Below are 57,671 nucleotides of genomic sequence, written 5' to 3'. Positions count from 1 at the left end.
CGCCTGGGTCGGGTGGGTCGGCCAGCCGGACGTCGAGGTCGCACCGTTCGACAACGAGGGCATCCACATCGTGCCGGTGCCGCTCAGCGCCGCCGACGTCGAGGAGTACTACGAGGGGTTCAGCAACGACACGCTGTGGCCGCTCTACCACGACGTCATCGAGCACCCGAGCTACCACCGCGACTGGTGGATCGCGTACCGACGCGTCAACGAGCGCTTCGCCGACCAGATCGCCGAGATCGTCGAGCAGGACGGCATCGTGTGGGTGCAGGACTACCAGCTGCAGCTCCTGCCGGCGCTGCTGCGGGAGCGCCGCCCCGACCTGACGATCGGCTTCTTCAACCACATCCCGTTCCCACCGGTCGGCATCTACGCGCAGCTGCCCTGGCGCGCGCAGATCCTCGACGGGCTGCTCGGTGCCGACGTGATCGGCTTCCAGCGCCAGGACGACGCGAGCGACTTCCTCCGCGCGGTCCGGCACATCAAGGGCTACACCACCAAGGGGTCGACCATCGACGTCCCCGTGGACGACCCGGCGGCCCCGCGGAGCCGCAAGGGCATCACCGTGCGGCACGTCGAGGCACGGCACTTCCCGATCTCCATCGATGCCGAGAGCTTCGAGGAGATCGCCCACCGGCCCGAGGTGCAGGAGCGCGCGCGGGAGATCCGCGAGAGTCTCGGCAACCCGAAGACCGTGCTGCTCGGCGTCGACCGGCTCGACTACACGAAGGGCATCCGGCACCGGATCAAGGCGTTCGGCGAGCTCGTCGAGGACGGCCGGATCGCGGTCGAGGACGCCACGCTCGTGCAGGTCGCGAGCCCGAGCCGCGAGCGGGTCGACACCTACGCGACGCTGCGTGACGAGATCGAGCTCACCGTCGGCCGCATCAACGGCGACCTCGGGGTCATCGGCCACCAGCCGATCGCGTACCTGCACCACGGGTACCCGCGCGAGGAGATGGTGGCGCTCTACCTGGCCGCCGACATCATGCTCGTCACGGCCCTGCGCGACGGCATGAACCTGGTCGCGAAGGAGTACGTGGCCGCCCGGTTCGACAACGACGGCGTGCTCATCCTGTCCGAGTTCGCGGGTGCCGCCGACGAGCTCAAGCAGGCCGTCATCGTCAACCCGCACGACATCGGCGCGCTGAAGGACTCGATCCAGCGCGCCATCGAGATGCCCCGCCGCGAGCGCTCCACGCGCATGCGCGCGCTCCGCAAGCGCGTCCGCGACAACGACGTGGCCCGGTGGTCCCGCTCGTTCCTCGAGGCGCTCGACCGGCACGCCCCGCGCGGGTCGCGGATCGACCCGTCCGACGACGGCGGCGAGCGGCACCGCGAGGCGGAGGACGACGGGATGTCGATCTTCGACCAGGACGCGCAGAAGGCGCGTGCCGCCGAGGACACCCGGGAGGCACGCGGTGCCTGAGGTCTCCACCGACCCGGCCGTCCTGGCGGCGGCCCTCGAGACGCTCGCGGCTGCGCCGCGACTGCTCGTCGCCCTCGACTTCGACGGCACGCTCGCACCCTTCGCCGACGACCCCGCACGGGTCGGGGCGCTCCCCGGCTCCTGGGCCGCGGTGCTCACCCTGCAGCGCGCCCGCGACACCGAGGTCGTGCTCGTCTCCGGGCGTCCGCTCGAGGGGCTCGCCCGGGTGTCGCACGCACCCGACGGCATGGCGCTCGTCGGGTCGCACGGTGTCGAGTGGCGCGTGGACGGCCACGACGAGGCCGCGCTGAGCGACGACGAGCTCGCGCGGGTCGAACGGGTCGGCGCTGCCCTCGACGAGGTCGGTGCACGGTTCCCCGACGTCGTGATCGAGCACAAGCCGGCCGGCCACGGTGTGCACACCCGGCGGGCGAGCGTCGAGGACGCGGCCGCGGCGAACGCGGCGGCGCACGAGGCGGCGCACGCAGCAGACCCGGACGTGCTGGAGCGCGGCGGCAAGGACATCGTCGAGTTCGCCGTCCGGCACGTCACGAAGGGCGACGCGATCGATCGACTGCGCGGGCTCCGCGGCGCCGACGCGGTGTTCTTCGCCGGCGACGACGTCACCGACGAGGACGCCTTCCGGGTGCTCCGCGACGGCGACGTCGGCGTGAAGGTGGGGGAGGGCGACACGCTCGCCGCCCACCGCGTGGCCGACCCTGCGGCGCTCACCGACGTCCTGAAGCAGCTCGGACGCCTGCGCGCGACGCGCTGACGACCCGGCCCCGCGCCTCCCGTCCGCGCAACGGTGTCCGGGTGGTATCCCAACTGGTCCTAGACTGCCTCCATGCCTGACATCGACGTGAAGCCGCGCAGCCGGGTCGTCACCGACGGGATCGAAGCGACCACCTCGCGTGGCATGCTCCGCGCCGTCGGCATGGGCGACGCCGACTGGGACAAGCCGCAGATCGGGATCGCCTCGTCCTGGAACGAGATCACCCCCTGCAACCTCTCGCTCGACCGCCTCGCCCAGGGCGCGAAGGAGGGCGTGCACTCCGGCGGCGGGTACCCGCTGCAGTTCGGCACCATCTCCGTCTCCGACGGCATCTCGATGGGCCACGAGGGCATGCACTTCTCGCTCGTCTCCCGCGAGGTCATCGCCGACAGCGTCGAGACGGTCGTCAACGCCGAGCGCCTCGACGGCACCGTGCTGCTCGCCGGCTGCGACAAGTCGCTCCCCGGCATGCTCATGGCCGCCGCGCGCCTGGACCTCGCGAGCGTCTTCCTCTACGCGGGTTCGGTCATGCCGGGCTACGTGAAGCAGGCCGACGGCTCCTTCAAGGAGGTCACGATCATCGACTCCTTCGAGGGCGTCGGTGCGTGCAAGGCCGGCACCATGACCGAGGCCGAGCTCAAGGAGATCGAGTGCGCGATCGTCCCGGGCGAGGGCGCCTGCGGCGGGATGTACACCGCGAACACGATGGCGAGCGTGGCCGAGGCCCTCGGCATGTCGCTGCCCGGGTCCGCGGCCCCGCCGAGCGCCGACCGTCGCCGTGACTACTACGCCCACCGCTCCGGCGAGGCGGTCGTCAACATGCTGCGCCTCGGGCTCACCGCCCGCCAGATCCTGACGAAGGAGGCGTTCGAGAACGCCATCGCCGTCGCGATGGCGCTGGGAGGCTCGACCAACGTCGTGCTGCACCTGCTCGCGATCGCGCACGAGGCCGAGGTCGAGCTGAGCCTCGACGACTTCAACCGCATCGGCTCGAAGGTGCCGCACCTGGCGGACATGAAGCCGTTCGGCAAGTACGTCATGGTCGACGTCGACCGCAACGGCGGCATCCCGGTGATCATGAAGGCGCTGCTCGAGGCCGGTCTGCTGCACGGCGACGTCATGACCGTCACCGGCAAGACCCTCGCCGAGAACCTGGCCGAGATCGACCCGCCGGAGCTCGACGGCGAGGTCTTCCGGAAGCTCGACAACCCGATCCACACCACCGGTGGACTGACGATCCTCAAGGGCTCGTTCGCGCCCGAGGGTGCCGTCGTGAAGACCGCCGGCTTCGACGCCGCCGTGTTCGAGGGCCCGGCGCGGGTGTTCGACCGCGAACGCGCCGCCATGGACGCCCTGACCGAGGGACGGATCCAGAAGGGCGACGTGGTGGTCATCCGCTACGAGGGCCCGAAGGGCGGCCCCGGCATGCGCGAGATGCTCGCCATCACCGCTGCCATCAAGGGCGCGGGCCTGGGCAAGGATGTACTACTGTTGACGGACGGACGATTCTCAGGCGGCACAACCGGCCTGTGCATCGGCCACATCGCACCGGAAGCCGTGGACGCAGGTCCAGTGGCATTCGTGCGCGATGGCGACCGCATCCGTGTCGACATCGCGGCTCGCTCGCTCGACCTACTGGTCGACGACGCCGAGCTGGAGGCCCGCCGAGAAGGCTGGGCCCCGCTGCCCCCGCGCTACACCCGCGGAGTCCTCGCGAAGTTCGCGAAGCTCGTCCAGTCCGCCGCCAAGGGCGCGGTCACGGGCTAGCGTCGACACGTTCGAACCGCCATCCCTCCAGGCAAGGACCACCTCATGCCCACGGAAGCCACTCCGCTGTCCGCGGCCGCCGGTACGCGGCGGTCGCCCGAGATCCTGACCGGCTCGGGAGCCGTCCTGCGGACGCTCGAGCACCTCGGGATCACCGACGTCTTCGGCCTGCCCGGCGGCGCGATCATCCCGTTCTACGACGAGCTCATGGCGTCGACGACCATCCGCCACGTCCTCGTGCGCCACGAGCAGGGTGCCGGCCACGCCGCCGAGGGGTACGCCTCCTCGTCCGGCAAGGTCGGTGTCGCCATCGCGACGTCCGGTCCCGGTGCGACGAACCTCGTCACGGCGATCGCCGACGCCTACATGGACTCGGTGCCGTTCATCGCGATCACCGGGCAGGTGTTCTCGACCCTGATGGGCACCGACGCCTTCCAGGAGGCCGACATCGTCGGCATCACGATGCCGATCACGAAGCACTCGTTCCTCGTGACCGACCCGGCCGACGTGCCGGCGACGCTGGCCGCGGCCCACCAGATCGCCACGACGGGTCGCCCGGGCCCGGTGCTCGTCGACATCACGAAGGACGCCCAGCAGAAGTCGGCGCCGTACGTCTGGCCGCCGAAGATCGACCTGCCCGGCTACCGTCCGGTCACGAAGGCGCACGGCAAGCAGATCACGGCCGCGGCCCAGCTGCTGGCCGAGGCCGAGCGTCCGGTGCTGTACGTCGGCGGCGGCGTCGTCCGCTCCGGTGCGTCGGCCGAGCTCCTGCGCTTCGCCGAGGCCACCGGTGCGCCGGTCGTCACGACCCTCATGGCCCGTGGCGCCTTCCCGGACTCGCACCAGCAGCACCTCGGCATGCCGGGCATGCACGGCACGGTGCCCGCGGTGCTCGGCCTGCAGGAGAGCGACCTCATCGTCGCCCTCGGTGCGCGCTTCGACGACCGGGTGACGGGCAAGGCGGACGAGTTCGCGCCGCACGCCAAGGTCGTGCACGTCGACATCGACCCCGCGGAGATCTCGAAGATCCGCTTCGCCGACGTGCCGATCGTCGGCGACGCCCGCGAGGTCCTCGTCGACCTCCTCGACGCCTGGGAGGACGTCTCCGCCGACCGGGCGGACACGAGCGCCTGGTGGGCGAAGCTCGACCAGCTCCGGCAGGACTTCCCGCTCGGGTACGCGGAGCCGACCGACGGGCTGCTCGCGCCGCAGGCGATCATCAAGCGCATCGGTGAGCTCACCGGTCCCGAGGGCGTGTTCGCCTCCGGGGTCGGTCAGCACCAGATGTGGTCCGCGCAGTTCATCCGGTACGAGCGGCCGAACGCCTGGCTGAACTCGGGTGGCGCCGGCACCATGGGCTACTCGGTCCCCGCGGCGATGGGCGCGAAGGTCGCCCAACCGGACCGCGTGGTCTGGGCGATCGACGGCGACGGTTGCTTCCAGATGACGAACCAGGAGCTCGCGACCTGCGTCATCAACGACATCCCGATCAAGGTCGCGGTCATCAACAACTCCTCGCTCGGCATGGTGCGGCAGTGGCAGACGCTGTTCTACGACGGGCGACACTCCTTCACCGACCTGCAGACCGGTCACGGCACGCGCCGCGTCCCGGACTTCGTGAAGCTCGCCGACGCCTACGGTGCCCTCGGGATCCGCGTCGAGAAGGCGGACGAGGTCGACGCCGCCATCCAGCTCGCCCTCGAGACGAACGACCGCCCCGTGGTGATCGACTTCGTGGTCAGCCGCGACTCGATGGTCTGGCCCATGGTCCCGCAGGGGGTCAGCAACTCGTCCATCGAGTACGCCCAGGCCCTCGCCCCGACCTGGGACGACGAGGACGCCGACATGACGGGAGAAACCGCATGAGCCACGTCCTCTCCCTCCTCGTCGAGGACAAGCCCGGTCTGCTGACGCGCGTCGCGGGGCTGTTCGCCCGGCGCGGCTTCAACATCGAGTCGCTCGCCGTGGGCGGCACCGAGGTCGAGGGCCTGTCCCGGATCACGGTCGTCGTCGACGTCGAGGACCTGCCGCTGGAGCAGGTGACGAAGCAGCTCAACAAGCTCGTCAACGTCATCAAGATCGTCGAGCTCGACTTCTCGCAGTCGGTGCAGCGCGAGCACATGCTCGTGAAGGTCCGCGTCGACAACCAGACCCGCTCGGCCGTGCTCGAGGCCGTGAACCTCTTCCGCGCGCAGGTCGTCGACGTGGCGACCGACTCGCTCATCGTCGAGGTGACCGGCGACCCGGGCAAGATCCAGGCGATCCTCCGCGTCCTCGAGCCCTACGGCGTCAAGGAACTCGCCCGCGCCGGTCTGCTCGGCATGGGCCGTGGGCCGAAGAGCATCACCGACCGCGTGCGCTGAGCACACCCCGCTTCCGGGCGGGAGGCGCGGGGCGGTCCCGCCACGCGCCTCCCGTCCGCACACCACAAGCCACCAGAACCAAGGAGACACACCCTCGTGACTGACATCGTGTACGACGCCGACGCCGACCTGACGCTCATCCAGGGCAAGAAGGTCGCCGTCATCGGCTACGGCTCGCAGGGCCACGCCCACGCGCTCAACCTCCGTGACTCCGGCGTCGAGGTCGTCATCGGCCTCCAGGAGGGCTCGAAGAGCCGCGACAAGGCGACCGAGGCGGGCTTCGAGGTCCTCACCCCGGCCGAGGCGACGAAGAACGCCGACGTCGTCGTGATCCTCGCGCCGGACCAGGTGCAGCGCATCGTCTACGCCGAGGACATCGAGCCGAACCTGAAGGACGGCGCGACGCTCGTCTTCGGCCACGGCTTCAACATCCGCTACGGCTACATCGAGGCCCCCGAGGGCGTCGACGTCGCGCTCGTCGCGCCGAAGGGCCCGGGGCACACCGTCCGTCGCGAGTACGAGGCCGGCCGTGGTGTGCCCGTGATCGTCGCCGTCGAGGTCGACGCCTCCGGCAGCGCCTGGGACCTCGCCTGGTCGTACGCCAAGGCCATCGGCGGCCTGCGTTCCGGCGGCATCAAGACGACCTTCACCGAGGAGACCGAGACCGACCTGTTCGGTGAGCAGGCCGTCCTCTGCGGTGGCACGTCGCAGCTCATCCAGTACGGCTTCGAGACCCTGGTCGAGGCGGGCTACCAGCCGCAGATCGCCTACTTCGAGGTCCTGCACGAGCTCAAGCTCATCGTCGACCTCATCTGGGAGGGCGGCCTCACCAAGCAGCGCTGGTCGATCTCCGACACCGCCGAGTTCGGTGACTACGTCTCCGGCCCCCGCGTGATCTCGCCCGAGGTCAAGGAGAACATGAAGGCCGTGCTCTCCGACATCCAGGACGGCACCTTCGCCAAGCGCTTCATCGAGGACCAGGACGCCGGCGCGCCGGAGTTCAAGGAGCTCCGCGCGAAGGGCGAGGGCCACCCGATCGAGGCCACCGGCCGCGAGCTCCGCGCGCTGTTCGCGTGGAAGTCGAACGACGCCGACTACGTGGACGGCTCGGCCGCGCGGTAGTCTGCGGTCGACCACCCGACTCCCGAGGCGGCGGTGCGTTCGCACCGCCGCCTCGCGACGTGACCCGAACGACATGCACCTGTACCCCTCCAGCTCCAGCGCCAGCACCTGGCGCCCCCGTGGCGTCCCCGTACCCGGGCGCTCCGCTTCCGTGACCCGTCCTGCAGTGCTGCCGATGCCGCTCCGCGGCGTCGCGAGGAGTGGTCACGACCGGGTCCTCCGACGTGGGAGGATCATCGGATGGCGGTGACGAAGCGAGCGGTCCACATCGGCGCCGGCAAGATCGGGCGCGGGTTCGTGGGTCAGTTCCTGGTCGCGAGCGGTTACGAGCTCACCTTCGTCGACGTGGACGACCGCGTGGTCTCCGCGCTCAACGACGCCGGCCGCTTCGTGGTCCACGAGGTCGGCGAGCAGCCCGTCGAACACCTCGTGTACGGCTTCCGTGCACTCAGCAGCAAGACCGACCGTGAGCGCGTCGTCCAGGCGATCGCCGAGGCCGACGTCGTCACGACCGCCGTCGGTGCACGCACGCTGCCGCTCGTCGCCCCCGTCATCGCCGAGGGCCTCGCGGCACGGGCGCCCGAGCGCGGCGACGTCACGGTCGTGGCCTGCGAGAACGCCTTCAACGCGACGGACTCGCTGCACGCCAGCATCCGACGCGCCCCGATCCTCGAGGACCGTCACGTCGCGGCGGTCTTCGCGAACTGCGCGATCGACCGCATCGTCCCGGACCAGTCCGGGGTGCTCGGACAGTCCGGTGGTCTCGACGTCGTGCTCGAGCCGTTCTACGAGTGGGTCATCGAGCGCACCCCCTTCGCTCCGTCCGACGCCGAGCCGCCGCAGATCGACGGCGTCACCTGGGTCGACGACCTGCAGCCGTTCGTCGAGCGGAAGCTCTACACGGTGAACACCGCCCACGCGACCGCGGCGTACCACGGCTTCGTCCGCGGGATCCGACTCATCCGCGAGGCCCTCGAGGACCGCGAGGTCCGCGCCGAGGTCGACGGGGTCCTCGCCGAGACGACCGCGCTGCTGGTCGCCAAGCACGGGTTCGACCCGGCCGAGCACGCCCGCTACGTCGCTGCGAACCTCACCCGCATCGCGAACCCGCTCCTGCCGGACACCACGGCGCGTGTGGGGCGCAACCCGCTGCGGAAGCTCGGACGGCGTGAGCGCTTCATCGGCCCGGCGTCGCAGCTGGCCGAACGCGGGCTCCCGGTCGAGCACCTGCTCGGAGCGGTCCGGGTCGCCCTGGCGTTCGACGACGAGAACGACCCCGAGTCGATCGAGCTGCACGCCCTGCTCCGCTCCGGCGCGACGGCGCACGCACTCACCGAGATCCTGACCGGGCTCGTGGAGAGCCACCCGCTGTTCCCCGCGGTGCGCGACGTCGTCGCCGGGGTCCTCGCGACCCAGCCCGCCGACGTCTGAGCGATCCCTCGTGGTGTCCGCCGTCGCGGGTCCCTCGTAGAATCGTCCCCATGACCACGGCAGCATCCCCGCCCGACGGCTCGGTCGACCACGACGACGACGCCCTCAGCTGGGGCGACGCGGACGACGCGACCCACGTCGACGCGGCCCACAACCCGGTCACGGTGAAGGGCCACGGCGGACGCGACCCGGAGCGCCCGGAGACCTCCGGTGCCCTGGTCGGCTTCGGGGTCTTCGGCGGGCTCTACCTGCTCTACACGGTGGCGTGGCTGCTCACCGCCTCGACCGCGTACGTCGCGAACGTCGACACGCTGCTCACCGTCTTCGTCGAGGTCCTCCGCTTCCTGTCGATCGTTGCGCCCGCGCTGTGGTTCACCGTGGTGCTCTGGGCCGGTCGTGGTCGTCGGACCCGCACGCGGCTGCTGTGGATGCTGCTCGGAGCCGCCGTGCTCTTCCCCTGGCCGTTCCTCATGACCAGGAGCTTCGGGTGACCGCCACGACACCGGCAGCCCGCCGGACCTCGTCCCCGCTCGTCGGCCGCATCGTCGTCTGGGTGGTCTTCGGCGCGCTGTTCGCCTACATGACCGTCCAGAGTGTCGGGAACCTCGTCACCGTCTCGCAGTCGGTTCGCGCGTTCAACACGTTCCTCGAGACGACCTCCGGTGGTTCGTCGCTGCAGCGCAGCACTCCCTGGGGCTGGCTCGTCCTCGACATCGCGATCGCGCCCGTCGCGTTCGTGGTCGCCCTCTGGACGACGCGCCGGGCTCGGCTGTCGGTGACGGTCGGTGTCTTCGTCGTCGCGTTCGCGGCGGCGGGCGCGCTCTGGCTCGACCTCCAGCTGTTCGTGCCGCGCCTGCTCGACTTCTGACGCACGTCGCTACCGTCCCACGGACGGGAGGCACGGTGCCCGCTGGCTCCGCGCCTCCGGACCGGCGCGTGGTTCCGTCGGGGACCGACGGTGCGGTCGTAACCGGGTCCCCGCGTCGATACGATGGTGGGATACCGCCCGTCTCGTGTGAGGAACTGCAGCTGTGCCGAAGCCGGTCGTCCTGATCGCCGAAGAACTCTCGCCCGCCACCGTCGACGCCCTCGGGCCCGACTTCGAGATCCGGAACGTGGACGGTACCGACCGTGCCGCGCTCCTGTCCTCCCTCGCCGACGCGCACGCCGTGCTGGTGCGGTCCGCCACGAAGATCGACGCCGAGGCCATCGCCGCGGCGCCGCAGCTCAAGGTGGTCGCCCGCGCGGGCGTCGGCCTGGACAACGTCGACATCAAGGCGGCGACCACCGCCGGCGTGATGGTCGTCAACGCGCCGACGTCGAACATCATCTCGGCCGCCGAGCTCACGGTCGGCCACATCCTGTCGCTCGCGCGCCACATCCCCGCGGCCCACGCGTCGCTCGCCGCCGGCGCGTGGAAGCGTTCGTCGTACACGGGCGTCGAGCTCTACGAGAAGACCGTCGGCATCATCGGCCTCGGCCGCATCGGCGCGCTCATCACGCAGCGCCTGCAGGCGTTCGGCGTCTCGGTCATCGCGTACGACCCCTACGTCACGACGGCCAGGGCCCAGCAGCTCGGGGTCGAGCTGGTGTCGCTCGAGGACCTCCTCCGTCGTGCGGACTTCACCACGATCCACATGCCGAAGACGCCGGAGACGGTGGGCATGATCTCGGACGAGCAGTTCGCGCTCATGAAGCCGACCGCGTTCGTCGTGAACGTCGCCCGCGGCGGCCTGATCGACGAGGACGCCCTGCACCGGGCGCTCACGTCCGGGGAGATCGCCGGCGCCGGCCTCGACGTCTTCGTGTCCGAGCCGCCGAAGGACTCGCCGCTGCTCGCGCTGCCGAACGTCGTCGTCACGCCGCACCTCGGCGCCTCGACGGACGAGGCCCAGGAGAAGGCCGGCGTCTCCGTCGCGAAGTCCGTGCGCCTCGCGCTCGGCGGCGAACTCGTGCCGGACGCGGTCAACGTCGCCGGCGGCGTCATCGACCCGTACGTCCGCCCGGGGATCCCGCTCATGGAGAAGCTCGGTCAGGTCTTCACCGGCCTGGCCACCTCGCCGGTGACGAGCATCGACGTCGAGGTGCACGGCGAGCTCGCGCAGTACGACGTCAGCGTGCTGAAGCTCGCAGCCCTCAAGGGCGTCTTCACCGACGTCGTCAGCGACCAGGTCTCGTACGTCAACGCCCCGCTCATCGCGGAGCAGCGCGGCGTGAGCGTCCGGCTCATCACCGACGCCGACAGCCCGGAGTACCGCAACGTCCTCACGATCCGCGGTGCCCAGTCCGACGGGCCCGCGATCAGCGTGTCCGGCACGCTGACCGGTGCCAAGCAGGTCGAGAAGCTCGTGGAGATCAACGGCCACGACGTCGAGGTCGCCCTCGACGCGCACCACGTCGTGATGGTCTACACCGACCGCCCCGGCATCGTCGCGGTCTACGGCAAGGAGTTCGGCGACTCCGGCATCAACATCGCCGCGATGCAGATCTCGCGCGAGGCCGCCGGCGGGCAGGCGCTGAGCGTCCTGACGGTCGACTCGCCGGTGCCCGCGGAGATCCTCGAGCACGTGCGCTCCACCATCGACGCGACCTCGCTCCGCGAGATCGACATCACGCTGTAGGGGTCCGGGACATGGCACAGACGCTCAAGCTGGCGGTCGTCCGCGGCGACGGCATCGGGCCCGAGGTGGTGGACGAAGCGCTGAAGGTCCTGCACGCGGTGCTACCGGACGACCTCGACGTGCAGGAGACCGCCTTCTCGCTCGGTGCCGCCCGGTACCTCGAGACGGGCGACATCCTCACCGAGGACGACATGTCCGCCATCGCCGAGCACGACGCGATCCTGCTCGGCGCCGTCGGCGGTGACCCGCGCGACCCGCGACTCGCGGGCGGGATCATCGAGCGTGGACTCCTGCTGAAGCTGCGCTTCGCGTTCGACCACTACGTCAACCTCCGCCCCACGACGGTGTACTCCTCGGTCGCGAGCCCGCTCGCCGACCCGGGCGCGGTCGACTTCGTCGTCGTGCGCGAGGGCACCGAGGGCCCGTACGTCGGCAACGGCGGCGCGATCCGCGTCGGCACGCCGCACGAGATCGCCACCGAGGTGTCCCTCAACACGGCACACGGTGTCGAGCGCGTCGTCCGGTACGCCTTCGACCTCGCCTCCCGCCGCCCGCGGAAGCACCTGACCCTCGTGCACAAGAGCAACGTGCTCGTGCACGCGGGTTCCCTCTGGCAGCGGACGGTCGCGGCGGTCGCCGAGGAGCACCCGGACGTGACCGTCGACTACCAGCACGTCGACGCGGTGACGATCCACATGGTCCGCGAGCCCGGGCGGTTCGACGTCATCGTCACCGACAACCTGTTCGGGGACATCATCACCGACCTGGCCGGCGCGATCAGCGGCGGCATCGGTCTGGCGGCCTCGGGGAACATCAACCCGGACGGCACCTTCCCCAGCATGTTCGAGCCGGTCCACGGTTCCGCGCCGGACATCGCAGGCCAGCAGGTCGCCGACCCGACCGCCGCCGTCCTGTCCGTCGCCCTGCTGCTCGACCACCTCGGTCGTGCAGACCTGGCGGCGGCCGTGACACAGGCGGTCGAGGCCGACCTCGCGAGCCGGGGCACCACGCCGCGCAGCACGGCCGAGGTCGGCGACGCCATCGCCGCCGCGGTCGCAGCACGCACCACCACCGCCTGACAGGAGTCACCCAGATGAGCAGCACCGACACCGAGACCGACGGCGACTTCGCCCTCGAGTTCGCGAACACGCCGTCGCCCGAGCGTCGGGCCGCGGCCGAGCGCGAGGAGATCCTCGCCGACCCGGGCTTCGGCAAGTACTTCACCGACCACATGGCCACCGTCGCGTGGTCGCTCGAAGCCGGCTGGCACAGCGCATCGATCCACCCGTACGGACCGCTGACCCTCGACCCCAGCGCCAGCGTGTTCCACTACGCGCAGGAGATCTTCGAGGGCATGAAGGCCTACCGCCACGCGGACGGGTCGGTGTGGTCCTTCCGGCCGGACGCGAACGCGCGCCGCTTCCAGCGCTCGGCCCGTCGGCTCGCGCTCCCGGAGCTGCCGCTCGAGGTCTTCGTCGAGTCGGTCCGGCAGCTCGTCCGCGCCGACGTGGACTGGGTGCCGTCGGCGCCGGAGACCAGCCTGTACCTGCGTCCGTTCATGATCGCGACCGAGTCCTTCCTCGGCGTCCGTGCCGCGCAGGAGGTCGCGTACCACTGCATCGCCAGCCCGGCGGGGGCGTACTTCACGTCCGGACCGAAGCCCGTGAGCATCTGGCTGTCGACGAAGTACGCCCGTGCCGCACGTGGCGGGACCGGGGCTGCGAAGACCGGCGGGAACTACGCCGCGTCCCTGCTCCCGCAGCAGGAGGCCTACGAGCAGGGCTGCCAGCAGGTGATGTTCCTCGACTCCGAGGAGGGCCGGTACCTCGAGGAGCTCGGCGGCATGAACGTCGTGCTCGTGCGGTCGGACAGCACGCTCGTCACGCCGGACTCGGAGTCGATCCTCGAGGGCATCACCCGCGACTCGATCCTGCAGCTCGCCGAGGACCGCGGGCTCCGGGTGGAGCGTCGTCGGGTGACGCTCGACGAGTGGCGGGACGGGGTGGCCGACGGCTCGATCACCGAGGCGTTCGCCTGCGGGACGGCCGCGGTGGTCACGCCGATCGCGGAGCTCCGCGGCGAGGGCTTCACGATCGGGTCGCCGACCGTCGGTGCCGGCGATTTGACGATGTCGCTCCGCCAGGAGCTGACCGACATCCAGTACGGCCGTCGTCCCGACCCCCACGGGTGGATGACGCGCCTGACGGACCCGGCCTGAGCCGCGGATCGGTAGGGTCGAACAGTGAAGATCGCACGGTTCAGCAGCACGGGTGAAGACCCGCGGTACGGCATCCTCGACGAGCGTGACCTGGTCGTCCTTGCGGGGGACCCGATGTACCAGGGGTTCGAGACGACGGGGGAGCGGGTGCCGCTCGCCGACGCCAAGCTCCTCGCACCGGTGATCCCTCGGTCGAAGGTGATCGGCGTCGGCCTGAACTACGCCGAGCACGCGTCGGAGATGGACGAGCGGTCGGGGGACGACCCCGTGGTCTTCCTCAAGCCGAACACCGCGGTCATCGGTCCGGACGACCCCATCCGTCTGCCGGCCGAGGTCGGCCGTGTCGACCACGAGGGCGAGCTCGCCATCGTGATCGGCTCGCTCGCCAAGAACGTCCGGCGCGAGGACTTCGCGAGCGTCGTGCTCGGGTACACGATCGCGAACGACGTGACTGCGCGCGACCTGCAGGCCCGCGACGGACAGTGGACGCGAGCCAAGGGCTTCGACACCTTCTGTCCGCTCGGTCCGGTCATCGAGACCGAGATCGACCCGTCGGACATCCGACTCGAGACCCGCGTGGACGGCGAGCTGCGCCAGGCGGCGTCGACCAGCGAGATGGTGCACGACATCCCGTCCCTGGTCGAGTTCGTGTCGTCGATCTGGACCCTCCTGCCCGGCGACGTCATCCTCACCGGTACCCCGGCCGGGGTCGGGGCCATCCGCGACGGCGAGGTGGTGGAGGTCCTCATCGAGGGGATCGGCTCGCTGAAGAACCCGGTCATCGCTCGCCACTGAGTGCTCGCGACACCCGAACGGCCCGTTCCCACAGGGGAGCGGGCCGTTCGCCGTACCGGGGCCACGAGGTGCCGACCGTGCGACACGCCCGGGATGTTGGTGGTGTTGGTGGTGTGGTCGGGCCGTGCGTAGAGTAATCACTCGTTGCCGCTGAGGCGGAGAACGGAACGGCCGAGACGGTCACCGGGTTCACCTGGAGATCTTGTCCGCCGCGGTTCTTCCCCGGCAACGAACTTCCAGCCCCTCTGATGAGGTTCCACTGTGGTGGTGCTGAGCGGGGGGTGCGTCTGGTCCTTGAGAACTCAACAGCGTGCACATTGTCAATGCCAATTATTTTGACCCCGTGCGATTGCAGCTTTGGTTGTGGTCGTCGGAGACAATTCCTTTTGGATTGAAGATTGTCAGTAGACAGTCAACAGTCAGAATCAACTCGGTTCGGCGCTTTCGGGTGTCGGATCTGTAATTTTTTACGGAGAGTTTGATCCTGGCTCAGGACGAACGCTGGCGGCGTGCTTAACACATGCAAGTCGAACGATGATCAGGAGCTTGCTCCTGTGATTAGTGGCGAACGGGTGAGTAACACGTGAGTAACCTGCCCCTGACTCTGGGATAAGCGTTGGAAACGACGTCTAATACTGGATATGATCACTGGCCGCATGGTCTGGTGGTGGAAAGATTTTTTGGTTGGGGATGGACTCGCGGCCTATCAGCTTGTTGGTGAGGTAATGGCTCACCAAGGCGACGACGGGTAGCCGGCCTGAGAGGGTGACCGGCCACACTGGGACTGAGACACGGCCCAGACTCCTACGGGAGGCAGCAGTGGGGAATATTGCACAATGGGCGAAAGCCTGATGCAGCAACGCCGCGTGAGGGATGACGGCCTTCGGGTTGTAAACCTCTTTTAGTAGGGAAGAAGCGAAAGTGACGGTACCTGCAGAAAAAGCACCGGCTAACTACGTGCCAGCAGCCGCGGTAATACGTAGGGTGCAAGCGTTGTCCGGAATTATTGGGCGTAAAGAGCTCGTAGGCGGTTTGTCGCGTCTGCTGTGAAATCCCGAGGCTCAACCTCGGGCTTGCAGTGGGTACGGGCAGACTAGAGTGCGGTAGGGGAGATTGGAATTCCTGGTGTAGCGGTGGAATGCGCAGATATCAGGAGGAACACCGATGGCGAAGGCAGATCTCTGGGCCGTAACTGACGCTGAGGAGCGAAAGCGTGGGGAGCGAACAGGATTAGATACCCTGGTAGTCCACGCCGTAAACGTTGGGCGCTAGATGTAGGGACCTTTCCACGGTTTCTGTGTCGTAGCTAACGCATTAAGCGCCCCGCCTGGGGAGTACGGCCGCAAGGCTAAAACTCAAAGGAATTGACGGGGGCCCGCACAAGCGGCGGAGCATGCGGATTAATTCGATGCAACGCGAAGAACCTTACCAAGGCTTGACATACACCGGAAACGGCCAGAGATGGTCGCCCCCTTGTGGTCGGTGTACAGGTGGTGCATGGTTGTCGTCAGCTCGTGTCGTGAGATGTTGGGTTAAGTCCCGCAACGAGCGCAACCCTCGTTCTATGTTGCCAGCGCGTTATGGCGGGGACTCATAGGAGACTGCCGGGGTCAACTCGGAGGAAGGTGGGGATGACGTCAAATCATCATGCCCCTTATGTCTTGGGCTTCACGCATGCTACAATGGCCGGTACAAAGGGCTGCGATACCGTAAGGTGGAGCGAATCCCAAAAAGCCGGTCTCAGTTCGGATTGAGGTCTGCAACTCGACCTCATGAAGTCGGAGTCGCTAGTAATCGCAGATCAGCAACGCTGCGGTGAATACGTTCCCGGGCCTTGTACACACCGCCCGTCAAGTCATGAAAGTCGGTAACACCCGAAGCCGGTGGCCTAACCCTTGTGGAAGGAGCCGTCGAAGGTGGGATCGGTGATTAGGACTAAGTCGTAACAAGGTAGCCGTACCGGAAGGTGCGGCTGGATCACCTCCTTTCTAAGGAGCATCTGACCGGCCCTGCCCTGCAGGTGTCTGGTTCAGGCGCCGAGTAACCCGAACGTGGTTGCCGGTAGCTCATGGGTGGAACATTGACAGTGCAGTCGGGAGCGTAGCTTCCGGCCCTAGTACGCCAGCTTGCTGGTTGGGACGGGTCGGGGTGAGCGGTTCGGCTGGTGCACGTTGTTGGGTCCTGAGGGACCAGGCTTCCTGATCGAGCATGTCTTGGTCGGGGGTTGAGCCGCCAGGGTCTGGCTGGGTGGGATGGAGTGATCTGTTCGTGCCGGGTTGGGGTCTGGGGTACCGGTTCTTCGAGTGGGCCGCATGAAGCTGATGCCGTGGGTGTCGGGGGAGTGTGGTGCCGATCGTATGTTGAGAACTACACAGTGGACGCGAGCATCTTAGATCGCTCGTGATGATGACCGGCCTTCGGGTTGGTTGTTGTTCGAGTCGATCGCAATTTTAATCTTTGTGGTCAAGTTTCTAAGAGCAAACGGTGGATGCCTTGGCATCTGGAGCCGAAGAAGGACGTAGAAATCTGCGATAAGCCTCGGGGAGCTGATAATCGAGCTGTGAGCCGAGGATTTCCGAATGGGGAAACCCCGCCAGGCGACTTGTCGACCTGGTGACTCCCGCCTGAATATATAGGGCGGGTAGAGGGAACGTGGGGAAGTGAAACATCTCAGTACCCACAGGAAGAGAAAACAACATGTGATTCCGTGAGTAGTGGCGAGCGAAAGCGGATGAGGCTAAACCGATCATGTGTGATAGCCGGCGGGCGTTGCATGGTCGGGGTTGTGGGACACGTCGCTCAGTTCTGCCGGACTGGGACGGTTACAGCGCATCATAGTCGAACCGGTTTGAAAGCCGGGCCGTAGTGGGTGCCAGCCCCGTAGACGAAATGGTGTTATGGCCGGATGTGTATCCCAAGTAGCACGGGGCCCGAGAAATCCCGTGTGAATCTGTCAGGACCACCTGATAAGCCTAAATACTCCCAGATGACCGATAGCGGACAAGTACCGTGAGGGAAAGGTGAAAAGTACCCCGGGAGGGGAGTGAAATAGTACCTGAAACCGTTTGCTTACAAACCGTCGGAGCCTCCTTGTAGGGGTGACGGCGTGCCTTTTGAAGAATGAGCCTGCGAGTTAGTGATATGTGGCGAGGTTAACCCGTGTGGGGCAGCCGTAGCGAAAGCGAGTCTGAATAGGGCGATTCAGTCGCATGTCCTAGACCCGAAGCGAAGTGATCTATCCATGGCCAGGTTGAAGCGACGGTAAGACGTCGTGGAGGACCGAACCCACTTCAGTTGAAAATGGAGGGGATGAGCTGTGGATAGGGGTGAAAGGCCAATCAAACTTCGTGATAGCTGGTTCTCTCCGAAATGCATTTAGGTGCAGCGTTGCGTGTTTCTCGCCGGAGGTAGAGCTACTGGATGGCCGATGGGCCTCAACAGGTTACTGACGTCAGCCAAACTCCGAATGCCGGTGAGTGAGAGCGCAGCAGTGAGACGGTGGGGGATAAGCTTCATCGTCGAGAGGGAAACAACCCAGACTACCAACTAAGGCCCCTAAGCGTGTGCTAAGTGGGAAAGGATGTGGAGTTGCACAGACAACCAGGAGGTTGGCTTAGAAGCAGCCACCCTTGAAAGAGTGCGTAATAGCTCACTGGTCAAGTGATTCCGCGCCGACAATGTAACGGGGCTCAAGCACACCGCCGAAGTTGTAGATTTCGCACACAGACAAGCCTTCGTGGTTCAGTCGTGCGGAGTGGTAGGAGAGCGTCGTGTGGCGAGTGAAGCGGCGGAGTAATCCAGCCGTGGACGCCACACGAGTGAGAATGCAGGCATGAGTAGCGAAAGACGGGTGAGAAACCCGTCCTCCGAAAGACCAAGGGTTCCAGGGCCAGGTTAATCCGCCCTGGGTAAGTCGGGACCTAAGGCGAGGCCGACAGGCGTAGTCGATGGACAACGGGTTGATATTCCCGTACCGGCGAACAACCGCCCAAGCTAATCCAGTGGTGCTAAGAGTCCTAACCCGGACTTCCGGATCCCTTCGGGGTGATGGTGTCCGGTCTAACGCTCGACCCCATGCTGGTGCGGCTAGCGTATGAACAGGTGTGACGCAGGAAGGTAGCTGAGCCAGGCGATGGTATCCGTAAGGTGAACCTGGTGTAAGGATGTAGGGCTGACGATAGGCAAATCCGTCGTCTGTGTGCCTGAGATCCGACGCGTACCCGTAAGGGGAAATCAGTGATCCTATGCTGCCGAGAAAAGCATCGACGCGAGGTTGCAGCCGCCCGTACCCGAAACCGACTCAGGTGGTCAGGTAGAGAATACCAAGGAGATCGAGAGAATCGTGGTTAAGGAACTCGGCAAAATGCCCCCGTAACTTCGGGAGAAGGGGGGCCGGACACGTGATACGACTTCTCGTTGTTGAGCGTTGAAGGCCGCAGAGACCAGTGGGAAGCGACTGTTTACTAAAAACACAGGTCCGTGCGAAGTCGCAAGACGATGTATACGGACTGACGCCTGCCCGGTGCTGGAAGGTTAAGAGGAAGGGTTAGCCTCAGGGCGAAGCTCTGAATTTAAGCCCCAGTAAACGGCGGTGGTAACTATAACCATCCTAAGGTAGCGAAATTCCTTGTCGGGTAAGTTCCGACCTGCACGAATGGCGTAACGACTTCCCAGCTGTCTCAACCGCGAACTCGGCGAAATTGCACTACGAGTAAAGATGCTCGTTACGCGCAGCAGGACGGAAAGACCCCGTGACCTTTACTACAGTTTGGTATTGGTGTTCGGAGTGGCTTGTGTAGGATAGGTGGGAGACTGTGAAGCGGGCACGCTAGTGTTCGTGGAGTCATTGTTGAAATACCACTCTGGTCACTTTGGATGTCTAACGTAGGACCCTGATCGGGTTCATGGACAGTGCCTGATGGGTAGTTTAACTGGGGCGGTTGCCTCCCAAAGAGTAACGGAGGCGCCCAAAGGTTCCCTCAACCTGGTTGGCAATCAGGTGGCGAGTGTAAGTGCACAAGGGAGCTTGACTGTGAGACTGACAGGTCGAGCAGGGACGAAAGTCGGGACTAGTGATCCGGCAGTGGCTTGTGGAAGCGCTGTCGCTCAACGGATAAAAGGTACCTCGGGGATAACAGGCTGATCTTGCCCAAGAGTCCATATCGACGGCATGGTTTGGCACCTCGATGTCGGCTCGTCGCATCCTGGGGCTGGAGTAGGTCCCAAGGGTTGGGCTGTTCGCCCATTAAAGCGGTACGCGAGCTGGGTTTAGAACGTCGTGAGACAGTTCGGTCCCTATCCGCTGCGCGCGTTGGAAATTTGAGAAGATCTATCCCTAGTACGAGAGGACCGGGATGGACGAACCTCTGGTGTGTCAGTTGTTCTGCCAAGGGCACCGCTGATTAGCTACGTTCGGACCGGATAACCGCTGAAAGCATCTAAGCGGGAAGCCGTCTTCGAGATGAGATTTCCATGCACCTTGAGTGTGAGAGGCTCCCAGCAGACTACTGGGTTGATAGGCCGGATGTGGAAGCGGGGACTAACGACCCGTGGAGCTGACCGGTACTAATAAGCCGAAGACTTGACAACACAACTTTTACCGTCACCCCTTGTGGGTGGCGGGCTCGCGTCCACTTTGTGGTTCCCGACAGACGATCGGGAATCAAACTGAATACTTCAGCAATGCTCTGAAGGAACAATGGTTTGATCCAGGATCTGGGTCGACAGTGTTCCGGTGGTCATAGCGAGAGGGAAACGCCCGGTCACATTCCGAACCCGGAAGCTAAGCCTCTCAGCGCCGATGGTACTGCAAGGGGGACCTTGTGGGAGAGTAGGACGCCGCCGGGCTCAACTTCAGCAACACCAGGAAACCCCTGACCGTTATCGGTCAGGGGTTTCCTGCGTTAACGGGCCGACCCGCACACCGCCACCGCAGGTCGGGTAGCGTGGCGCGCCGGTAGGATCGTGTGGTCATGACTGCACCGTTCACCACTGCCACCGGCTCCGACGTCCGAGTCCGTTTCTGCCCGAGCCCGACCGGGACCCCGCACGTGGGGCTCATCCGGACGGCCCTGTTCAACTGGGCCTACGCGCGCCACACCGGCGGCAAGCTCGTGTTCCGCATCGAGGACACCGACGCCGCTCGGGACAGCGAGGAGTCCTACGAGCAGATCCTCGACGCGCTCCGGTGGCTCCGGCTCGACTGGGACGAGGGCGTCGAGGTGGGCGGTCCGCACGGTCCGTACCGCCAGTCCGAGCGCTCGGACGTGTACGAGGACGTCATCGCGAAGCTGCGTGCGTCCGGCCACGTCTACGAGTCGTACGTGACACCGGAGGAGATGGAGGCCCGGAACACGGCCGCCGGTCGCGACCCGAAGCAGGGGTACGACAACCACGAGCGCGACCTGACCGAGGCCGAGCGCCAGGCGTTCCGCGACGAGGGGCGGCAGCCGGCGCTGCGGCTCCGTGTGCCCGACCGCGACCTCAGCTTCGACGACCTGGTGCGCGGCGAGATCACCTTCAAGCAGGGCACCTTCCCGGACTTCGTGGTGGTCCGCCCCAACGGCAAGCCGCTGTACACGTTCACGAACCCGGTCGACGATGCCCTGATGGGGATCACCCACGTGCTGCGCGGTGAGGACCTGCTGTCGTCGACCCCGCGGCAGATCGCGCTGTACGAGGCGCTCGTCGAGGTCGGCATCACCGACGTCGTCCCGCGTTTCGGTCACCTGCCGTACGTCATGGGGGAGGGCAACAAGAAGCTCTCGAAGCGCGACCCCGAGTCGAACCTGTTCCACCACCGTTCCGCCGGCATGGTGCCGGAGGGGCTCCTCAACTACCTCGCGCTGCTCGGCTGGTCGATCGGCCCGGACCGCGACGTCTTCTCGTCGGACGAGATGGTCGCCGCGTTCGACGTCGTCGACGTGAACCCGAACCCCGCCCGCTTCGACCACAAGAAGGCCGAGGCGATCAACGGTGACCACATCCGTCTGCTCGACGCCGACGACTTCCGCGGACGCCTGCTGCCGTACCTGACGGACTTCGTGTCGGTGCCGCCGACCGCCGAGCAGGAGCGGGTGCTGGCGGCGGCGGCCCCGCTGGTCCAGGAGCGCATGCAGCTCCTCGGCGAGGCTCCGGCGATGCTCGGCTTCCTGTTCACGACCGACGACGAGCTCGTGGTCGAGGACGACGCCCGCGCCACGCTGAAGGACGACGCCGGGGACGTGCTCCACGCCGGGGTCACCGCGCTCGAGGGCGTCGAGGACTGGACGACCGGGTCGATCGAAGCAGCCCTGCGGTCGTCCCTCATCGACGGCATGGGCCTCAAGCCGCGCGTGGCGTTCGGACCGCTCCGCGTCGCCGTGTCCGGGCGCCGGATCAGCCCGCCGCTGTTCGAGTCCATGGAGATCCTCGGCAAGGAGTCCACACTCACCCGTCTCCGCCGACTCGCGGACCGCTGACACCGTCGTGGTGACGACTCCGGGTGCGCGGGACGGCGACGTCCTGTCCGTCGACGTCGCGGTCATCGGTGCCGGTCCGGCCGGGCTGAGCGCTGCGCTCAACCTGGTCCGCGCTCGGCGGACGGTGCTGCTCGTCGACGCGAACCGACCGCGCAACGCTGCCACACTCCGTTCGCACGGCTTCGTCACGCGCGACGGGATCTCGCCGCTCGAGCTCCGGAAGCTCGGCCGGGTCGAGGTCGAGTCCTACCCGGAGGCGACCGTCGTGCAGTCGGTCGTCGACCACGTGTCCCGCGAGGGTGACGGCTGGTCGGTGCACGGTTCCTCCCGCGGGGCCGAGCTGCGGGCCCGCGTGAGGGCCGTCGTGGTCGCGACCGGGCTCCGGGAGGAGTTCCCGGCACTGCCGTCCCTGCGAGCCCTCTACGGCACGTCGGTGCACAGCTGCGTCGAGTGCGACGGGTACGAGCACGCAGGGCAACCCCTCGCGTTCCTGTGCGAGACGCCCGACGTGGTGGACCGCGCGTTGCTCGTCGGTTCGTGGACCGACGACCTGGTGGTCTACACGAACGGTGCCGCGGTGCTGGACGATGCCGGCCGTGCGCGACTGTCGGCGGCGGGCGTGACGGTCGACGAACGGCCCGTGGCCGACCTCGAGGGCGGTCGGGACGGCCTCACCGGTGTCCGCCTGGCGGACGGCGACGTGCGGCCGCACACCGGAGCGTTCGTGCGACCCCAGTGGCACGCCGACCTCGACTGGCTCGACGCGCCGGCGGACCGGGACGCCGAAGGGCTCCTCCGCGTGGACCGCGTCGGTCGGACCCGGGTGCCCGGGCTGTACGCCGTCGGGGACGTCACCCCGCCGGGTCCCGAGCAGCTCGTCGTGGCAGCCGGTCACGGGGCGTCGACGGCAGCCGCGGTGCACCGGGACCTGGTGGGTGGTCTCGAGGACCTCCGGGATGCTGTACAGTAGTTGATCGTGCCCCGGACAACGGGGAACGGAAGGCCAGCAGGCCTTTTGGGGTATGGTGTAATTGGCAACACAGCGGTTTCTGGTACCGTCGTTCTTGGTTCGAGTCCAGGTACCCCAGCTCGAAGGAAAAGCCCCCGGGAGATCCCGGGGGCTTTTCCCGTTCCCGGGCGCCTCGTACGAGGAGACACGCCCGGATCGACACGGAACGCCCGAATCGACACCGGGCGCGCGAACGGACGCGGAACGCCCGGAACGACACCGGACGCCGGCACCGAGGAGCGCCGGTGTCCCGGAGGTGTCGACGGTCGGTCCGTCGTGGTCGGCGTCCGGGCAGGAGCCCGCTCGGCGTCAGTCGGCCGCGCGGTACGCCACGACCCAGTCGACGAGCACGTGCCCGTCGGACCCCGCCGGCACGCGGGCGTCGCCGATCGCGGTCTCGGCCTGCAGGGTGACGCGCATCGGCACCCTCGGCACGGCGCCCGTCGTCGAGGCGACCAGTGCACCGTCCCACCAGAAGCGCACGACGTCGGCGGTCCACTCGACGGTGGCGACGTGCCAGTCCTGCTGGCCGCCCGGCACCGTCGGAGCGTCCTCCGGCAGGAACCGCATGGTGCGGTCCGCGGCGTCGAAGCTGCCCGGCACCGCCGACACCGGGCGGACGTCGCCGCCCAGGTCGCCCTCCGGCCAGTCGATCTCGCCCTCGTTCCAGTCGCCCGACAGCGGCCAGAGGAGCATCACGAACTTGTAGCCGGGGGCATCACCGGCCCGGTAGCGGATCGAGACGCGCTGGTGCGTGTACGACCGGTAGCCCGCGGGCAGCACGGCCGCGACGAGTGGCTGACCGTCCTCGGTCCGCAGGTGGAAGTCGAGCGTCGAGTCGTGGACCGAGACGACCTCGTCCGGGTGGTAGATCCCCTTGCCCGAGGTGTCGCGGAACCCGCGGTACTCGGCCATCGCCGGGTAGACCGCGAGCAGGTCGCCGTGGGCGGCGTCGCGGTCGAAGTCCTCGGCGAGGTACGGGACCCAGCGGACCCCGCCCGACTCGACCGTCCCCGAGGGCATCTCCGCGGGCACGGCACGGTCGGCCCGGCGGATCGCCGTCGGCAGGACGACGGCCACGGTGCCGGTCAGCGCCGCGGCGCCGACGAGTCCCGCGACGACCGCACCGCGGCGCAGCACGTCGCGCCGTGTGGGGCCCGGTTCGGGCGTCGCGGGCTCACGCCGCACGGGCGACCTCGTAGATCCGGACACCGTCGCGGTCGTAGCGCAGCGTCCCGCGATCCGCTGCCGAACGTTCGAGGGCGTCGACCTCCGCGCCCGTCGCGGTGCCGCGGGCGACCACGTCCGCGCGTTCGGCGTCGGAGAACACCAGCCACGCGTCCCCGCCGTGCGCCCGGTCCGCGAGCGACTCGTCGAGGTCGGCCGGCGTGATGCCGTCCGGGTACCACTGCGTGAGGTCGCCCAGCGACTGCACCTGGCCCCAGCGCTGCAGGTAGGCGGGGTACCCGGCGCCGATGACGGCAGGGAAGCCGCCGACGGTCGTCAGGGTGTCGTCCGCCGTGAAGCGGCCGTCCAGCCACCGCGCCGCCAGGACCTCGCCGGCCGGCGTCCGGTTCGCCTGCTCGGCCTGGAACGTCGTCGCGACGAAGAGCAGCGTCGTCACGCCGACCAGTGCGCCGGTGAGCAGGAGACGGAGCCGACGCCCGTGCAGCGCGTGGACGGCGGCGATCGCCAGGAAGGGCGCCGAGAAGAGCACGACGCGGAACCTGCCCTCACCCCCGTAGCTCTGCCCGAGGACGAGCACGACCGGGCACGCGGCGAGCCAGAGCACGAGCAGTGCCCGGTGGCCGTGACCGGCACGCACCGTCCGCACGATGCCGACCAGGGCGACGACCGCGACCAGGGCGGTGAGGGCGAGCACCCCGCGGCTCTGCAGGGTGGTCGCGAGCGACGGGATCGCGATGGACGTCGAGGCGGCCGTGGCGTTGCTCACCGGGTCGAACCCGGTGGTCAGGCCGAACTTCTCCTGCACGTAGTCGAGGTTCGGCAGGAGGTACAGCAGCGGTGCGGCGACGACGGGCAGCGCGGTCCACCAGGGTCGGACGACCCCGATCACGACGAGCGGGACGAACGCGGCGACGAGCACGTACGGCGTGAGCTGGTGTGACGCCGTGATCACCGCCTGGAGGAGCACGACCAGGACCACTGCGGTGACGGTCGCGGTGCGGGTGGCGGCGGTACCGGGGTCGACGGCCGCGACGGTCCCACCGGTCGGCACGATCGGTGCCCGGCGGGCCCGGAGCAGCCGGGAGACGACACCGACGATCCCGCGCCCGAGCGCGTTCGGGGTGCTGCGCAGCGTGGTGAGCACGACGAGCACGACGGCGAGGAAGAGCGCGAAGGCGAACGCCTGCGGTGAGTAGTAGTCCTGACCGACCCAGTTCGCGGCGCTGAAGACCACGGCGGCCGTGACCGCCCAGCGGCCCCGGAGCCCGAGCGCCCGGGCGATGCCGAGGACGAGGGCACCGTCGAGCAGGGCGAACGCGACCTCCACGAAGCGGACCGGCGCGGCGGCGTCCGTGGTCCCCGTGACGGAACCGAGGAAGGCGCTCACCGCGAAGAAGCCCGGCCAGCGGTTGTAGATGTCGATCGCCGGGTCGACCGAGCCGTGCTGCTGGATGTACGCGGTGACGGCGATGTGCTTGAAGACCCAGGGCGGTCGGGGCTCGGCAGCCGCGAGGTTCGCCGTGCCGTACACGACCACGACGAGCACGGCGGCGGTGGCGGTGCCGAGCGCGGCCGGGAACCGACGGTCGACCAGCGCGACGACGGTCACCGCGAGGACCGCACCGGCACCGACCCACCACACCGGGGGGACGGCGGTGAGCAGGCCCCACTCGCCGAGCGCCCCTCTGGTGGTCTGCGCCGTGCCGACGACCCAGAGCGCGACCCCCGTGACGAGCACGCCGCCGCCGACCGCGAGCCGGACGACCGTACCGTCGCGGCGTGCTGCCCAGGCGGAGCGGACGGCGTGCTGCACCGACGCCCGGTCGGACGACCGGGCCGTGACGACCCCGTGCGCCAGCGCCGCCCAGCCGCTGACGACGAGGACGAGGCCCGCCGCCGGGACGGGGGCCCAGCGCTGGGTCCAGACCATGGCGAGGGCGACGACGGTGTCGACCGCGGCACCGGCGACGAGGACGAGCGCCGCCCGGCTCACCGGCTCGGTCAGGCGGAGGGGCCGGACGACGGCCGTCCCGGGCACGACGAGGAGCGCCGTCAGGACCACGGCGGTCTGCACCGGACCGGTCGTCCCGGTGAGCAGCACCGCCGTCGCCGCGAACGCCAGCACCGCGGCAGCGACCGCCGGCAGCGGGGACCGGTGCACCCGGTGCGCCCGGCGGAGTTCCACCCGCGTGGGCGCCGTCGCGGTCACGGGGTGACCACCGCGGTGGTGAGGGGCATCGGGCGTTCCTTCGGGTCGGGTGCCGGCTGTCGAGGCAAGTCGACCATCGTCGACCGCCACCGACGAGGGTGCCGACGGTGTTGTGCGGGTGCCCTGCGGCATTGCGGCATCACGCACGGTCGCGTCCGCTCCTGCGGGGGAACCGCAGGCTCCCCGCGGCCGCGTTGACGCCACCGCCGGGGCCGACGACGGTGGTCCCATGACCTCCACGCCGCCGCGACCGTCGTCGTCCCGCCTCGTGCTCGAGCGCACGATGGCGAGCCCCGAGCCGCCCACCTGGCCGGGTGCGGTCTGGGTCGGCGCCGTCGACGCGCACGAGGTCCCCGACGGCGACGTCGCGATCCCGCTGGCGGACGCCGCCGGCCACCGGACGGCGCGGCTCCTCGTCCGTGCGGGCACGTCGCCCCGGGGCTTCGTCGACCTGCCCGTCACCGACGGGGCGGTCGACGCCTCCGAGCTCCGCGCGGCCGTCGACGCGCTGCCCCCGGCCGAGCACCCGCCCGTGCCGGTGCGGCTCCCGAGCACGACCGTCGTGCTCTGCACCCGCGACCGCGCCGACCAGCTCGCCGACGCCCTGCGGTCGGTCCTCGCGCTCGACCACCCCGACCTGGAGGTCGTCGTGGTCGACAACGCGCCGTCCGACGACGCCACCCGTCGACTCGTCACCGCGCCCGGCACCGACCCGCGCATCCGGTACGTGCTCGAGCCGACGCCCGGGCTGTCCAGCGCCCGGAACGCCGGTGTCCGCGCCGCCCGCGGCGAGGTCGTCGCGTTCACCGACGACGACGTGGTGGTCGACCGCGGGTGGCTCCGTGCCCTCGCGTCCGGCTTCGCCCGCGGGGAGGACGTCGTGTGCGTCAGCGGGCTCGTGGCGAGCGGCGAGCTCCGCACGCCGGCCCAGCGCTGGTTCGACGAACGGGTGACCTGGTCGCGGAACCTCACCCCGCGGGTGTTCCGGCTCACCGCCCCGCCGGCGGACCGGCCGCTCTTCCCGTTCTCGGTGGGCGACTACGGCACCGGGGCGAACTTCGCGATGCGCCGTGACGCGGTGCTCGCGCTCGGGGGCTTCGACGAGGCGCTCGGCGTCGGCACCGCCACGGGCGGCGGCGAGGACATCGACGTCTTCGCCCGCGTGGTGCTCTCCGGCGCGGCCCTCGCGGTCGAGCCCTCCGCCCTGGTCTGGCACCGGCACCGCGCCGACGTCGCCGCACTCCGCACCCAGGCGGTCGGGTACGGCACCGGGCTCGGGGCGTGGCTGACGAAGACCGCCCTCCGGCCACGGACGCTCGGGATGGCGCTGGTCCGCGCGCCCGGCGCGGTCCGGCACCTGCTCGCCGGGGCGGCAGTCCCCGCGGCGGACGTCGCCGGTGGGCCGGCGCGCTCCGACACCGTCCCCGCAGCGGGTGACAGCGCCTTCGACCGCGAGGTCGCCGCGGTGCGCGGCGTCGAGCTCCGCGCCGTGCTGCGGGGTGTCGGTCGCTACGCGCGGTCCCGTCACACGGTGCGCGCCCGCTCGGCTGCCGCCCGCCGGACCTCCTGATCCGGCACGCGGTCCGACCGCGTGCCGACCGGGAGGCGCGCCGTGCGCCCGCACCGCGGGCTGCGGCCCGGCCCGGTACCGGACCGCAGCGACCGTCGCGCGGCCGCACCCCGCGCCGCGACGCGACGACGTGCGGGACGTCGGACGAACGGTCCACCCGTCCCGCCCCTCCCGGTCGCCACGTGGCGCGTCGGGCGGTGCGTCGGAGCGTCAGCACGTGCCTCCCGGCCGCCGTGCCCGCACGATCCGCGCCCGCTTGCGGGATTCCGTACGCGCGGTCGCGGCTGCCGCAACGCACCCCGCGCCGCGTTGACCGGTGACCACGGCGCGGACGAAGGTGGGACCGCCGCGGGAACGGCGTACCCCCGTCCCCGCGGTGAGAGCACCCCACCCGCCCCACGGACCATCCCCACACGTCCCACCGGCGCCCACCCAGCGCCGGACCGACGGGACACGACCCACGCAGCCTGAACCCGACAGGAGCACCATGAGCACCACCGTCCGACCCCGAGACCCCCGTGTCTCGGTCGTCATCCCCGCACGCAACGAGGCGCGCAACCTCGAGATCATCCTGCCGATGCTGCCGCCCGTGCACGAGGTGATCCTCGTCGACGGGAACTCGGTCGACGACACCGTCGCGACCGCGCGGCGCCTGATGCCGTCGATCACGGTCGTGCAGCAGACCCGGAAGGGCAAGGGCAACGCACTGGCCTGCGGCTTCGAGGCGGTCACCGGCGACGTCGTCGTCATGTTCGACGCGGACTGCTCCGCGGACGCCGCCGAGATCCCGCGCTTCGTCGACGCCCTCGTCGCCGGTGCCGACGTCGCCAAGGGGTCCCGGTACGCGCCCGGCGGCGGCAGCGACGACATCACGGTGATCCGGGGCCTCGGCAACAAGGGGCTCAACATCATCTCGAACCTGCTGCTCGGTGCGCGGTACACGGACCTCTGCTACGGCTACAACGCGTTCTGGGCGGACACGCTGCCGACGGTCGGTCTGCTGTCCTCGACGCTCCCGCAGCCCGCCGACGGATCGATGCGGTGGGGTGACGGCTTCGAGATCGAGACGATCCTGACCTGCCGGTGGTCCGCCGCCGGCTTCGCGATCACCGAGGTCCCGAGCCACGAGAAGCTCCGCGTGCACGGCACGAGCAACCTCAACGCCGTGAGCGACGGCATCCGCGTCCTCACCTCGATCATGCACGAGCGTCGTCGCGCCGGCGAGGTCGCCGCCCGCGCCCGTCTCGCGCCGACGCCGGTGCGCGCCCGCGCCGTTGCGGAGCCGGTGGCCGTCCTCGACGAGGAAGCCGCGTGAGCCTGCCCACGGTCGCGGTCGTCATCTGCGCCTACACCCAGCAGCGCTGGGGCGACCTGCAGGCAGCCGTGGAGTCGGCGAAGCGGCAGCCCGAGGCCACCGAGGTCGTCGTCGTGATCGACCACGAGCCCGAGCTGCTGCTCCGCGCCGCGGCCAGGTGGCCCGAGCTGCGGGTCGTCCCGAACGCCGAGGAGCGCGGCCTGTCCGGCGCCCGGAACACGGGCGTGGCACTCGCCGCGTCCGACGTCGTGGCCTTCCTCGACGACGACGCCGCGGCGGACCCGGACTGGCTGATGCACCTCGTCGAGTCCCTCGAGCTGCCCGACGTCGTCGGGGTCGGCGGCCGCGCGACCCCGTCGTGGCCGGACACCACCGGCGCCGGACCGTTCCCGGACGAGCTGCTCTGGATCGTCGGCTGCAGCTACACCGGGCTGCCGACCGAGGCCGGCGACGTCCGGAACGTGATCGGGTCGAGCATGGCGTTCCGGCGGGACGTCCTGCTCGCCGCGGGCGGGTTCCGGTCCGGCATCGGTCGGGTCGGCAACCAGCCGCTGGGCTGCGAGGAGACCGAGCTCTGCATCCGGATCGCCCAGATGCGCCCGACGGCCCGGATCCGCTACGAGCCGCGGTCGAACGTCTCGCACCGCGTGTCGGCCGACCGGGTGTCGATGCGGTACGTCCGTCGTCGCAGTTACTACGAGGGGATCTCGAAGGCCATCCTGAGCCGACGGGTCGGTGCGCGGGACTCGCTCTCGAGCGAGGGCACCTACCTGACCCGGGTGCTGCCGAGGGCGCTCCTGCGCGAGCTCGGGACGGTCGGCCGTGGTGGTGGTGTCCGTGCGCTCGCGATCGTGACGAGCGTCGTCGCCACGGTGACCGGGTACGCGGTCGGGCGGACGTTCGGCGCCGTCGTGGTGCGGGCGACGGCGCCGGCTCCGGAGCCCGTCGCGGTCTGACCCCGGCAGATGCAAGGCCCCCGGTACCCCGCGTGGGTACCGGGGGCCTCGCGCGTGCTGCCCGGGCGGGCGTCGGTGCGCGCGGGTGCAGGTCAGCGCGAGTCGCCGCGGGCCGCCCGGAGCCGCTGCAGGAACCAGGGCAGGCAGGCGACGACGCCGACGATGCGCACGACGTCCCAGACGGCGTCCTGCGGGGCGAGCAGGGAGGCCGCAGCCAGGAGCACGGCCGGCACCACGACGAGGGGGACCCGGCGGGCGGGTCCACGCCACAGCCTCCGGTCCCGCAGCGCGGCCTGCTGCAGCACGGCGAGCAGCGCGTACGACAGCACCGTGGACAGCGCGGCGCCGGCGATGCCGAGCGGTGGGACGAGCAGCAGGTTCGCGCCGACGTTCACGGCGGCGGCGGTGGCGGCGATCACCCCGACGGCGACACCGCGGCGCTCCACGACGAGCAGTCGTCCGGTGGCGCCGCTCGCGACGACCGGGAAGGCCGTCAGGGCGACGACGAACACCACGACCGACAGCTCCTCGACCCGGTACGAGGGCGGTGCCAGCACCGGGAGCGCGACCGGCGACACGAGGGTCACGGCGAGGAGCACCGGCGCGAGGAGCAGGTACAGCTCGTCACGCGCGTGCATCGCGAGGCGCCGTCGTGCGGCGGCGTCGCGGAGCGCGGCGAAGTGCGGCGCCCACGCGCTGTTCGTGAAGGTCAGGAGCAGGACGACCGCCGAACCGACGACGTAGGCGATCTGGTAGCGGGCCACCTCGTCGGGTCCGAGGAGGCGCTGCACGACGATGCGGTCCCCGGCGTTCAGGACGAAGTAGGACAGGTTGCCCAGCGCGATCGGCACGCCGAGCCGGAAGGCGCGTGCCGTCGTCGCGTGGTCGACCAGCCCCCGCAGGCGCGGGCGGACGGCGACGACGCCGATCACCATCGCCACGCCCTGCGCGACCACGCCGCCCCAGGCGTAGGTGGTCGCGTCGGCGTGCACGAGCACGAGGAGGCCGAGGCCGATGACCGAGCCGCCCACCGACGACAGCAGACTGGTGACCGCGAAGACGCGGATCCGGTCCTGCGCCACGAGGAGCGCCAGCGACGTCTGCACGACCGCCGCGGGCAGCGTCCAGAGCACCGCGACCAGGAGGAGCGGGTGCTGGCCGACGAAGCCGGCCGCGTCACCCCACGCCGGCAGCGACCCCAGCGCCGCGAGCGTGACGAGGGTCGCGAGGACCGCACCGACCGGGACGAGCCCGCGGGCCCGACGGTCGTCGCCGTCCTCGGCGCGTTGCAGCACCGCCGCCTGGTCGAGTCCGGCCACGGCGAGGACGCCGAGCGCCTGGAAGAGCGCGATGGCGGACGCGAGCACGCCGAACTCGGACGGCGGCAGCAGGTGCGCGAGGACGGGGGAGACGAGCGAGCTGACGACCAGCTGCATGGACCAGACGACCACGTAGAGCATGCCCCGGCCGAAGAGCGCCGAGGCACCCGTGCGGACGGCGGTGCTGCCGGTGTCGGTGCTGCCGGTGTCCGTGCCGGCGGTGCTGCCGGGGCTGCTCGTGGTGTCGCGGGTACGGGCGACGTGCCGCCCGGCGCGCCGCACCGTCGTCGTCCGCGTCGCACTCCCGGTGTCGGACGGGACGCTCACGGCGCGGTGGCCCCGGCGGGACGGTGCGCCCGCAGGCCGACCGCCGCGTCGACGAGGTCGAGCAGGTCGGCGCTGCGGCTCGTGGAGAACTTCCGCGCGAACAGGTACGGCGGCTGGTCGTCCGGACCGGTCCAGTGCTCCAGCAGGCGTCCGGCGTCCGGCGTCCCGAGCCACGGCGGGCTCTTCATCCGGGTACCGTCCCACCCGATGTACCAGAGCGGGTGCTCGAGGTGCTCGTCGGCGAACCCCGGGACGAGTGCGGGGGAGTTCAGGATCGAGGCCACGAGCGACTCGTCGGCGATCCACACGCGGCGCCAGAAGCGCACGAGGTCCGGGCGGGCGTCCACGACGTCGACCACGGCCTGCGCGTGCTCGCGACTGATCAGCTTCACCTGGGACCCACCGGTCAGGACGACCCCACGCGGCAGCCGACGCGGCACCGGCAGCCGCAGCATGTGCTTGCGCCACGCCCAGTGGCGGTAGCGGAACCGCGACCAGCCCCCGCCGCGCCAGTCCGGGTGCGGGAGCGGGTGGGTGACGAGGAACGAACGACCGGGGTGGCGCCCGAGCACCGCGCGCACCTCGTCGGCGGTGGCGAGCGGGTAGTCGCTGCCCGTCAGGACGGCGATGTGGCTCGCATCCGTCCCGGCGAGCGCGGCGCGGTACCCGGCGAGCTCCGCTGCTGCGTTCTCCCACCGCGCCCATCCGGTGCGCCGGCGGTCGAGCAGGTGGACGCGCGGCGGGAGCCCGTCGGTCATCGCGTCGTGCGCGGCGTCCGGAGTGCGGACGTCGCAGTGCAGGAAGACGGGGAAGGGGTCCAGCGCCTCGAGGAGTCGGCGGACCTGGGTCGGGTCCTCGTGTGCGAGGACGACGCAGGCGAGCTCCGCGGTGGGGGTGGGCATGCGAGCGACGCTAACTCCGGCCCCGGAGCCCGACAAGGAACCGCCGGGGCGGCTGCGGGGATGCAGCGGTTTCCCGCACGCGGTACCGCTCGAGCGCGGCGGTCAGCCCCGGCGACGGAAGCGCGGGCAGTCGCAGAGCGCGCAGTCCGAGCCGCGTCGGTAGTGCTCGTGCGCCTCCCGCTGGTGGCCGCACGCGCACGTGGCGGCGTCCGTCGCGCTCGGCGCGACGAGGTGCAGCACCGGCGCTGGACCCGTGGCGTCGTCCGCCGGGACGTCACGGCGCTCGGTGTCGGTACCCAGCAGCATGCGCCCTCCTCGCGCCCGACGCAGTCGTCGGACGTGACCGATCCTACGGTCACGCGTGGCGCTGCGCCTCCGGGTCACCCGGCGAGGGGACGTCCCGCCCTGACGGCGCGCCAGCGTCGACGACTGCGGAGCCATGCGGACGGTCCCGCGGGGAACCCCCGGAGCTCGTGGTACGCCAGCGACCGCGGCACCGGTGTGCTCGCCGGAGCCGGGAGGGTCGGGTCCGCGGCCCGTCGGTGGTCGGCGCCACGGCCGCGGAACAGGGCCGCGGCCGCGACCCGGGCCTTCGCTGTCGCCGCGAGGGGGACGAGCCGAGCGAGGACGGCGACGTGTCGTCGGTCCCGGGCCACGAGTGCGCAGAGCAGGGCGGCGAACCCGACGCCGTTGCCGTGCAGCTGCGCGTGCAGCTCCGCGACGGTCCGGCGGTGCCGGTGGTGCACGACGGCGCGGGGTTCGAAGCCGATGCGTCCGCCGCGCCAGAGGGTCTCGACGAACATCGCCAGGTCCTCGCCGCCGCGTGCGGGGGACCCGGCGCCGAGGGTCGGGTCGAACCCACCGACCGACTCGAGCAGTGTCCGGCGGAACGCCATGTTCGCGCCGGCGCCGTACGCACCGATGCCGTACACCGGGAACCGTCGCCGGACCGAGCCGTCCGGTCGCACCGCGGCCACGCGGGCGAAGCGCATCGCGCCGGGCACGTCCTCGGGGACGATGGTCACCGGCTCGAAGGAGCGCTCGCCGCTGAAGCCGCCGTAGTACGCCTCGTACCAGACCTGCGCGGGCGTCGCGAGCTCGGTCGGCAGGACCACGCCGACGACGGCGTCGAGCTCCGGCTCACGGACGAAGCGCTCGACGAGGGCACGGAGCCAGCGCGGGTCGACCTGCACGTCGTCGTCGGTGAACGCCACGACCTCGCCCCGTGCCGCAGCGATCCCCGCGTTCCGCCCGGCGGACAGCCCGGGGCGCCGTTCCTCGACGAGTCGGACACGGCGTCCCGCGAGCAGGGCCGGCAGCGGGTCGTCCTCCGGGACCCGGACACGGTTGTCGACCACGATGACCTCGTGCTCCGGGTGGTCGTGGCGCTCGAGGGCGTCGAGCAACCGACCGAGGCCCTCGACGCGGTCGACCACGGTGGACACGACGACGGAGACCGACGGCAGGTCGTCGTCGTGCACGGGGGCCGGCGCGGTCGGGGTGGTCACGGACGACGATGCGGCGAGCGCCCGCAGCACCCGCGCGGCGTCGGACGGGTCGGCCGTCAGCGTCAGCCCGGCCGTGCAGACGGGGTACCCGTCGCGGCGTCCGACGACGAGGGCCTCCGTACCGGTCCCGTCGGCGACGAGCTCCGGCAGCGCGGCATCGAGGTCGACGTGCACGACGCGCCGGGGTCCGGGCAGGGCGACGGCGGTGGTGGTGGCCATGTCCCGGACGCTACGGGCACGCATCGACGTCCGACAACGGCGTGCCAGGACCGTGGCGGGACCCGTGCGGAACCCCGCAGCCACGCGCGTAGGGTCGCCCGCATGGAGGTCACCAAGCTCGAGCACGCGTGCCAGGTCGTCACGAAGGACGGGGCACGGCTCGTCCTGGACCCCGGCGGGTTCACCCGCCCGGTCGACGTGACCGGGGTCGTGGCCGTCGTCGTGACGCACGAGCACCCGGACCACGGCACCCCCGAGCAGCTGCACGGGATCCTCGACCGGAATCCGGACGCGGTGGTCCTCGGGCCGTCGGGCGTGGCCGCGGCGCTCGCCGACGCGGGCATCACGGTCGAGGTGGTCGGCGACGGTGACCACCGCGAGGTCGGCCCCTTCACGCTCGACCTGCACGGCGCCCGGCACCAGCGCATCCACTCCTCGGTGCCCCTCGTCGACAACACCGGGGTGCTGGTGGACGGTCGTCTCTTCCACCCCGGGGACGCGTACACGGTGCCCGGCGTCCCCGTCGAGGTCCTCGCTGCTCCGGTCGGCGCACCGTGGCTCAAGGTCGAGGAGATGATGGACTGGATCGCCGCGGTCGGTCCGCGGCGCGCCTACCCGGTGCACGAGGCGACGCTGTCCGAGATCGGCTTCGCCATGCACACCGACCGGCAGCGCGAGGCGCTCGGGGACGGGGAACTCGTCGTGCTCCGGCCCGGCGAGTCGCTCACGATCTGAGACACTGCGGATCCGCCCGGAGGCGCGGCACACCCGGGCGACACGCCCCGTTTTGGCAGCGTGCGCGCGTTGTGCCATACTTATCGGGTTGTCGGAACGGCCCCATCGTATAGCGGCCTAGTACGTCGCCCTCTCACGGCGGTAACGCGGGTTCGAATCCCGCTGGGGTCACCACAGGTGGCTAGCCTCCGAGTCCGACAACGAGTGTGTCCCGCTCTCGAGCGGGGCGTGCGGCCCCATCGTATAGCGGCCTAGTACGTCGCCCTCTCACGGCGGTAACGCGGGTTCGAATCCCGCTGGGGTCACCACACCCGAGAACCCCTCCGAGCTCCGGCCCGGAGGGGTTCTCGTCGTTCGCGGCGAGGCGGTGCTCTCGGGGATGCGGAGCCCGTTGCTCCCGGCGAGGCGCCGCCCGTCGATCAGTGGGCGGTCGCGGTGGTCGAACCACCGCTCCGACGCGCCGCGAGGCGCGTGTTCGCCGCGGTCGCGGCCGTCGTCATCCGCGCGAGGAACCGCAGTGCGGCCCGGAGCTCGGTGGGGTCGCTCTCGCGGAGGGCGCCGGCGATCTCGCGCCCGGCGAGCGCGAGGAACGCCTCGTTCGCAGCCCGCGCCGCGGCGGTCGCGCGCAGGGTCACCCGCCGGCGGTCCGTGCTCTCGCGGTGGCGGGTCACGTGCCCTGCCGTCTCGAGCCGGTCGACGAGCACCGAGGTCGCACCCGACGTCATGCCGATCTGCCGGGCGAGCCGCGCGGGGGAGAGCGGCTCGCCCGCCTGCTCGGCCCACAGCACCTGACCGAGGGCGTTCGCATCCGTCGTCGACATCCCCATCCACACGCCGAGGTGCCGGTCGAGCTCCTCGAACGCCACGGCCCAGTCCCGGAGGTGGTGCATGACGGCGACCTCGTCGTCCTGCCAGTCTGTCGTGAGCGGGTCGATGTCGGGCATCCAGGTTCCTCCACAGTCAAGTCGCTTCACTGTAAAGCACGAGCGGTCGGTCCCAGCCGACCGCGCAGCACACGAGGAGCAGGACATGTCCGCACCACACGCAGTGATCTCGGGAGCGAGCATCGCAGGTCTGTCCGCCGCCTGGTGGCTCCGGCACACCGGTTGGGACGTCACCGTCGTCGAACGCGCTCCGGCCTTCCGTGACGGTGGGCAGAACGTCGACGTCCGCGGCGTCGCGAAGCAGGTGCTCGAGCGGATGGGGCTGACGGATGCGGTCCGTGCCGCGAACACCACCGAGACCGGGACCGTCCTGGTCGACACCGAGGGACGGGTGACCGCGACCCTGCCCGAGGGGCCGGACGGCGCGACCGCCGAGCTCGAGGTGCTCCGGGGCGACCTGGCCCGCACGGTCCGCGACGCGCTGCCCGACGAGGTGCCCTTCGTCTTCGGTGAGCGGATCACCGACGTCGACGACACCGCGCCCGGACACGTCGCCGTCACGACGACCTCAGGTCGGACGCTCCGGGCGGACCTGCTCGTGGTCGCCGAGGGTGTCCGGTCGACCACCCGGGCGCTGGTGTTCGACCACCCGGGCGACGTCGCCGAGCGGGACCTGGGCGTCACGATGGCGTTCGGGACGATCCCTCGGACGGACTCCGACGACCGACGGTGGCGCTGGTACAACGCCGTCGGTGGACGCCAGGTGCACCTGCGCCCCGACCCGTACGACACGACCCGCGCGATCCTGGCCTGGGCCGGCGACGACGACGGGGTGACCGGCGCCGAGCGCACGGGGGTGCAGGCGGGGCTCGAGGAACGGTTCGCCGACGCCGGGTGGCAGTCGCGCCGTGTGCTCGACGGCTTCGCCACGTCGGACGACGTCTACGTCGACCGGCTCACCCAGGTGCGGATGCCCGTCTGGCGACGGGGCCGCGTGGCCCTCGTCGGCGACGCGGCGTGGTGCGTCACGCCCATGGGCGGAGGAGGCGCGTCGCTCGCCCTCACCAGCGGGTACGTGCTCGCCGCATCGGTCACGGGTCGCTCCTCGGACCGTGCGGACCTCGACCGTGCGCTCGCGGCGTTCGACGACTGGATGCGACCGCTCGTGGACGACGTGCAGGGCATCCCGCGCGGGATCGTCCGGTTCGCCTACCCCCGGACCCGGCTCGGGCTCGCGCTCCGCCACGTCGCCGACAGGGTGCTGCTCGAGGGGCCGCTGCAGGGCCTCGCGGCGAAGGCCACCCGCGTCGCCGAGACCGACCGCGAGCTCCCACCGGTCCCGGTGGTCTGAGGCTGCTCGGCGGCACCGCTCGGCGAGACGCTGACCGGGTCCGGGGTGCGGCGGTCAGCGCTCGACGTCAGCACTCGGCGGTCGACCGTCCCCGCGGGTGCCCTCGTGGGTGTCGAGCCAGCGGTCCAGGTCGCGGGCGGCGGCCCGGCCCGCGCGGTTCGCCCCGACGGTCGACTGCGACGGGCCGTACCCGACGAGGTGCACGCGCGGCTCGTCGGTCACCTGCGTACCGGCGACCGGGACGCCGCCGAGCGGGCCGCGCAGGTGCATCGGCGCCAGGTGGTCGAGGTCCGCGCGGTACCCGGTCGCCCAGAGCAGGACGTCCACCGAGGTGTCGGTGCCGTCGGCCTCCACGACGCCGTGCGGTCGGACCCGCGTGAACATCGGCCGCCGCTCGAGCACACCGCGCCGAGCGGCGTCACGCAGCGCGCCGGTCCAGATCAGTCCGGTGTACGACACGATGCTCGCCGGCGGTCGACCGGCCCGGACGTCGGCGGCCACGCGTCGTTCCACGTCGACGCCGTCGACCTCGTGGACGAAGCCGCCCGGCAGGAACACCGGTTCGCGCCGGGTGTACCAGACGGTCGAGGTGACGAGGCTGATCTCCCCGAGCAGCTGCACCGCGGAGATCCCGCCGCCGACGACGGCCACGCGCCTGCCGCGGAAGTGCTCGGCGTCGACGAAGTCGCGACTGTGCAGCTGCTCGCCGAGGAAGGATGCGGCACCCGGCACGTCCGGGACCACCGGGGTGTCCCACGTGCCGGTGGCGTTCACCACGGCGCGCACCAGCCACGAGCCGTGGTCCGTGTCGAGACGGAGTGCCCCGTCGGGGCGGTCGTCGACCGGTGTCACCGACCGCACGCGGACGGGCCGCAGCACCGGGAGGGCCTCGCGCGCCTCGTGGTCGGCGAAGTAGCGGGGGACCGCGGTGCGGGCCTCCTCCGCAGGGTCGACGGGTGGGAGCGGCGTGCCGGGCAGGTCGTGGATGCCGTTCACCGTGGCCATCCGCAGCGACGCCCACCGGTGCTGCCACGCGCCTCCTGGCCGTTGGTTCGCGTCGAGCACGACGACGGTCCTGCCGGCCGGCCCGCCGCGGTCCCCGGCGCCGGACACGGCGCGGAACCCGCGTCGGCGCAGGTGGTGCGCGACCGACAGTCCGGCCTGCCCCGCGCCGATGACGGCGACGGTCGCGACTGCGTCGACGGTCGCGACTGCGTCGGCGGTCGCGACTGCGTCGACCGTCGCGACTGCGTCGGCGGTCGCTTCCGCGTCGGCGTCGGCGGCGGACGGAGGGCAGGTCACCCGGTGAGCGTACCGGGGCAGGCCGGGGCGGGCCGAGCGCGACAGAACGACCGGTCTTCCCCCGGGTGTGGCTTCCGTTCCGCGGAGGAGTGAGGTTAGCCTTACCTAACGTGAACAGCTCCACGCCATTGCTCGAACTCCTCACGTCCGACCGCTCCGACCGGTACCGCAGGGTCGTCCGGGGCGCGGTCGACCGGACCGCCGACCGACTCGCGGCCGTCACCGCGCCGACCACCGACACGCCCGCCGCCGTCCTCCGACAGCGGATCGCGGCGGTCGACCTCGACCGACCGCTCGGGTCGGCGGAGGCCGCCGTCGCCGAGGTCGACGACCTCTTCACCGCGGAGGCCGTCTGGTTCCACGACCCCGGGTACCTCGCGCACCTCAACTGTCCGGTGGCGGTGCCCGCGGTCGCTGCCGAGGCGGTCCTCGCGGCGGTCAACCCGTCGGTCGACACCTGGGACCAGTCGCGGATCGGCACCGAGATCGAACGTCGGACGGTCCGGTGGGTCACGGACGCGATCGGCTTCCCGACGGGGGACGGGGTCTTCACCTCGGGTGGGACCCAGTCGAACCTGCACGCCCTGCTCCTGGCGCGCCAGGCCGCGACCGCACCGCTCCGCGCGGGAGACCGTGCGCACCGCTCGCCGGCACTCGACGACCTCGTCGTGTTCGCCACCGCGTCGAGCCACTTCAGCGTCCGGAAGTCCGCGATGCTGCTCGGCCTGCCGGAACGTGCCGTGGTCGACGTCGCCGCCGACGCAGCGGGCCGGATGCGACCGGACGCCCTCGCCCACGCGATCGCCGACGCCCGGCGCGAGAGCCGGACGCCCGCGGCCGTCGTCGCGACCGCGGGCACGACCGACCGCGGCTGCATCGACCCGCTCGAGGCGATCGCCGACGTCTGCGACCTCGAGGACGTCTGGTTGCACGTCGACGCCGCGTACGGCTGCGGTCTGCTCGTGTCCCCGACCCGCCGACACCTGCTCGCCGGCATCGGACGAGCGCGGAGCGTCACCGCGGACTTCCACAAGTCGTTCTTCCAGCCGGTGTCGTCGAGCGCGCTGCTCGTGCGGGACCCGGAGGACCTCCGCCGGGCCTCGTGGCACGCGGACTACCTCAACCCCGAGGACGCCGACGAGCCGAACCAGGTCGACAAGTCCCTGCAGACCACCCGACGGTTCGACGCCCTCAAGCTCTGGGCGACCCTCCGGGCGAGCGGCGCCGAGGCGATCGGACGGGCCTTCGACGCGGTGCTCGACGTCACGGAGCGGGTGCACGAGCACGTCGCGGCACACCCGAACCTGGTGCTCGTCGCGCCGACGCAGCTGAGCACGGTGCTCTTCCGCTGGCAGCCGGACGGGGTGTCGGACGCCGAGGCCGACGCACTCGTCGCGCCGCTGCGCGCGGCCCTGCTCGCCGAGGGGCGGGTACTCGTCGCGAAGACCGTGATCGACGGCCGTCCGTGCAGCAAGCTCACCCTGCTCAACCCCACCACGAGCACGACGCAGGTCGTCGCGGCGCTCGACCACGTGGTCGACACCGCGGCGCGCCTGCACGCCAGCGGCGTCCCCAGCACGGCCGGCACGACGACGGGAGCAACCCGGTGACCACCAGCACCAGCACCAGCACCACCAGCACCAGCGCCACCAGCACCAGGACCAGCGACACCGGCGACGGTGCCGGCCGCGTCCTCGACCTGGTCGGGATCGGGATCGGCCCGTTCAACCTCGGGCTCGCCTGCCTGACCGACCCGATCGACGACCTCGACGCCGTGTTCCTCGACCAGGCCGACGGCTTCGCCTGGCACCACGGCATGATGCTCGACGACGCCACCATCCAGGTCCCGTTCCTGGCCGACCTCGTGACCATGGCGGACCCGACGTCGCCGTTCTCGTTCCTCGCCTGGCTCAAGGAGACCGGGCGGCTCTACCCCTTCTTCATCCGCGAGGACTTCCACCCCCTGCGCGTGGAGTACGACGCCTACTGCCGCTGGGCCGCCGAACGGCTCGACACGCTGCGCTGGGGCCGTCGGGTCGTCGCCGTCGAGCACGACGAGGACACCGACCTGTTCACCGTGCACGCCGAGACCCCGAGCGGGTCCGAGCGGTACGTCGCCCGGCACGTCGTGCTCGGGATCGGCACGGAACCCGCTGTGCCCGAGGCGCTCCGCGACCTCGACGGACCGGTCGTGCACTCCGCGGGGTACCTGCCGGCGCGTGACGCGCTCCGGAGCGCCGACTCGATCGCCGTGGTCGGGAGCGGGCAGTCCGCGGCCGAGGTCTACCGCGACCTGCTCGAGGGCATCCGCGACGGCGGTTACCGCCTCGACTGGATCACCCGATCGCCCCGGTTCTTCCCGATGGAGGACACCAAGCTCACGCTCGAGATGACGAGCCCGGAGTACACCGACCACTTCCACGCCCTGCCCGGCGAGGTGCGAGACCGGCTCGGTCGCGAGCAGCGGGGGCTGTACAAGGGCATCAGCGCCGACCTGGTGGACGAGGTCTACGACACGCTCTACCGGATCAGCGCCCGCGGGCCGGTCCCGACGACGCTCCGGACCGACACCAGCGTCGTCGCGGCTGCGTGGCTGCCCGAGCGGGACCGCTTCCGACTGACCCTCCGACACGCGCAGCTCGGCACCGAGGCGGTGCACGAGGTAGCCCGGCTCGTCCTCGCGACCGGGTACCGACCGCGGGACCCGGACTTCCTCGCCCCGGTCGAGCACCTCGTCCGCCGTGACGACCGCGGTCGGTTCGCCGTCGCACGCGACCTGCACGTCGACACCCTCGGCGGACGGATCTGGGTGCAGAACGCCGAGGAGCACACGCACGGTCTGACCGCCCCCGACCTCGGGATGGGGGCGTGGCGGAACGCCTCGATCATCCGCTCCGTCACGGGGCGGTCCGTGTACGGCCTGGAGGAGCGGATCGCCTTCCAGGAGTTCGGCCTGCCCGGTGGACGGCCGGTTCCGGACGCTGCTGCCGACACCGGAGCGGCCGCTGCGGCCGGCACCGGGCCGGACGCTGCGGCCGGTCCCGTCGCCGACGCCCCGGCGAGCGCCGCAGCCGCGGCAGCCCGTCGGACCGCGACCGCCGGGGCCGCGTCGTGAGCGCCCTGGCGACCGTCGCCGCACGGGCGGACGCGACCACGGGCCTCCCGTCCGTCCACCCGGTGGTCCCGGACCGCGACGCCGCCGTCGTGCAGGCGTGGCTCGCCGCCCCGGCGTCCTCGTGGTGGGCGATGTCCGACCACGACACCGACGCGGTCCGCACGTACCTCCGTTCGGTGCAGGAGGACCCGGCGCAGGCGGGGTGGGTGCTCCGGTGGGAGGGCGAGCCCGTCGCGTACGCGGAGACCTACGACCCGGCGGCCGTGCTGCTCACCGACGTGTGGGACGCGGAACCGGGCGACGTCGGCATGCACCTGCTCGTCGCTCCGCCGCCCGACGAGGGACGTGTCCACGGGCTGACACGTGCCGTGATGCGAGCGGTGGTCGAGCACTGCCGCGACGCCCTCGGCGCGCAGCGGGTCGTCGTCGAGCCGGACGTGCGCAACACGGCGGTGCAGCGGAAGAACGCCGAGGTCGGGTTCCGTGTCCTGCGCGAGGTCGACGTCGACGGCAAGCGCGCGCTGCTGTCGGTCCTGGACACCGGCCGGATCGGCACGCCCGACGACGACGGACCCGCCGCGCACCTGCGGCCGGAGCACCTCGAGCCGGCCGAGCGGCACCTCGTCGCCAAGGCGATCGCGGAGTTCACGCACGAACGGTTGGTCGCCCCACGGCCCGACGGTGCGGGCTGGGTGCTCGACGCCGGGGACTCGACCTACCGCTTCCGCGCGCGGGTGCACACGCTCGAGCACTGGGTCGTCGACGAGGCCTCGCTCACCCGCAGCCGCGCGGGCGTCCCGGCGCCGCTCGATGCACAGGACCTCGTGCTCGCGCTGCACGAGCAGCTCGGGATCCCCGACGCCCTCCTCGGGACGTACCTGGAGGAGATCGCCTCGACGCTCGCCAGCGCCGCGGCGAAGCACCGGCGCGGCGGCCCCTCCGCCGCGCAGCTCGCCCGCGGCCGGTCGGACGGCGACGTGGTCGCGGGGTTCCAGGACGCCGAGGCCGCGATGACCGAGGGGCACCCGGCGTTCGTCGCCGCGAACGGGCGGATCGGGTTCGGGCTCGACGAGTACCGCGCGTTCGCCCCCGAGTCCGGCGGGCGCTTCCGGTACCGGTGGCTCGCAGCCCGTCGTGAGCACACGCACCTGGCGCTCGCCGCGGACCGGTCCGAGCACCATCACTGGGACGCCGAGCTCGACGCGTCGACGGTCGCGCGCTTCCACGAGGTGCTCGACCGACGCGGGCTCGACCCCGCGGAGTACACGTGGTTCCCGGTGCACCCCTGGCAGTGGCAGCACCGGATCGCGGTGACGTTCGCCCCGGACCTCGGGCGGCAGGACCTCGTCGACCTCGGCGAGGGGCCGGACGACCACCAGCCGCAGCAGTCGATCCGCACCGCGTTCAACCGTTCCCGGCCGGAGCGGTCGTACGTGAAGACGGCGCTCGCCGTGCAGAACATGGGCTTCCTGCGGGGGATGTCACCGGCGTACATGCGGACCGCGCCCGCGGTGAACGACTGGGTGGCCGACCTCGTGGGGTCCGATCCGGTCCTGGCCGACGCCGGCTTCGGGGTGCTCCGCGAGCACGCGGCGATCGGGTACACGGGGGACGTCTGGCACCGGATCGGGGCCGTGTCCGCGCAGCAGGGTGCACCGCAGCGGAAGATGCTCGCGGCGCTCTGGCGGGAGAGCCCGGTGCCGCGCCTGCTGCCGGGGGAGCGGCCGATCACCATGGCGGCGCTGCTCCACCGGGACGCGAGGGGTCGGTCGGTGGCTGCTGCGCTCGTCGCGGAGTCGGGGCTCGACGCCGCGTCGTGGGTCGAGCGGTACCTTCACGCGTACCTCCGCCCCGTCGTGCACTGCCTCACCGAGCACCAGCTGCTGTTCATGCCGCACGGCGAGAACCTCGTGCTCGTGCTGCGCGACGGTGCGGTGTCCCGCGTGTTCATGAAGGACATCGGGGAGGAGGTCGTGGTCGTCGGGGACGTCCCGGTGCCCGCCGGGATCGAGCGGATCGTGCACCCCGTGGACGACGACGAGGCGGCGCTCGGCGTCTTCACCGACGTGTTCGACGGGGTGCTCCGGTACCTCGCGGCGATCCTCGACGACGACGGAGTCCTGCCGAGCCGCGTCTTCTGGCGGCTCGTCGGCTCCTGCGTGGACGACGCCGCGGCGGGACGGGCGCGGCCGATCGACCTCCGCGTGCCGGACTTCGAGCACTCGTGCCTGAACCGGCTGCAGCTGCGGAACACCCTGCAGATGGTCGACCTGTCGGCGCAGACCGACTCGCTCATCCGGGCGGGTCGCACGGCGAACCCCGTCGCACGCTGAGGGTCCGCTCACACGGGCGGCTCCGGGCCGGTCCCGCGGGCGGCGGGCACGCTCCCGCGGGTCCGGTCGTGGCAGGCTGGCAGGGTGACCAGCGCCGTGCAGCTCATCCGCTCCGACCGACTCAGCTCCGTGGCGGAGTACGCGTACGCCGCCACCGCGCCTGCCGGTGCCCGACTGGTGTTCCTCGCCGGGGCCTGCCCGCTCGACGAGCAGGGTCGCACCGTCGCCGTGGGGGACCACCGTGCCCAGGCCGCTCGGTGCATGGCCAACCTCGAGACGGCGCTCGCCGCGGCCGGCGCCGGACTCGGCGACCTCCTGCACACCCGCGTGCTCGTGGCGTCGTCCGACCGGGCCGACCTCGTCGCCGCGTGGGAGGTCGTCCGGGCCGCGATGGGGGACCACGACGTGCCCAGCACGCTGACGGGGGTGACCGTCCTCGGCTACGACGACCAGCTCGTCGAGGTCGAGGGCGTGGCCGCCCTGGTGGACTGACGTCCGTGGACACCCGCACGACCGACCGGCCCCCGCACCGTCGCTGGCGGTACCTCGGACTCGTCGCGCTCGGCGGTGCGATCGGCACCGGCGTGCGGGCTGCGCTCGCCGCAGCGTTCCCCGCGGTGGACGGCATCAGCTGGACGATCCTCGGCATCAACGTCGTCGGAGCGTTCTGCCTCGGGGTGCTCCTGGAGGCACTCGCGCACGCGGGTCCGGACCTCGGCCGACGTCGGGCGCTCCGGCTGTTCGTCGGCACGGGCGTCCTCGGTGGTTTCACGACCTACTCGACCCTCGCCGACGACACCGCCCGGCTGCTCGACGTCGGGCGGTGGGGCGCCGGCGCCGGGTACGCGCTGCTGTCGGTGGTGCTCGGGCTGGCCGCCGCGGCAGCGGGAGCGTGGGTCGCCGGCGCTCGGCGCTCCCGGGGCGCTCGGAGCGGGGGTGCCCGGTGACCGTGCTCGGACTCCTGCTGGTCTCCCTCGGCGGCGGGGTCGGCGCTGCGCTGCGCTGCTGGCTCGACGGCACCGTCAAGGCCCGGGTGGACGGCACCGCGCTCGGACGCTTCCCGCTCGGCACGCTCGTCATCAACGTCACGGGATCGCTCGTGCTCGGGCTCGTCACCGGGCTCGGGGAGACCGGCGCCCTCGGCCCCTCGGTGGTCGCCGTGCTCGGGACGGGCATGATGGGCGGGTACACGACGTTCTCGACGGCGAGCGTCGAGACCGTGCAGCTCCTCCGATCCGGCAAGACCCGGACCGCCGTCCTGAACGGCCTCGGGATGCTCGTCGTCTCGGTCGGCGCAGCCGCGCTCGGCCTGCTCATCGGAAGGAACACATGACCTCGGAACGCCCCGGCGAACTCGTCCTCGTCCGCCACGGAGAGACGGAGTGGTCGAAGAGCGGTCAGCACACCGGCCGCACCGACATCCCGCTCACCGACGAGGGCATCGAGCAGGCGAAGCGCGCCGGCCGGTACCTCGCCGACCGCACCTTCGCGCTCGCGCTCTCGAGCCCGCTGCAGCGCGCGCGGGACACCGCTGCGCTCGTCGGCGTCGACCCCGAGCTCGACGAGGACCTGTACGAGTGGGACTACGGCGCGTACGAGGGCCTGACCACCCCGCAGATCAAGGTCAAGCGGCACGGCCCGTGGGACCTCTGGACCGACGGGGTCCCTGCCGGCGACACCCCGGGGGAGAACGCCGCCGAGGTCCGGGTCCGCGTCGAGCGGGTCCTGAACCGCGTCCGTCCGGTCCTCGCCGAGGGCGACGACGCGATCGTGGTCGCGCACGGACACGTGCTCCGCGCGCTCGGTGCCGCCTGGATCCGCCTCGCGCCGCAGGACGGAGCCGTGCTCAAGCTCGGCACCGCCACCGTGAGCTCGCTCGGCTACGAGCACGGCCGCCCCGTCATCGACTCCTGGAACGTCGCCCCGCGCGACTGACGCGCGCCCGCTTGCGCGTCCTGCGCCCGCACGACCCGGGGCACGTCGCGCCACGTGTTCCCGCGGCGCGACGTGCTCGCGGCTGTGCGCGTGACAGGCGACCCGGTTGCGGTCGGGAGGCGCGGTGCGGGCTGACCACGCGCCTCCCGTCCGGCGCGCGCTCGCTGGTGCGTCCTGCTCCCGCACGACCCGGGGCACGTCGCGCCACGTGTTCCCGCGGCGCGACGTGCTCGCGGCTGTGCGCGCGACAGGGCGCGCGGCACCGGCGCTGCGCGGCACCGGCGCGCCGCGTCGGCGCCGCGCCGCGTCGGCGCCGCGCCGACGCCGCGTCAGACGGTGCGGATCGCGCTCGTCGCGCCGAGCGGCCGGCCTCGTCGACGCTCGACGAACCGCCCGACCACCAGGAGCGCGACGCTCACGAGCGCACCGAGCAGCGTCTGCGCGATGCGGTCGAGCGCGAGGAGCTCCGGCGCCTCGGGCAGGCTCAGCCACGACACGGCGAGCGCGAGCGGCGTGAGGAACAGCAGGGTCACGGCGTAGTGCCGCGCGACGAAGATCTCCGCGAAGAACTGCCCGACGACGGCGATCACGACGATCCACCAGACGCTCGGCTCGAGCAGCAGGATCCCCACGGCCACGACCGTGCCCCCGACGGTGCCGACCACCCGCTGCCAGGCGCGACGCAGCGTGTGCCGCTGCCGGAGCGCGGGCAGCGTCGACACCACAGCGATCACCGCCCAGTACGGGTGTCCGAGCCCGGGGATCGTGACGGCGACCGCTCCGGCCACGACGGACCCGACGACGTTGAGGGCGACGGTCTCCCGCAGCGCCGGCGTGCGCAGGACGTCGAGCGTGCGGTGCTTGCGTGCCGCCAGCGGCCGGAAGCGGTGCGGCGCCCGCGGGTGCAGGAGTCGACGGAGCACCGCGCCCGACATCGCCACGAGCCACGCCCACGCGACCGAGCCGACGATGATCAGCAGGACCGTCGGCAGGTCGGCGGGCCGCAGCGGGACGAGCGAGGAGACGACGAACGCGAAGACCGGGAAGATCGGTTGCGCGGGGATCGTCTGCAGCGCCGTGAGCGTGCACACGGCGACGACGAGCACCACCACGAGCCCGACCGCCTGCAGCCACAGCGGGTGCCCGAGCAACGCGACGCCGATGCCCGCGAGCATGCACGCCGCCTGGAGCGCACCGGCGACGCCGGTCGTGACGGCACGCTGGCGGTACGGCTCGGTCGCGCCGAAGATCGCCGTGAAGCCGGCGAACATCGCGAACGCCGCGTAGCCCGGCATCCCCAGGGCGATGAGCAGCGCGAGCGGTGCGCCGCCCGCGATCGCGGCGCGGGCTGCGCCCTCGAGGTTGGTGGTCCGGGTCGAGTGCGCAGGCGTCGTCATGTCGTCACCATCTTCCCACCGCGACGGGTGTCGCCGACGCGGGTCGCCTCGTCCGGACCGCACCACGGCCGGACGGGAGGCGCGTGGCGGCGCCGCACCGCGCCTCCCGTCCGTCCCGGCCCGCGTTGGTATACCAACCTGCTAGACTCGCCGGACCGAGCCGCGAGAGCGGTACCGCAACGTCGATGAGGAAGGGCCGGGCCGATGGGAAAGACGCTCGCCGAGAAGGTGTGGGACGACCACGTCGTGGTCAAGGGCGAGGACGGGAGCCCGGACCTCCTCTACATCGACCTCCACCTCGTGCACGAGGTCACGAGCCCGCAGGCCTTCGACGGCCTCCGCCAGGCCGGCCGCCCGGTGCGTCGCCTCGACCTGACCATCGCGACCGAGGACCACAACACCCCGACCCTCGCGATCGACCGGCCCATCGCCGACCCGACGAGCCGCACGCAGATCGAGACCCTGCGTCGCAACTGCGAGGAGTTCGGCGTCCGTCTGCACTCGCTCGGCGACAAGGAGCAGGGCATCGTCCACGTGGTCGGCCCGCAGCTCGGCCTGACGATGCCCGGCATCACCGTCGTGTGCGGCGATTCGCACACGTCGACCCACGGTGCGTTCGGCGCGATGGCGTTCGGCATCGGCACGAGCGAGGTCGAGCACGTCCTCGCCACCCAGACCCTGCCGCTGAAGCCGTTCAGGACGATGGCGATCACGGTCGAGGGCACCCTGCGCCCCGGCGTCACGGCGAAGGACATCATCCTCGCCGTGATCGCGAAGATCGGCACCGGCGGCGGGCAGGGCTACGTGCTGGAGTACCGCGGCTCGGCGATCCGCTCGCTCTCGGTGGAGGGGCGCATGACGATCTGCAACATGTCGATCGAGGCCGGTGCCCGCGCCGGCATGGTCGCCCCCGACCAGACCACCTACGACTACGTGCAGGGCCGCGATCACGCACCGACCGGTCAGGACTGGGACGACGCCGTCGCGTACTGGGACACGCTGGCGACCGACGACGACGCCGTCTTCGACGCCGAGGTCTTCATCGACGCGGACGAGCTCGAGCCCTTCGTCACGTGGGGCACGAACCCCGGCCAGGGCGTGTCGCTGTCCGAGACGGTCCCGGACCCCGCGGGCTACAGCGACCCGAACGACCAGGCCGCCGCGCAGCGTGCGCTCGAGTACATGGACCTCGAGGCCGGCACACCGATGAAGGACATCGCGGTCGACGCGGTCTTCATGGGGTCCTGCACGAACTCGCGCATCGAGGACCTCCGGGCCTTCGCGTCGGTCATCCGGGGACGGAAGAAGGCGGACGGCGTGCGGGTCATGGTCGTGCCGGGGTCCGCCCGGGTCCGGCTCGAGGCCGAGGCCGAGGGGCTGGACAAGGTGTTCACCGACTTCGGCGCGGAGTGGCGGTTCGCCGGCTGCTCGATGTGCCTCGGCATGAACCCCGACCAGCTCGCACCGGGGGAGCGGTGCGCGAGCACCTCGAACCGCAACTTCGAGGGGCGGCAGGGCAAGGGCGGCCGCACGCACCTGGTCTCGCCGCTCGTCGCCGCCGCCACCGCGGTCCGGGGCACGCTGTCGAGCCCGTGGGACCTGGAGACCGACGACGCGATCGCGACGGTCACCGACGACACCGCCGCGACGGCAGCGACCGCTGAAGGAGCCAACTGATGGACAAGATCACCACCGTCACCGGGATCGCCGCGCCGCTGCAGCGCTCGAACGTCGACACCGACCAGATCATCCCCGCGGTCTACCTCAAGCGCGTCACGAAGACCGGCTTCGAGGACGCCCTGTTCGCCGGGTGGCGCCAGGACCCCGACTTCGTGCTGAACCAGCCCGTCTACCAGGGGGCGCAGGTGCTGGTCGCCGGCCCGGACTTCGGGACCGGGTCGAGCCGCGAGCACGCGGTCTGGGCGCTCCGCGACTTCGGCTTCCGCGTGGTGGTGTCGAGTCGTTTCGCGGACATCTTCAAGGGCAACGCGGGCAAGCAGGGTCTGGTCACCGCGATCGTGACCGAACCGGAAGTCGAGGCACTCTGGGCCGAGATCGCGGCGAACCCGGGCATCGAGGCGACCGTCGACCTGGTCGCGCAGCGCGTGTCGCTCGGCGCGGTGGACGTGCCCTTCGAGATCGACGCCTACACTCGTTGGCGGTTGATGGAAGGGCTCGACGACATCGGGCTCACCCTCCGTGACGAGTCCTCGATCACGGAGTTCGAATCCCGCCGCTCCCGATGGCGGCCGAAGACATTGCCGGTGAAGTAGTGAACTCCCTCGTACAGGACGCAGCAGCAGCAGGGGCCCGCGTCGGCCTCAAGTCGGACGAGATCGTCATCCGGGGCGGCAAGCCGCTCGTGGGGCGCATCGAGGTCCGCGGCGCGAAGAACCTCGCGACCAAGGCGATGGTCGCCTCGCTGCTCGGCGACACCCCGTCGATCCTCAAGGACGTGCCGGACATCTCCGACGTGAAGGTCGTCCGCGGCCTGCTCGAGGTGCACGGTGTGCGGATCACGGACCCTGCACGAGGCGAGCTCATCCTCGACCCGGCGAACGTCGAGTCGGCGCACTTCGCCGAGATCGACGCCCACGCCGGCTCGAGCCGCATCCCGATCCTGTTCTGCGGTCCGCTGCTGCACAAGCTCGGCGAGGCCTTCATCCCCGACCTCGGCGGCTGCCGCATCGGCGACCGTCCGATCGACTTCCACCTCGACGCCCTGCGCGCGATGGGTGCCGTGGTCGACAAGCAGCTCAACGGCATCCACCTCACGGCCCCGGACGGTCTCAAGGGTGCGAAGATCGAACTGCCGTACCCGAGCGTCGGGGCGACCGAGCAGGTCCTGCTCTCGTCGGTCCTGGCCGAGGGCGTCACCGAGCTCCGCAACGCGGCGATCGAGCCCGAGATCATGGACCTCATCGCGATCCTGCAGAAGATGGGCGCGATCGTCACGGTCGAGCCGAGCCGCACGATCTTCATCGAGGGCGTCGAGTCGCTGCGCGGGTACACGCACCGCGCGATCAACGACCGCAACGAGGCCGCGAGCTGGGCCTCCGCCGCGCTCGCCACCAACGGCGACATCTTCGTCGAGGGTGCCGACCAGCAGGACCTCATGACGTTCCTCAACGTCTTCCGCAAGGTGGGTGGCGGGTTCGACATCCAGGAGGACGGCATCCGCTTCTACCGCGAGCGCGAGACCCTGCGCCCGGTCGTCGTCGAGACCGACGTCCACCCCGGCTTCATGACGGACTGGCAGCAGCCGCTCGTCGTCGCGCTGACCCAGGCCGAGGGCACGAGCATCGTGCACGAGACCGTGTACGAGAACCGCTTCGGCTTCACCGACGCCCTGAACGAGATGGGTGCCGACATCGTCGTGCACAAGGAGGGGCTGCCCGGGCACGACCGCCGTGTCGCCCGCCGCCCGTTCGAGCAGGCCGCGGTCATCACCGGCCCGACGACGCTGCACGCCGCGAACGTCCGCGTCCCCGACCTGCGCGGCGGCTTCAGCCACCTCATCGCGGCCCTGACGGCCGAGGGCGAGTCGCACATCACGAACGTCGGCATCATCAGCCGCGGGTACGAGCACTTCATCCCGAAGCTGCGCAAGCTCGGCGCCGACTTCGACTTCGCGGGCTAGGCGCGTGGAGGGCACGACGGGCGGCGACGGCACGGCGAGCGGCGCGGGTGACGGCCTGGAGGCACGGCGTGCGTCCGCCTCCGACGTCACCACGGGCCTCCCGAACCCGGGGCGCCGGTGGCGGCGCGGCGAGCTGAACACCGCCTTCCGCATCACGGCGTCCGTGGTGATCCCGGTCTTCCGGTTCACCGCCCGCTACCACTGGCACGGACCGAAGCGCCTGCCGGAGGGCGGCGCCTTCGTGCTGGCCCCGAACCACTTCACGAACATCGACCCGCTCGTGGTCGGCACCGCCGTCTGGCTGTCCCGCCGTGCGCCGCGGTTCCTCGCGAAGGCGTCGATCTTCCGGGTGCCGGTCGTCGGCAAGCTCATGGCCGGCATGGGGCAGATCCCGGTCGAGCGTTCCGGCCGCACGCGCCTGAACGACCCGCTCGGCGGCGGCAGGTCCGTCATCGAGCAGGGTGGAGCGATCATCGTCTACCCCGAGGGCACGCTCACCCGTGACCCCGACCTGTGGCCCATGCGCGGCAAGACCGGCGCGGTGCGGATCGCGCTCGAGAACGACGTCCCGCTCATCCCGATGGCCCACTGGGGCACGCAGCGGATCATGGGCCGGTACGCGAAGAAGCTCCGGCTGTTCCCGCCGTCGCGCGTCGACGTGATCGTCGGCGACCCGGTCGACCTGTCGGCGTACCGCGGGAAGCCGCTCGACCAGAAGACCCTGCTGGCGGCGACCGACCTGCTCATGCGCCGGATCACCGAGCTGCTCGAGGAGCTCCGTGGCGAGCAGGCACCGGCGACCCGGTGGGACCCGGCCGCCAACGACCAGAAGGAGACCGGGAAGTTTGACTGACGACCGCTCGGGCCTGCGCCCGCACGACGACCACCCGGACCCCGCCGTGGCAGCCCCAGGCGCCGTCGACACCGCAGCCATCCGCGTGGTCATGCAGTCCACCGACAAGCCGCGCGTCGCCGTCATCGGTGCGGGCAGCTGGGGGACCACCTTCGCGAAGGTGCTGGCCGAGGGCGGTGCCGACACCGTCGTCTGGGCACGTCGGCCCGAGGTCGCACGGGAGATCACCGAGACGAAGCGGAACTCCGACTACCTGCCGGGCATCAACCTGCCGCGCACGCTGACCGCGTCGACGTCGCTGTCCGCGGTGCTCGACGGCGCCGAGCAGGTGTACGTGTCGGTGCCGTCGCAGACGCTCCGGTCGAACCTGTCCGCGATCGCGCCGCTGCTGCCCGAGGGCGTCCCCGTCGTGAGCCTGATGAAGGGCGTCGAGAAGGCCACGGGCCTGCGGATGAGCGAGGTCCTGCACGAGGGTCTCGGCATCGACCGCGACCGGATCGCGGTCGCGAGCGGACCGAACCTGGCGCTCGAGATCGCCCGTCGGCAGCCGACCGCCGCGGTCGTGTCGTCGACGTCGCTCGAGACGGCGACCGCGGTGGCCGCGGTCGCCACGAACCCGTACTTCCGCTCGTTCACGAACACCGACGTCATCGGCACGGAGTTCGGCGGCGTGCTGAAGAACCTCATCGCGGTCGCGATCGGCATCGTCGACGGCGTCGGCTACGGCGAGAACACCAAGGCGTCGATCATCACACGCGGGCTCGCCGAGATGACCGACTTCGCGGTGTCGCTCGGTGCGCAGCCGTCGACCCTGTCCGGGCTCGCCGGCCTCGGCGACCTGATCGCGACCTGCCAGTCCCCGCTGTCGCGGAACAACACGGCCGGCCGCCTGCTCGGTCAGGGGTACCGCTTCGACGAGGTCGTGCGCCAGATGAACCAGACCGCGGAGGGCCTGGCATCGGTGGCCCCGATCCTCGAACTGGCGGCGGCGAACGGCGTCGACATGCCCATCGTCGGCCAGGTGGCCGAGGTCCTCGCCGGTAGGCTCGACCCGCGCAACATCGCGCCGCACCTCACCGAGACCGACGAGCCGCAGGGCGAGTGACCGGTCCGGTCCCGACCATCAAGGGGACTGCCATGCCCACGATCGCTCCCGCTCCCACGACCGTCGCCGTGCTGTTCGGCGGCCGGTCCAGCGAGCACGAGATCAGCTGCGTGACCGCCGGCGGGATCATGGACGTCGTCGATCGCTCGGTCTACGCGGTCGTGCCGATCGGCATCACGAAGGAGGGCGCCTTCACCCTGCAGTCCGACGACCCGGCGCAGTGGGCGCTCCGGGACGGTGCGCTCCCCGTCGTGCCGGACAACGGCACCCGTGTGGCGTTCCCCACGTCGCCGGCCACGAACGAGCTGGTCGTGTCGCACCCGGACGGCTCGGTCACGACGATCGCGGTCGACGTGGCGTTCCCGATCCTGCACGGTCCGTTCGGTGAGGACGGCACGGTCCAGGGGCTCCTCGAGGTCGCCGGGCTGCCGTACGTCGGCGACGGCGTCCTCGCGAGCGCCCTGGCGATGGACAAGCACACCGCGAAGGCCGTGCTGGAGCACGCCGGGCTGCGGGTCGCGCCCTGGACGACGGTGCTCCGCCGGCAGTGGTCGGCCGACCCCGACGGCGTCGCCGAGGCCGTCGCGGTGCACGGGTGGCCGCTCTTCGTGAAGCCCGCCCGCGCCGGGTCGAGCATGGGCGTGTCCCGGGTCGACGAGCCGTCGCAGCTCGCGGCCGCGATGGACCTGGCGTTCGAGCACGACGCGAAGGTGATCGTCGAACCGCGCGTCGTCGGGCGCGAGGTCGAGGTCGCGGTGCTCGAGGGCCGCGACGGTGTCCCGCGCACGAGCCTGCCGGGCGAGATCGTCGTGGCGGAGGACGGCTTCTACGACTTCGCGTCGAAGTACCTGGGCGGCGACGAGGCGCTCCTCTGCCCCGCGCCCCTGACCGCCGACGAGACCGACGCGATCCGGTCGATCGGTGCACGGGCGTTCGAGGCGATCGGCGGTGCGGGTCTCGCGCGCGTGGACTGCTTCCTGACCGACGACGGCTTCGTCGTGAACGAGGTCAACACCATGCCGGGGTTCACGCCGCTGTCGATGTACCCGCGCTGCTGGGCGGCGTCCGGGATGTCCTACGGCGAACTCGTCGCCGAGCTCATCGAGCTGGGACGGGTCGCCGTCCGCTGACGTCCGGCGTCGCGTGCGGCTGGCCGTGCGCACCGCACGCGGTCGTCAGCCCTGGACGTCCGCGGGGTCGAGGCAGCGGTGCCCGTCCTCCGGCAGCGTCGACACGACGTCGGACAGGTCCTGCACGACCTGGTCGGTGGTCTTCGTCGAGTCGATGACGACCTGCACCGCCGGGGACCGGCCGAAGGTCGTGTAGACGACCTGCGCCCCGCGGTCGTCGCGGATCCAGTCGACCCCGCCCTTGCTGAAGCACGGCAGGTCGGACACCGTCGGCACCGCGACGCCGCAGTGGTAGAGCGCTGCGGCCGGGTCGCCCCACGCGGCCGTCGACTGCGCGTTCGTGTTCCGCAACGGCAGGTCGTTCCCGACGGTCGTGGGGAGGCGGACCTGCACGGCTGCGCACGCGGCGGTGTCGGCGGACGGAGCGGGTGCCATCGACACGGCGTTCGTGCACCCGGTCAGCCCGGCGGCGAGTGCCACGGCGACACCCGCGATCGCGGTCCAGCGGAAGGGTCGGCGCACGGTGTCCATCGACGTCCAGGCTACCGTTGCGGACGTGGACGAGATGGACGACGCCTGGACCGGACCGACGGTGGGACAGCTGGGGGAGCTCGCCGTGCTGGACCGGATCGTCCGTCGACTGCCGGCGGGTGCACCGGACGTCGGTCCCGGTGACGACTGCGCCGTCGTCGCGGCCCCGGACGGCCGGTTCGTCGTCACGACGGACATGATGGTGCACGGGCCCGACTTCCGGTGGGCGTGGTCGTCGCCGGCGGACGTCGGGTGGAAGGCGGCAGCGACGAACCTGTCCGACGTCGCAGCGATGGGCGCGACGCCGAGCGGACTCGTGATCGCCCTGGCCGCGCCGCAGGAGACTCCCGTCGCGGTGCTCGAGTCCTTCGCGGACGGGGTGCGGGCTGCCGTGGACGCGCTCTCCCCGGGCTGCGGCGTGGTCGGCGGGGACCTGTCCACCTCGGCCGTGTTCACGGTCTCGGTGACGGCGTTCGGCGACCTCGGTGGGCGAGCGCCGGTGCTCCGCTCGAGTGCACGTCCCGGCGACGTCCTCGCGGTCTCGGGGGAGCTCGGCCGCGCCGCTCGTGGCCTCGCGCGGCTGTTCCGCGACGGCGTCGACGCGCACGGAGAGCCCTCGCGGTCGGCGACCGTCGCGAGCGGCGCGGACACCGACCCCGACGTGGACCGGCAGCGACGCCCGGTCCCGCCGATCGCCGACGGTCCGCTCGCGGCCACGGCCGGGGCGACCGCGATGCTCGACCTGTCCGACGGGCTGGCGATCGACGCCGGGCGGCTCGCCCGGGCCAGCCGGGTGACGCTCGACCTCGATGCCGACGGTGTCGCGGGCGCCGACGACCTCGCACTGCACGGCGGCGAGGACCACGGCCTGCTCGCCACCTTCCCGCCCGGCGTGGCGCTGCCGGGCGGCTTCCGGCGCATCGGCGCGGTCGTCGCCCGCGGCGGCGCGGACCTGGTGCGCGGAGGCGAGCCGGTCCCGACGACCGGGTGGGACCCGTACGCCGACTGGGACGGCGCCGCGGGCTGACCGTCGGAGCCGCGCCGGGCCTCCCGGCCGCCCGCGTCCGACCGCCCGCGTCCGCACGCCCCGCGTCAGGCCGGGGTGACGGCCTCCCACGCCACGGTCTCGCCGTAGCTGCGCTTGCTGAAGGGCTCCAACCCGGCCGGCCACGTCGGCTCCGGCGACCGCTTGCTCCGCTCGACGACGACCACCGCGCCCGCCGTCAGGCGCGGCACGAGTGCTTCGAGCACGTCCGCGATCTCCTGCTCGGCGACCTCGTACGGCGGGTCGACGAAGACGAGGTCGAAGGTCCGCACCGTGCTCCGCAGGTAGCCGAGCGCCGGCTGCGGCTGCACGTCGATCCGCACCCCCGGCACCCGCTGCTGCACGGCCTTCGCGTTCGCCCGGCACGCCTGCGCGGCAGCGGACGCGCGGTCGACGAGCACGACCTCCGCCGCCCCGCGGGACGCCGCCTCGAGCCCCAGGGCGCCCGTCCCCGCGTAGAGGTCCGCGACCGAGGTGCCCTCCACGAGCCCGCGCGCGCCGAGCGACGAGAACAGGGCCTCGCGCACGCGGTCGCTCGTCGGCCGGGTGCCGGACTTCGGCACCCGGAGCGTCGTGGAACCGGCGGCGCCGGCGATGATGCGGGTCATGCAGCCACCGTAGCGGCGTGCACGGCTTCCACAGGCCGGACGGGAGGCGCGCGGTGCGTCGGACCGGCCCGGTACCGTGGTCGCGTGGTCACCTCCGACACCCCCGACACCGAGGCGCCGCCGGTGCGGCCCGACCTCGGCCCCGCGCCCCTCGACGCCCGGCTGGGCGGGGTCCTCGGCGGACGGACGGCGAAGGCGATCGAGAAGGCCTTCGGGTACCGCACCGTCGGTGAGTTCCTCGAGCACGCACCCCGGCGGTACGCGGAGCGCGGCGCCCTGACCGCGCTCGACTCGCTCGCGATCGGCGAGTCGGTCACGATCGTGGCCGAGGTCATCGACGTGCGCGAACGGACCATGCGCGCTCGACGCGGCTCGATCCTCGAAGCGAAGATCGGTGACGGCAAGGGCCTGCTCACGCTCACCTTCTTCAACCAGGGGTGGCGCACGAAGGACCTCGTGCCCGGTGCCCGTGGGATCTTCGCCGGCAAGGTCGGCGACTACCGGGGTGCGCGGCAGCTCGCCCACCCGGACTACGAGCTGTTCGACCGCGACGACCCCCGCGCGACGGCGGACCCCGAGGACGAAGAGGCGATCCGCTGGTCACGGCAGCCCATCCCGATCTACCCGGCGACGGCGTCGCTGACCTCGTGGCAGATCGCGAAGGCGATCGCCGTCGTCCTCGACACCCTGCCCGACGTGCCCGACCCGATCCCGGCACCCGCGCGAACGCGACTCGGCCTGGTGCCGTTCCGCCGAGCACTGGAGCTCCTGCACCGTCCGGAGAAGGTCGCCGACTTCAAGCGCGCGCAGGACGCGCTGCGCTACCGCGAGGCATTCGTGCTGCAGACCGCCCTCGTGCAGCGGCGCATCGCTGCCCGGGCGACCGCTGCCACCCCGCGTCGGGCGGCGCCCGGCGGGACCCTCGAGCGTTTCGACGCCTCGCTGCCGTTCACCCTGACCGACGACCAGCAGGCGGTGGGGGCCGAGATCGCGCACGACCTGGCGGGGGACTGGCCGATGCACCGGCTGGTGCAGGGCGAGGTGGGCTCCGGCAAGACCCTGGTCGCGATCCGGGCGATGCTGACGGTCGCCGAGTCCGGTGGGCAGTCGGCCCTCATCGCCCCGACCGAGGTGCTCGCGGCGCAGCACCTCCGGTCGATCGTCAAGTTCCTCGGCCCCGACCTGGCGGCCGAGCTCCGGCCGG

Annotated in this window: 46 protein-coding genes, 3 tRNA genes and 3 rRNA genes (2 of these 52 cut by a window edge); 41 read left to right on the top strand and 11 right to left on the bottom strand. The window is 71.2% G+C overall.

Annotated elements, in window-relative coordinates:
• From otsA to NI26_RS09925, 19 genes are all read left to right on the top strand, one after another.
• A protein-coding gene (gene otsA, locus NI26_RS10015) for an alpha,alpha-trehalose-phosphate synthase (UDP-forming) (protein ID WP_066654929.1) crosses the window boundary here: on the top strand, positions 1 to 1,429 show its 3' portion. Its footprint begins 158 nt before the window's first position; only the last 1,429 of its 1,587 coding nucleotides appear in the window; its start codon lies off the left edge, out of view; the stop codon is at positions 1,427 to 1,429.
• Positions 1,422 to 2,204, top strand: coding sequence for a trehalose-phosphatase (otsB, locus tag NI26_RS10010; protein WP_066654927.1), 783 nt, complete (start codon positions 1,422 to 1,424; stop codon positions 2,202 to 2,204). Before otsA ends, otsB begins: the two co-directional genes overlap by 8 nt.
• A gap of 72 nt (positions 2,205 to 2,276) precedes the next feature.
• A complete protein-coding gene (gene ilvD, locus NI26_RS10005) occupies positions 2,277 to 3,971 on the top strand; it encodes a dihydroxy-acid dehydratase (RefSeq protein ID WP_066654925.1) in 1,695 nt (564 codons plus the stop codon).
• Between the two features lie 45 nt (positions 3,972 to 4,016).
• A complete protein-coding gene (locus NI26_RS10000) occupies positions 4,017 to 5,837 on the top strand; it encodes an acetolactate synthase large subunit (RefSeq protein WP_066654924.1) in 1,821 nt (606 codons plus the stop codon).
• Positions 5,834 to 6,334 carry an acetolactate synthase small subunit gene (gene ilvN / locus NI26_RS09995; RefSeq protein WP_066654921.1) on the top strand — a complete coding sequence of 167 codons (501 nt, stop codon included), beginning with the start codon at positions 5,834 to 5,836 and terminating at the stop codon, positions 6,332 to 6,334. The genes NI26_RS10000 and ilvN overlap by 4 nt, the downstream gene beginning before the upstream one ends.
• A gap of 96 nt (positions 6,335 to 6,430) precedes the next feature.
• Positions 6,431 to 7,456, top strand: a complete 1,026-nt coding sequence (ilvC, locus tag NI26_RS09990) for a ketol-acid reductoisomerase (protein ID WP_066654919.1) — start codon at positions 6,431 to 6,433, stop codon at positions 7,454 to 7,456.
• Between the two features lie 240 nt (positions 7,457 to 7,696).
• Positions 7,697 to 8,887, top strand: a complete 1,191-nt coding sequence (locus NI26_RS09985) for a mannitol-1-phosphate 5-dehydrogenase (protein ID WP_066654917.1) — start codon at positions 7,697 to 7,699, stop codon at positions 8,885 to 8,887.
• Between the two features lie 50 nt (positions 8,888 to 8,937).
• Entirely contained in the window at positions 8,938 to 9,378 is a 441-nt protein-coding gene (locus NI26_RS09980; RefSeq protein ID WP_066654915.1) for a hypothetical protein, read from the top strand.
• A complete protein-coding gene (locus NI26_RS09975) occupies positions 9,375 to 9,755 on the top strand; it encodes a hypothetical protein (protein ID WP_066654913.1) in 381 nt (126 codons plus the stop codon). The genes NI26_RS09980 and NI26_RS09975 overlap by 4 nt, the downstream gene beginning before the upstream one ends.
• Before the next feature lie 163 nt (positions 9,756 to 9,918).
• Positions 9,919 to 11,508, top strand: coding sequence for a phosphoglycerate dehydrogenase (gene serA, locus NI26_RS09970; protein WP_066654911.1), 1,590 nt, complete (start codon positions 9,919 to 9,921; stop codon positions 11,506 to 11,508).
• Positions 11,509 to 11,519: 11 nt separating this feature from the next.
• Entirely contained in the window at positions 11,520 to 12,587 is a 1,068-nt protein-coding gene (locus tag NI26_RS09965) for a 3-isopropylmalate dehydrogenase (protein WP_066654909.1), read from the top strand.
• Between the two features lie 14 nt (positions 12,588 to 12,601).
• Positions 12,602 to 13,726: a branched-chain amino acid aminotransferase gene (locus NI26_RS09960; protein WP_066654903.1), complete on the top strand. Its 1,125-nt coding sequence runs from the start codon at positions 12,602 to 12,604 to the stop codon at positions 13,724 to 13,726.
• A gap of 24 nt (positions 13,727 to 13,750) precedes the next feature.
• Positions 13,751 to 14,521, top strand: coding sequence for a fumarylacetoacetate hydrolase family protein (locus tag NI26_RS09955; protein WP_066654901.1), 771 nt, complete (start codon positions 13,751 to 13,753; stop codon positions 14,519 to 14,521).
• Positions 14,522 to 14,987: 466 nt separating this feature from the next.
• Positions 14,988 to 16,509, top strand: a 16S ribosomal RNA gene (locus NI26_RS09950).
• Between the two features lie 473 nt (positions 16,510 to 16,982).
• Positions 16,983 to 20,110, top strand: a 23S ribosomal RNA gene (locus NI26_RS09945).
• A 141-nt stretch (positions 20,111 to 20,251) separates the two neighbouring features.
• Positions 20,252 to 20,368: ribosomal RNA gene (gene rrf, locus NI26_RS09940) — 5S ribosomal RNA — on the top strand.
• The 16S, 23S and 5S rRNA genes sit together here, the layout of an rRNA operon.
• Before the next feature lie 125 nt (positions 20,369 to 20,493).
• Positions 20,494 to 21,981 (top strand): glutamate--tRNA ligase, encoded by a 1,488-nt coding sequence (gene gltX, locus NI26_RS09935; protein WP_066658382.1) that lies wholly within the window; start codon positions 20,494 to 20,496, stop codon positions 21,979 to 21,981.
• Between the two features lie 10 nt (positions 21,982 to 21,991).
• On the top strand, positions 21,992 to 22,951 hold the full coding sequence (locus NI26_RS09930) for an NAD(P)/FAD-dependent oxidoreductase (RefSeq protein WP_144411319.1): 960 nt from the start codon (positions 21,992 to 21,994) through the stop codon (positions 22,949 to 22,951).
• 46 nt (positions 22,952 to 22,997) lie between these two features.
• Positions 22,998 to 23,069 (top strand) — tRNA-Gln (locus tag NI26_RS09925).
• 230 nt (positions 23,070 to 23,299) lie between these two features.
• Here the strand turns inward: NI26_RS09925 and NI26_RS09920 are convergent.
• Together NI26_RS09920 and NI26_RS09915 are read right to left on the bottom strand one after the other, a co-directional pair.
• Positions 23,300 to 24,178, bottom strand: coding sequence for a glycoside hydrolase family 16 protein (locus NI26_RS09920; protein WP_066654898.1), 879 nt, complete (start codon positions 24,176 to 24,178; stop codon positions 23,300 to 23,302).
• On the bottom strand, positions 24,168 to 26,387 hold the full coding sequence (locus tag NI26_RS09915; RefSeq protein ID WP_066654896.1) for a hypothetical protein: 2,220 nt from the start codon (positions 26,385 to 26,387) through the stop codon (positions 24,168 to 24,170). Before NI26_RS09915 ends, NI26_RS09920 begins: the two co-directional genes overlap by 11 nt.
• A gap of 229 nt (positions 26,388 to 26,616) precedes the next feature.
• Between NI26_RS09915 and NI26_RS09910 the strand changes: the two genes are divergently transcribed.
• The 3 genes from NI26_RS09910 (at position 26,617) to NI26_RS09900 (ending at position 30,228) form a co-directional block, all read left to right on the top strand.
• Positions 26,617 to 27,957, top strand: coding sequence for a glycosyltransferase family 2 protein (locus NI26_RS09910; protein ID WP_066654894.1), 1,341 nt, complete (start codon positions 26,617 to 26,619; stop codon positions 27,955 to 27,957).
• A 487-nt stretch (positions 27,958 to 28,444) separates the two neighbouring features.
• Entirely contained in the window at positions 28,445 to 29,272 is an 828-nt protein-coding gene (locus NI26_RS09905; protein ID WP_066654892.1) for a glycosyltransferase family 2 protein, read from the top strand.
• Complete coding sequence (locus NI26_RS09900) at positions 29,269 to 30,228, top strand: glycosyltransferase family 2 protein (protein ID WP_081984928.1); 960 nt, start codon at positions 29,269 to 29,271, stop codon at positions 30,226 to 30,228. Before NI26_RS09905 ends, NI26_RS09900 begins: the two co-directional genes overlap by 4 nt.
• Before the next feature lie 92 nt (positions 30,229 to 30,320).
• Here NI26_RS09900 and NI26_RS09895 read toward each other — a convergent pair whose 3' ends face one another.
• From NI26_RS09895 to NI26_RS09880, 4 genes are all read right to left on the bottom strand, one after another.
• A complete protein-coding gene (locus tag NI26_RS09895) occupies positions 30,321 to 31,874 on the bottom strand; it encodes a lipopolysaccharide biosynthesis protein (RefSeq protein ID WP_066654890.1) in 1,554 nt (517 codons plus the stop codon).
• Positions 31,871 to 32,776 carry a beta-1,6-N-acetylglucosaminyltransferase gene (locus NI26_RS09890; RefSeq protein WP_066654888.1) on the bottom strand — a complete coding sequence of 302 codons (906 nt, stop codon included), beginning with the start codon at positions 32,774 to 32,776 and terminating at the stop codon, positions 31,871 to 31,873. The genes NI26_RS09895 and NI26_RS09890 overlap by 4 nt, the downstream gene beginning before the upstream one ends.
• A 102-nt stretch (positions 32,777 to 32,878) precedes the next feature.
• On the bottom strand, positions 32,879 to 33,082 hold the full coding sequence (locus NI26_RS09885; RefSeq protein ID WP_066654886.1) for a hypothetical protein: 204 nt from the start codon (positions 33,080 to 33,082) through the stop codon (positions 32,879 to 32,881).
• Between the two features lie 74 nt (positions 33,083 to 33,156).
• On the bottom strand, positions 33,157 to 34,503 hold the full coding sequence (locus tag NI26_RS09880) for a glycosyltransferase (protein ID WP_066654884.1): 1,347 nt from the start codon (positions 34,501 to 34,503) through the stop codon (positions 33,157 to 33,159).
• A 102-nt stretch (positions 34,504 to 34,605) separates the two neighbouring features.
• Here NI26_RS09880 and NI26_RS09875 point away from each other — a divergent pair, with 102 nt between their 5' ends.
• From NI26_RS09875 to NI26_RS09865, 3 genes are all read left to right on the top strand, one after another.
• A complete protein-coding gene (locus NI26_RS09875; protein WP_066654883.1) occupies positions 34,606 to 35,238 on the top strand; it encodes an MBL fold metallo-hydrolase in 633 nt (210 codons plus the stop codon).
• A 98-nt stretch (positions 35,239 to 35,336) separates the two neighbouring features.
• Positions 35,337 to 35,412, top strand: a tRNA-Glu gene (locus NI26_RS09870).
• Between the two features lie 58 nt (positions 35,413 to 35,470).
• Positions 35,471 to 35,546: transfer RNA gene (locus NI26_RS09865), tRNA-Glu, on the top strand.
• 111 nt (positions 35,547 to 35,657) lie between these two features.
• Here the strand turns inward: NI26_RS09865 and NI26_RS09860 are convergent.
• A complete protein-coding gene (locus tag NI26_RS09860; RefSeq protein ID WP_066654882.1) occupies positions 35,658 to 36,182 on the bottom strand; it encodes a MarR family winged helix-turn-helix transcriptional regulator in 525 nt (174 codons plus the stop codon).
• A gap of 85 nt (positions 36,183 to 36,267) precedes the next feature.
• Here NI26_RS09860 and NI26_RS09855 point away from each other — a divergent pair, with 85 nt between their 5' ends.
• Complete coding sequence (locus tag NI26_RS09855; RefSeq protein ID WP_066654881.1) at positions 36,268 to 37,473, top strand: FAD-dependent monooxygenase; 1,206 nt, start codon at positions 36,268 to 36,270, stop codon at positions 37,471 to 37,473.
• Between the two features lie 54 nt (positions 37,474 to 37,527).
• On the opposite strand, the gene NI26_RS09850 is transcribed toward NI26_RS09855, so the two are convergent.
• A complete protein-coding gene (locus NI26_RS09850) occupies positions 37,528 to 38,649 on the bottom strand; it encodes an NAD(P)-binding domain-containing protein (protein WP_066658377.1) in 1,122 nt (373 codons plus the stop codon).
• Positions 38,650 to 38,885: 236 nt separating this feature from the next.
• Here NI26_RS09850 and NI26_RS09845 point away from each other — a divergent pair, with 236 nt between their 5' ends.
• From NI26_RS09845 to NI26_RS09815, 7 genes are all read left to right on the top strand, one after another.
• Positions 38,886 to 40,385, top strand: a complete 1,500-nt coding sequence (locus tag NI26_RS09845) for a pyridoxal phosphate-dependent decarboxylase family protein (protein WP_235426342.1) — start codon at positions 38,886 to 38,888, stop codon at positions 40,383 to 40,385.
• A complete protein-coding gene (locus tag NI26_RS09840; protein ID WP_081984922.1) occupies positions 40,382 to 41,890 on the top strand; it encodes a SidA/IucD/PvdA family monooxygenase in 1,509 nt (502 codons plus the stop codon). The genes NI26_RS09845 and NI26_RS09840 overlap by 4 nt, the downstream gene beginning before the upstream one ends.
• The gene (locus tag NI26_RS09835) at positions 41,887 to 44,223 is read left to right on the top strand and encodes a GNAT family N-acetyltransferase (protein WP_066654878.1); all 2,337 of its coding nucleotides are present in this window, start codon (positions 41,887 to 41,889) and stop codon (positions 44,221 to 44,223) included. The genes NI26_RS09840 and NI26_RS09835 overlap by 4 nt, the downstream gene beginning before the upstream one ends.
• 84 nt (positions 44,224 to 44,307) lie before the next feature.
• Positions 44,308 to 44,715, top strand: coding sequence for a RidA family protein (locus tag NI26_RS09830; RefSeq protein WP_066654877.1), 408 nt, complete (start codon positions 44,308 to 44,310; stop codon positions 44,713 to 44,715).
• Positions 44,716 to 44,720: 5 nt separating this feature from the next.
• A complete protein-coding gene (locus NI26_RS09825; protein WP_066654875.1) occupies positions 44,721 to 45,170 on the top strand; it encodes a fluoride efflux transporter FluC in 450 nt (149 codons plus the stop codon).
• On the top strand, positions 45,167 to 45,556 hold the full coding sequence (gene crcB, locus NI26_RS09820) for a fluoride efflux transporter CrcB (RefSeq protein ID WP_066654873.1): 390 nt from the start codon (positions 45,167 to 45,169) through the stop codon (positions 45,554 to 45,556). The genes NI26_RS09825 and crcB overlap by 4 nt, the downstream gene beginning before the upstream one ends.
• The gene (locus NI26_RS09815) at positions 45,553 to 46,158 is read left to right on the top strand and encodes a histidine phosphatase family protein (RefSeq protein WP_066654871.1); all 606 of its coding nucleotides are present in this window, start codon (positions 45,553 to 45,555) and stop codon (positions 46,156 to 46,158) included. The genes crcB and NI26_RS09815 overlap by 4 nt, the downstream gene beginning before the upstream one ends.
• A 329-nt stretch (positions 46,159 to 46,487) precedes the next feature.
• Here NI26_RS09815 and NI26_RS09810 read toward each other — a convergent pair whose 3' ends face one another.
• On the bottom strand, positions 46,488 to 47,555 hold the full coding sequence (locus NI26_RS09810) for an FUSC family protein (protein WP_066654869.1): 1,068 nt from the start codon (positions 47,553 to 47,555) through the stop codon (positions 46,488 to 46,490).
• Positions 47,556 to 47,759: 204 nt separating this feature from the next.
• Between NI26_RS09810 and leuC the strand changes: the two genes are divergently transcribed.
• The 6 genes from leuC to NI26_RS09780 all read left to right on the top strand — a co-directional run bounded on the left by leuC (position 47,760) and on the right by NI26_RS09780 (position 54,283).
• Entirely contained in the window at positions 47,760 to 49,232 is a 1,473-nt protein-coding gene (gene leuC / locus NI26_RS09805; protein ID WP_066654868.1) for a 3-isopropylmalate dehydratase large subunit, read from the top strand.
• Complete coding sequence (leuD, locus tag NI26_RS09800) at positions 49,232 to 49,828, top strand: 3-isopropylmalate dehydratase small subunit (protein WP_066654867.1); 597 nt, start codon at positions 49,232 to 49,234, stop codon at positions 49,826 to 49,828. The genes leuC and leuD overlap by 1 nt, the downstream gene beginning before the upstream one ends.
• Positions 49,828 to 51,195, top strand: a complete 1,368-nt coding sequence (gene murA / locus NI26_RS09795; RefSeq protein WP_066654865.1) for a UDP-N-acetylglucosamine 1-carboxyvinyltransferase — start codon at positions 49,828 to 49,830, stop codon at positions 51,193 to 51,195. Before leuD ends, murA begins: the two co-directional genes overlap by 1 nt.
• Positions 51,196 to 51,199: 4 nt before the next feature.
• Positions 51,200 to 52,048: a lysophospholipid acyltransferase family protein gene (locus NI26_RS09790; protein ID WP_235426341.1), complete on the top strand. Its 849-nt coding sequence runs from the start codon at positions 51,200 to 51,202 to the stop codon at positions 52,046 to 52,048.
• Between the two features lie 91 nt (positions 52,049 to 52,139).
• A complete protein-coding gene (locus NI26_RS09785; protein ID WP_066658371.1) occupies positions 52,140 to 53,153 on the top strand; it encodes an NAD(P)H-dependent glycerol-3-phosphate dehydrogenase in 1,014 nt (337 codons plus the stop codon).
• A 32-nt stretch (positions 53,154 to 53,185) separates the two neighbouring features.
• Positions 53,186 to 54,283, top strand: coding sequence for a D-alanine--D-alanine ligase family protein (locus NI26_RS09780; protein ID WP_066658373.1), 1,098 nt, complete (start codon positions 53,186 to 53,188; stop codon positions 54,281 to 54,283).
• Positions 54,284 to 54,328: 45 nt separating this feature from the next.
• Here the strand turns inward: NI26_RS09780 and NI26_RS09775 are convergent, their stop codons facing one another.
• A complete protein-coding gene (locus tag NI26_RS09775; protein WP_066654863.1) occupies positions 54,329 to 54,814 on the bottom strand; it encodes a DUF3515 family protein in 486 nt (161 codons plus the stop codon).
• A 34-nt stretch (positions 54,815 to 54,848) separates the two neighbouring features.
• On the opposite strand from NI26_RS09775, the gene thiL reads away from it, so the two are divergent.
• A complete protein-coding gene (gene thiL, locus NI26_RS09770; protein ID WP_066658369.1) occupies positions 54,849 to 55,841 on the top strand; it encodes a thiamine-phosphate kinase in 993 nt (330 codons plus the stop codon).
• Between the two features lie 65 nt (positions 55,842 to 55,906).
• Here thiL and NI26_RS09765 read toward each other — a convergent pair whose 3' ends face one another.
• Positions 55,907 to 56,467: an RsmD family RNA methyltransferase gene (locus NI26_RS09765; protein ID WP_066654862.1), complete on the bottom strand. Its 561-nt coding sequence runs from the start codon at positions 56,465 to 56,467 to the stop codon at positions 55,907 to 55,909.
• 123 nt (positions 56,468 to 56,590) lie between these two features.
• Here NI26_RS09765 and NI26_RS09760 point away from each other — a divergent pair, with 123 nt between their 5' ends.
• Positions 56,591 to 57,671, top strand: the start of a protein-coding gene (locus tag NI26_RS09760; protein WP_066658366.1) for an ATP-dependent DNA helicase RecG. It continues 1,112 nt past the right edge of the window; 1,081 of the gene's 2,193 nt are visible here — the first part of the coding sequence; the start codon lies at positions 56,591 to 56,593; the stop codon falls past the right edge of the window.

Source organism: Curtobacterium sp. MR_MD2014, assembly GCF_000772085.1.
GTDB lineage: Bacteria > Actinomycetota > Actinomycetes > Actinomycetales > Microbacteriaceae > Curtobacterium.
The sequence above is the reverse complement of the archived record's forward strand: the minus strand, read 5'-3'. Positions and strand labels throughout refer to the sequence as shown.

Bases quoted from the DNA above. Each gene is read 5' to 3' on its own strand.
- NI26_RS09905 (WP_066654892.1), top strand. From the start codon at position 28,445: ATGAGCACCACCGTCCGACCCCGAGACCCCCGTGTCTCGGTCGTCATC.
- NI26_RS09980 (WP_066654915.1), top strand. From the start codon at position 8,938: ATGACCACGGCAGCATCCCCGCCCGACGGCTCGGTCGACCACGACGAC.
- NI26_RS09810 (WP_066654869.1), bottom strand. From the start codon at position 47,555: ATGACGACGCCTGCGCACTCGACCCGGACCACCAACCTCGAGGGCGCA.
- NI26_RS09855 (WP_066654881.1), top strand. From the start codon at position 36,268: ATGTCCGCACCACACGCAGTGATCTCGGGAGCGAGCATCGCAGGTCTG.
- leuD (WP_066654867.1), top strand. From the start codon at position 49,232: ATGGACAAGATCACCACCGTCACCGGGATCGCCGCGCCGCTGCAGCGC.
- NI26_RS09860 (WP_066654882.1), bottom strand. From the start codon at position 36,182: ATGCCCGACATCGACCCGCTCACGACAGACTGGCAGGACGACGAGGTC.
- leuC (WP_066654868.1), top strand. From the start codon at position 47,760: ATGGGAAAGACGCTCGCCGAGAAGGTGTGGGACGACCACGTCGTGGTC.
- ilvD (WP_066654925.1), top strand. From the start codon at position 2,277: ATGCCTGACATCGACGTGAAGCCGCGCAGCCGGGTCGTCACCGACGGG.
- gltX (WP_066658382.1), top strand. From the start codon at position 20,494: ATGACTGCACCGTTCACCACTGCCACCGGCTCCGACGTCCGAGTCCGT.
- NI26_RS09985 (WP_066654917.1), top strand. From the start codon at position 7,697: ATGGCGGTGACGAAGCGAGCGGTCCACATCGGCGCCGGCAAGATCGGG.
- NI26_RS09965 (WP_066654909.1), top strand. From the start codon at position 11,520: ATGGCACAGACGCTCAAGCTGGCGGTCGTCCGCGGCGACGGCATCGGG.
- NI26_RS09890 (WP_066654888.1), bottom strand. From the start codon at position 32,776: ATGCCCACCCCCACCGCGGAGCTCGCCTGCGTCGTCCTCGCACACGAG.
- NI26_RS09765 (WP_066654862.1), bottom strand. From the start codon at position 56,467: ATGACCCGCATCATCGCCGGCGCCGCCGGTTCCACGACGCTCCGGGTG.
- thiL (WP_066658369.1), top strand. From the start codon at position 54,849: ATGGACGACGCCTGGACCGGACCGACGGTGGGACAGCTGGGGGAGCTC.
- NI26_RS09960 (WP_066654903.1), top strand. From the start codon at position 12,602: ATGAGCAGCACCGACACCGAGACCGACGGCGACTTCGCCCTCGAGTTC.
- NI26_RS09880 (WP_066654884.1), bottom strand. From the start codon at position 34,503: ATGGCCACCACCACCGCCGTCGCCCTGCCCGGACCCCGGCGCGTCGTG.
- NI26_RS09885 (WP_066654886.1), bottom strand. From the start codon at position 33,082: ATGCTGCTGGGTACCGACACCGAGCGCCGTGACGTCCCGGCGGACGAC.
- ilvN (WP_066654921.1), top strand. From the start codon at position 5,834: ATGAGCCACGTCCTCTCCCTCCTCGTCGAGGACAAGCCCGGTCTGCTG.
- NI26_RS09875 (WP_066654883.1), top strand. From the start codon at position 34,606: ATGGAGGTCACCAAGCTCGAGCACGCGTGCCAGGTCGTCACGAAGGAC.
- NI26_RS09910 (WP_066654894.1), top strand. From the start codon at position 26,617: ATGACCTCCACGCCGCCGCGACCGTCGTCGTCCCGCCTCGTGCTCGAG.
- NI26_RS09780 (WP_066658373.1), top strand. From the start codon at position 53,186: ATGCCCACGATCGCTCCCGCTCCCACGACCGTCGCCGTGCTGTTCGGC.
- NI26_RS09815 (WP_066654871.1), top strand. From the start codon at position 45,553: ATGACCTCGGAACGCCCCGGCGAACTCGTCCTCGTCCGCCACGGAGAG.
- NI26_RS09775 (WP_066654863.1), bottom strand. From the start codon at position 54,814: ATGGACACCGTGCGCCGACCCTTCCGCTGGACCGCGATCGCGGGTGTC.
- NI26_RS09785 (WP_066658371.1), top strand. From the start codon at position 52,140: ATGCAGTCCACCGACAAGCCGCGCGTCGCCGTCATCGGTGCGGGCAGC.
- NI26_RS10000 (WP_066654924.1), top strand. From the start codon at position 4,017: ATGCCCACGGAAGCCACTCCGCTGTCCGCGGCCGCCGGTACGCGGCGG.